Below are 54706 nucleotides of genomic sequence, written 5' to 3'. Positions count from 1 at the left end.
TGGTCATCGACCTGACCGGGGCGTGCCGGGTGGTGACCGGCCCCAGCGCCACCCCGGTGGTCGGTGGCCAGAGCCGCTGGGGTCACGGCGTCACCGTCGGGCTCACTCCGGCCGGGGCGTCGGCGCTGCTCGGGGTGCCGACGCCGGAACTGGTCGGCCAGGTCGTCCCGCTCGACGACGTCGTCCTCCCCGAACAACTCGCGGCCACCACGTCGTGGGACGCCCGGTTCGCCCTCCTGAACCGCTGGCTGGCCGCGCGTCTGGACCCCGCCGCACCGGAGGATCCGCTGGTCACCGCGGCCTGGTGGCGACTGCAGCGAGGTCCCGGACGAGCCCGGGCCGGTGCGGTGGCCGCGGCTCTGGGGGTGTCCCGGCGACGGCTGGAGACCGGTTTCCAGCGCGCGATCGGCCTCTCCCCCGGGACGGTCAGCCGGATCGCCCGCTTCCAGCGCGCCACCGTCCGCCTGCTGTCCGGCGCCCCGATCGCCACGGCCGCCGCCGACACCGGATACGCCGACCAGCCGCACCTGACCCGCGACGTCCGCGCCTTCGCCGGGCTCACCCCCACCGCCCTCCGCGCCCTCGTCGCCCCCGCCTCCGTGCCGGTGGCGCATTCCTTCAAGACGCGCCCGGCGGGTCCCGCCTAACGTCCGCAGGCATGACACTCACCGGAAAGACCGCGCTGGTCACCGGCGGTTCGCGCGGGATCGGCCAGGCCGTCGCGAGGCGCCTGGCCGCCGACGGCGCCCGCGTCGTCCTCACCTACCACTCGTCGAAGGACGCCGCCGAGGCCCTGGCCGCGGAGATCGGGGCGACCGCCGTTCGCTGCGACCAGGCCGACCTCACCACCCTCCCGGCCATCCTCGATCCGGTCCGCGACGGCCTGGACATCCTGGTCAACAACGCCGCGATCACCTTCAGCCGCCCGATCGCCGACCTCACCCGGGACGACTTCGACCGCCTGCTGACGGTCAACACGAAGTTCCCGCTGTTCACCATCCAGGCGGCCATCCCCCTGCTGCGCGACGGCGGCCGGATCATCAACCTGTCCAGCCTCAACACCGCCGTGCCCGCGCCCGGCCTCACCCTCTACTGCGCGAGCAAGGCCGCCCTGGAACAGGTCACCAAGGTCGCCGCCCGGGAACTCGGCCCCCGCGCCATCACGGTCAACACCGTCTCCCCCGGCGCCACCGACACCGACATGCTGCGCGGCGCCAACCCACCGGAGGCCCTCGCGCGGACCACCGCCCTCACCGCCCTCGGCCGCCTCGGCACGCCCGCCGACATCGCCGCGGTCGTCGCCTTCCTCGCCGGCCCCGACGCCGCCTGGATCACCGGCCAGAACGTGCGGGCAGGCGGTGGGTTGCTGCTGTGACCCCCGAGGCGGTACGCCGTACCTCGCCCCGCGCCGGACCGGCCCGTCCCGTGACTCCCGCGCGAGGCTGGCGGGTGTCCCGGCCGAAACGCGGCCGCCGGGCCGAATGCGGTGGTTCCGGGACGGGCCGGGTTCGGCGGGGACGATGTACGGCGTACCGGCGAAAGCGGTGGAAGCCGAAGCGGGCGGCCCGCCCGGGCCACCGCGGGGCTTCTACAGGACGAAGGCGTCGGTCCAGAGCTGGCGGGATCGGCCGGACAGCGCCTCCATCAGGCCGACCGCCTGGCTGTCGGTGAGGCCGGCGACGAAGTCGACGACGGCGCGGCCGCGGGCCAGGGTGAGACGGTCGCGGGTGCCGGGCGGAAGTTCGGTCTCGGCCAGTTCGACCAGGTCGCGCAGGCGGCGGGGCAGGCGCTGCTCCTCGTCGGGGTCGGTGAGCCAGGCGATCAGCGCTTCGACCAGGGAGGCGAGCAGGCGGGCCTGGCCGCGCTGGTGCAGGGCCAGGTCGGGACGCTCCAGGACGAACCGGTTCTGCACGAACTTGAGGATCTGCACCTCGTGCCACTGCGCGCGAGCCAACTGGGCGTGACTGCTGCGGACGGCCGGCTGCTCGATCAGCTCGACCGACGCGACGAGGCGGTGCGTCCAGTTGGCGGAGAAGGCGGCGACCCGGGCCTCGGCCTCCAGGGAACCGTCGAACGGACGGGCCAGGAGGCCGTCGACGAGTTCGGCGCGGACCAGTTCGACGGCGTCGGCGAAGGCCTCGTCGTCGGCGATCCAGTCCTCCTTGCGGCGCAACCGGCGGCGCAGCGACTCGATCGCGCCGCCGGCCCGGTTCAGGTCGGACTCGCTGCCCCAGCGCTGCCAGGCCATCAGCTCGGAGGCGACGGCGCCCTGCTGGAGCACCCCGACCCGGTGCACGTCCTCCAGGTCGTGGATGGCGTAGGCGATGTCGTCGGCGGCGTCCATCACCGACGCCTCGACGGTCTGCTGCCAGTCGGCGACCCGCCCGGCGAACGGGGCACGGGCCGCCCGCACGTCGGCGACCTCGGTGGAGTAGGCGCCGAACTTGAGGGAGCCGCCGTCCGGATCGTCGGGGACCGAGGCGGCGCCGCGCGGCGGCGGATCCATGAACCGGGGGTGCGGGTCCGGGTGGGTGTGCCGGGTCCACGGGTACTTGAGGATCGCGGCCCGGACCGCGTTCGTCAGGTTGAGGCCGAGCGTGGCCTGGCCGCGGATCTCGGTGCTGGTCACGATGCGGTACGACTGCGCGTTGCCCTCGAACCCGTCGCGCAGCCCCAGCCGGTGCCGGGCCAGCCGGTCCAGCACCCGCTCACCGAGATGCCCGAACGGCGGGTGCCCGAGGTCGTGGGCGAGCGCCGCCGCCTCCACCACGTCCGGGTCGCAGCCACCGAGCTTCTCCGCCAGGTCCGGCTCGGCGGAACGCAGCCGCTCGGCGACGGCCCGGCCCACCTGAGCCACCTTGAGGCTGTGGGTGAGCCGGTTGTGCACGAGCAGCCCGGCCCCGCCGGGGCTGATCACCTGAGTGACCCCGGCGAGACGGGCCAGGAACGGCGAGCTGACGATCCGGTCCCGGTCCACCCGGAAAGGGCTCGACGCCAGATCTCCGGGGGCCACCAGACTGTCACCGAAGAGGCGCTGGGCACGTGGATCGTCCATGCCGGGAGGTTACCGGGACTGCAGGGCGTCCAATGCGACGGCCATCGCCACGACCAGACGGCGGTCCAGGTTCGGGTCGTGGATGCTCACCTGGTACGTGTCCCGCAGACCCCACTTGCGCACCACCGAGAAGGCCGGCCGGCCCTGGATCGTGAAGTCGAAGTGGTACGGCAGCCAGGACAGGTAGTCGACGAACCGCCGCAGGATCGCCACCCACTGGTTGCGCTCCTGGCCGGCGATCTCGCCGTAACCGGGCTGCTCGACGACCCAGCTGGACCGGAACAGCGACGCCGCGAAGTTCTTCCGGAACAGGCCGATCGGCTGCCCGTTCGCGTCGGTGACGTCGTAGGTCGCGCCGAGGTCGATGACCTGGCGGGCCTTGAAACCGAGCAGCGGGGTCTGCTTGGTGTCGTCGGTGTAGAGAGTCACCTGCTCCTTGAACGCGAGCCGCTTCTGCTGCGCGAACGCGAGGATGCCGGCCTCCCCGCCGGTCTGCGGGTCGACGGCGTGAACCTCGTACTGGTTCACCATGAAACGAATGCGCTGACGCACGATGAGGTGCTGCTGCGCCTGAAGGGTATGGAGCGTCACCGCGGCAGTGTGTCATACCGGTCACTTGCTGAGGAGATGCTGTGGGTGGCGGTGGCAGCCGGTGACCGGGGAGGGCCAGACTGGTGGTCATGGCTAAGCGAACGCGAACCCGTACCGTGATGGCACTGGCCCTGGGCGCCGCGGCGGTCTGGGCCGCCCGTGACATCCCCGCCCAGCTCGGCGCGCGCTCGCGGGGCACCCGCCTGGCCCGCGTGGAGGCGTCGCCACAGTTCTCCGGTGGGAAGTTCCGCAACACCGTCCCCGCCACCGACCTGGTCGCGGCGTCGATGCCCCGGCTGGCCGTCGCCGCCGCCACCGGCCGCGAGGCGCGCCGCCCGCCTCAGCCGGTTCCGCTCGTCACCCCGGAGCCGGGCGGCGACGCCCAAGGTCTGCACGTGACGTGGTACGGGCACTCCTCCGCGCTGATCGAGATCGAGGGCAGCCGGGTCCTGCTCGACCCGGTGTGGAGCGACCGCTGTTCCCCGTCCCGGCTGGCCGGCCCCCGCCGGCTGCACGAACCGCCGATCGCGCTGCGCGACCTGCCCCCGATCGACGCCGTGGTGATCTCCCACGACCACTACGACCACCTCGACATGGCCACCATCCAGACCCTGGTGGACCTGCAGGCCGCCCGGTTCCTGGTGCCGCTGGGCGTCGGCGCGCACCTGGAACGCTGGGGTGTCCCCGCGCCGCGCATCGTCGAGCTCGACTGGAACGAACGGGCCACCGTCGCCGGGATCGAATTCGTCGCCACCCCCGCCCGGCACTTCTCCGGCCGCGGACTGGGCCGCGACGAGACGCTCTGGGCCAGCTGGGTGATCAACGGCCCGACCCGGAAGGTGTTCTACTCCGGCGACACCGGTTACTTCGACGGATTCGCGGCGATCGGCGCCGAACACGGCCCGTTCGACGCGTCGCTGGTGCAGGTCGGGGCGTACGGAGACGCCTGGCCGGACATCCACATGACCCCCGAGGACGGCGTCGCCACCCACGTGGACGTGCGGGCCGGCGTGATGATCCCGGTGCACTGGGCCACGTTCAACCTGGCCCTGCACGATTGGTCCGAGCCCGCCGACCGCACCTGGCGGGAGGCCAAGGCCCGCGGCGTCACCCTGGCGGTGCCCCGCCCCGGCGAACGGATCGACATCGACAACCCGCCGGCGGTGGACGGCTGGTGGCAGGGCTGAGCTGAGCTAGCTGGCTTCGCTTCGCTCCGCGGCAAAATGCCTGGTAACCGGTGTCGAGACAGTCGATTTTCCGCCGCCCAGCAAAAACCACTGGGCGTCGGAAGATCGACTGTCTCGACATCGGCGGCATTTTGCGGGCAGTTCTGTGGCCACGCGCACACCGAAGACTACGGGGAGAGTGGGGCGCGGCTACGGCTGTTGGGTGGTGGGGACGCAGATCTGGACGGCGGCGGGAACCACCTCGGCGGTGAACTTCTTGGTCTTGGCTCGGGCGCCGCCGTCGAGTTCGTATTCGAGTTTCGACTCCAAGGTGACGTCGATGCGGCGGGCGCGGGTGGTGCGGACGAACGGGGAGTGGTCGGAGCGGGTGACGGCCATGGTGCCGAGCGCGCGGGCCCACTGGACGGCGTTCTGCGCGGTGGCGACGCCGACGTCGAGCCAGCCGTCGTCGGGCGAGGCGTCGTCGAAGGCCTCGATGCCGCCGGTGATCCGGCCCACGTTGCCGATCAGCACGCAGCTGGCCTCGTCGTCGAACCAGTCGGTGCCGTCGATTTTGATCTTGGCGCGGGGCGCCTCGCCGTTGACGTGGCGCAGACCGGTCCAGACGTAGGCGAGCTTGCCCAGCCGGTCCTTGAGCGCCCCGTCGGCGTCCTTGATCATCGCCCCGTCGAAGCCGACACCGGCCATCACGGCGAAGTGCTCGCCGTCGAGCCGGCCCAGGTCGAAGCGGCGGCGCTCGCCGGTGAACGCGATGTCGACGGCCTTCGCCAGATCGGTGGGGATGCCGAGATTGCCGGCGAACAGGTTGCCGGTGCCGGCCGGCATGATCGCGACCGGGATCTTCCCGCCACCCTTCTCGTGGGCGAGCACGTCCAAGGTGCGCTGGACCATGCCGTCGCCGCCCCAGACCACGAGCAGGTCGACGCCGGCCTGAACAGCCTTGCGGACCTTCTTCGGGGCCTTGCGGCTCTTGGGGACCTCGTACCAGATCAGCTTCTCGACGCCGCGGCCGGTGAGCAGGCGGCGTAGTTCGTCGAGGCCGCCACCGAGGGTCTTGCGCTGGTGGGCAACGACGGCGATCGTGCGGGGGGTTCGCATGTCGCCGCCGTTACCCGGTCAGCGGTTCGCATCAAACCCGGCTTCACAGGAAGCCGAAGCGGCGCTTCTTCTTCCGGCCGAACAGGGTCTGCGCGGTGTCGGCGCCCTGCCGCAGCAGCCGGGACGCACGGTTGTTCGGGCCCCGCCGGCGCTCGACGGTGTCGCTGAGCCTGCGGGCTCCGGCGACGCCGAGCGGGACGAGGACGGCGGTCAGGACGGCACGGCGGACGAAACTCCAGATGAACATGCCGCTGTATTACCCAGCCCGGACGATCAGTTCACCGATTCCCGCATGCGTTGTTCGGCGGCGGCGCTGCGGATGACCATGAGCCGCAGCTCCAGCTCGTCGGCGACGATCGCGGCGAGGTGCTCGAGCGCCTGGAGCCGGCGCGGGTCCGCCTCCCGCGGCACGCTGTCGATCACGTTGACGGTGCCGAGGCGGTACCCGTCGTGGGTGCGGATCGGCGCGGCGGCGTAGAACCGCAGGCCCAGCTCGCCGCGGACCAGCGGGTGCTCGAGCGTGCGCGGGTCCACGGCCGCGTCGTTGATCACGTAGACGTCGTCCTGGGCGATCACCGAGGCGCACAGACCGGGCTCCTTGCCGATCTGCCGCACCCCGGTCAGCCCGTGACAGGCGGCCAGCCACACCCGGTCCTGCTCGACGAGCGACACCGTGGCGATGGGCGTGCCGAACAGCGCGCCCGCGATGAAGGCGATCCGGTCGTACGCGTCCTCGACCGGCTGATCGACGAGCCGGTACCGGCGCACGGCCGCGAGCCGGGCGCGTTCCCGCGGATCGACGTGGTCCAGGTACTCGTACGCGTTCGACGGCTCTGTCATGGACGGCAGGCTATGCCCGACGGCCGGGCCGGCGTCGCACAGGAGGTCAGTCGATGTCCCCGGGCAGCGCCCGCACCCGGAGGCCGGTGATCGCCCGCCCGGTCACCTCGGTCACCTCGGCGGTGAACTCGGGCAGCGTCACCACCTCGCCCGGCTCGGTCGGGATGTGCCCGAGCCGGGCCAGCACCATCCCGGCGACCGTGGTGTAGTCGCCCTCCTCCGGCGCGTTGCCGTGGAACCCGACGTCCGGCAGGTCGTGGATGGGGAACGAACCCGGCATGAGCAGGGCCCCGTCGTCCTCCCGAACGGTGGCCGCGACGTCCGCGTCGGTCTCGTCGTAGATCTCCCCCACGATCTCCTCGACCAGGTCCTCGATGGTGACGATGCCCTCGATGGCGCCACGCTCGTCGACGATCAGGGCGAGCGGCTGCCGCTCGGCACGCAACTGCTTGAGCGCGTCGGACACCCGCAGCGTCTCCGGCAGGAACAGCGGCGGCCGGGCCACGTCGTCGACCGGCCCGTCCGCCCCGACCAGGTCCCGCAGGTGCACGATGCCGATCACGTCGTCCAGCCCGGCCGGGCCGATCACCGGGGCCCGGGAGTGCCCACCGTCGATCAGGGTGCGCAGCGCCTCGGGCGCCGGCCGGCCGCTGGGCAGCGAGAGCACGTCCCGGCGGGGCACCAGGATCTCCCGCAGGATCCGGTCGGCGATCTCGAAGGCTCCGGAGATGATGGTCCGCTGCTCGGCGGAGAACTCCCGCTGGGCCGCGACCATGTCGCGGATCTCCTCCGGGGTGACCTCGTCGCGCCGGGCGTCCGGGTCGCCGCCGGCCAGCCGGACCACCCCGTCGGTGGCCCGGCCGAGCAGCCAGACCGCCGGGCGGGAGAAGGTCGACAGCAGATCCAGTGGCCGGGCCATCAGCATCGCCCAGTCCTCGGCCCGTTGCATCGCGATCCGTTTCGGCGCGAGTTCCCCGAAGACCAGGGTGACGAAGGTGAGGAGCAGGGTGACCAGGAAGGTGGCGACCGGCTCGGCCGCGGTGCCGAGGAATCCCAGCCGGGCGACGAGCGGATCGGAGAGGTAGAGCGCGACCACCGCGGAGGCCAGGAATCCGGCCAGGGTGATGCCGATCTGGATGGTGGCCAGGAAGCGGTTGGAGTCGCGGCTGAGCCGGGCCAGCACCCGGCCGGACCGGGACTCCCGCTCCAGACGCTGCACCTGACCCTCCCGCAGCGAGATCAGCGCCATCTCGCTGCCGGTGAACACGGCATTGCCCAGAATGAGAACAAATACCAGTAAGATCGGCCAAACGCCTTCCATGTCACCAAAGTTAGCGAGCCGAGCCGATCAGAATCGGGAGAACGACCGCAGCGGCATCCGGGGACCGAACTTCGGCGCCGTGATCCCGCCCAGGGCGAACAGGTCACAGACCCGGCCCCGGTGCCCGCGGAACGGTTCCAGCAGCTCCAGCATCCGCTCGTCGGTGCCGCGAGCCTCACCGGCCAGGGCGTAGGCGACCGTGTTCGGGATGTGGAAGTCCCCGACGCTGACAGCGTCCGAATCCCCGTAGGCGAACCGGACCGTCTCGGCGGCCGTCCACGGGCCGATGCCGGGCAGGGCGGTCATCCGGGCGGTCGCCTCGGCGGCGTCGGCGCAGCGTTCCAGCCGGTCGGCGACCAGGGCGGCGCGCAGCAGCGCCTGGGTGCGGCGCTGCTCGACACCGAACGGATGGAACTCCCAGTAGGCGGCGGCGGCCACCGCGGCCGGATCCGGCGGCAGGACCAGGCCGGCCGGGCCGGGGGCGGGCTCGCCGAAATGCCGGCAGATCGCCCGGTACGACCGGTGCGCCTCCTTGCCGGTCACCTTCTGCTCCAGGATCGCCCGCAGCAGACGCGGGAAGAGCAGGCCGGTGGCCGGGAGGCGTACCCCCGAAAAGGTCCTGGCGAGCCGGTGGACCAGCGGATGGCGTGCGGCGAGCACCGGGAAGCCGCTCACGTCGTCGCGCAGACCGGCGATCGCGTCGGCCCGGTCCACAGCCCATCGCGCTCCCGGTCCATGACCGGTCGCGATCAGATCACCCGCTTCGCGGGCCAGGTGCAGAGAAGCCGGACCCTGCGGTGTACGCAACGCGAGCCAGAACCCGTCGTCGGCGTACCGCCCGCACGGATCGGATTTCGGCACCAGCAGCGGCCGCACCGAGGCGCCGAAGGCGTAGCGCTCCGGTGGTGTCAGCCGTCGGGTCACGGTCACCGGGCCACTATGCCACCGCCGGGCACGCCGATGGCCCTGACCATGCTCCGTGGTCAGGGCCATCGGTACGGGTGACCGGACACCCGAGAAGTCGATCCGGTCACCCGGGGTGGAGCCGTCGCCCGGTGGTGGCCGGGCGGTCCGCCACCTGCGCGTCCGGCAGGGGGAAGGACGCGGGACGGGAACGTCGGGGGGCCCGGTCCGGGACGCGTGGATCCTCGGACCGGCTCGTTCCCGGCCTCAGCGGCGGGCCGGCTCCACGATCAGCGGACGCGGATCCGAACGGAGTCGAAGGCAGGCGTCTGGTTGGCGCGCTCCATCATCGGCGTACGGTGCGAGCCGTCACCGGCCCACGAAGAACACTGGAAGGTGCCCGACTGGGGCAGACCCGGCACCTGGATGGCGACGGTGTCCGGCTGGGCGCCGCCGCGGCTGTCCTCGGTCGCGACGAAGAACGCCGGGACCGGGTCCGGGGCGGGCGCCTGGTTCTGGCTGTCCAGGATCCGGCACGCGGTGTGGAAGTGACCGCGGACCAGGCCGCCCTGAAGCACGCTGGACTCCACGTAGTAACCGCCCTGGCCGGCCGCGAGGAACCGGTCCCGGATCAGGTTCCGGGTGCTCACCTGCAGGGTGAACGGCTGGTTCCGGTTGACCTGGCGGGGAGCGTTGGTGATCAGCAGGGTCGGGTTGTTGGCGGCCGCGCCGACCTCACCGAACTCGGTCGAGACACACCGGTTGCCGCGCTGGAAGCCGTCGTGCGCCTCCAGGTCGGAGTCCTCACAGCTGTTGGTCAGGATGCCGAGGCCGGCGCCGGGCGGCGGAGTGGTCGCCTGGCCGCCGCCGTTGTTCTGGCCGCCACCGTTGTTCTGGCCGCCACCGTTGTTCTGGCCGCCACCGCCCTGGTTCTGACCGCCACCGCCCTGGTTCTGACCGCCACCGCCCTGGTTCTGGTCACCGCCACCCTGGTTCTGGCCGTCCTCGGCGGGCTCGCTGGCCGCCGGGTCGGACGGCGCGGCGCTGGGCTGCTGCCCGCCGTTCTGGCCGCCGTTCTGGCCGCCGTTCTGGCCGCCGTTCTGGCCGCCATTGTTGTTGCCGCCGCCGTTGTTGCCACGGTTACGCCGGGCCAGGGTCTCCGCCTGGGCGGTTCCCTCGGCCGAGACGTTCTGCAGCACCCACTCGCGGCAGCGGGCGCGCACGTCCGCCGTCGAGGCCACGTCGCCGGCGCCGTCGTCCGCGTGCTGCGTGACCTGGCCGTTGTTCGTGGTGTACGTACCCTTGCGGGTCTGAGTGGAGAGCTTGGCCGACTTGGGCGCCGCCAGATCGTCGCACGCGGCGAGGGCCCGGTCGGTGACCTGGTCACTCTCGGTGGCCGCGTTGGAGATCTGCGTGACGGTCACTACGCCGGCGAACGCAGCCGCAGACGCTGCGGCGATGGCGATGACGCGGCGCCGACCGCTGAACCAAGTCGGAGAATTGGCGCGGCGGTACTTGGACCTTCGCATGGGTGACACCTTTCTTCGTCGCCGTGGGCGATTCGACTTACCGCGCGCGGAAGATGCGCATGGTCGTTACGACCCCGACCACCAGCGCGGCAGCGAGGACCAACAGGATCACGGTGTTGCTGAGTCCGGGCATGTTCTCGCCCTTTTCGGCTGCCACGAGCATCTGGTTGTCGATGGCGACCGGTCCGAGCCCCGCGGCGGCGGCCGGAGCCGGGGCCGTGGGCAGCGCGGCGTAGTCGACGATGCCGCTGCTCTCCAGCAGGGTCATGTGCGTCATCACGAACTGGTTGGTCTGCTGCGCGAGCTTGCGGACCGTGTCGTTGCGCGTGGTGGCGCGGATCGTGGCGATGGCCGGGAAGATCTTGCCGTGGGCGGACCGCAGCCGGTCGATGAAGAGCTGCTCGAACTGACGCGCGGTGGGCGCCGTCTTCATCTCGTTGAGCCAGGCCTGCTGGTCGCCGTTCGGCTTGTTCGGCAGGCTGATGCCCAGCTTCTTGGCCGCGGCGATGGTCAGGTTGTCGAGAGCGACGTGCTGAGCGGCGATGGCCTTGCCGATCTTCGCGACGTTCGCGTTGTCCGACTTCTCCTGCGCCATGTTGCCGGCCGGGACCTCCCAGAGCCCGGCGAGCCGCACCTTGACGACGAAGTCCCGGTCCGCGGCGCTGATGACGCCGTTCCCGGTGTCGGTCAGGCCGGTGTTCGGCGGCACGGGCACAGGTTCGTCGGCGTGAGCCACCCCGGCCGGCGTCATCAGGAACGCGCATGCCAGTGCCAGGGTTCCGACCAGCCATCGGGGGATACGGCGGGTCTGCATCTTGTCCTCCAACTTCCGGTGCCTGTGCCGATTCAGTAGCTGATGTCGCCGCTCGAGTCGCTGCCGGCCGCGCCGGAGCTGTCGTCGGCGGGCGGAGCGACCGCCTTCGAGACGGCGGGGAGACAGGTGAGGTTCTTCGCGCCGTTCGGCTGGATCACGAACCACTTGCCGCCGACGTTCTGGCCCTTCCACTGACCCGGCTTCTTGTCGCCGATGTAGCGGTAGAGCGGCCAGCCCTTGAGGGTCAGCTGCTTGGTGCCGTCCGCCCGGGTCACCGTGCCGACCAGGGCCTTGTTGACGCCCTTGAGGGTGGGCTCGCCGTCGTTGGTGTACGCGGGCGGCCACACCTTGGCGCAGTCGCCGTTGCAGTTCGACTTCGCCGGGTCGTCCCCGTCGTCGTCGAACCGGTACAGCACGAAGCCGTCCTCGTCCTGGACGGTGGTGCCCATCCGGGCGACCTTCGCGGCGTTGAGCTCCGTGGTGGCCAGCTCGTCACTGATCTCTGCGGTGTTCGCCTCGCCGCCGCCGGCCGGTGCGGCCGGCGCCGTCGCCTCGGCGGTGGGGTCGGCCTCGGCCTCTGCCCCGGCGGTCGCGCCCGGCGTGGCCGCGACGTCGTTGGACGCGGGCTCGGCGGCGTTGCCGTAGTCGGCCGCGGTGTATCCGGTCGGGGCACACGCCGACAGGGCCAGCCCCGCCGCCAGTGCTGCTCCAACGACCTTCCACTTTCGCTTCTCCGGTACCACGTGGCCCCTCCCGGCTATGTCATGGCTTTGGCCATTTCCGGGCAGTAGTACGGAGAGGGTGCGAAGTCGGTTGAACATTCGGGTGGATCAAATCAATGATTTTTCGGTTGAACCTTCCGGCCGTCGCGTACGTAAAAGTAAGATCCTCCAGGCAAAAATGGCCCGGCCGCTGACGCGGCCGGGCCATTCTCGTGTTCGGACGGTTACGGAAGGCTGACCAGAGTCTCGCCCGCGCCACTCGCGGTGATCTCCTGCACCCGCACGTGCGCGATCTCCTTGCGCGGGGTCGCGGTGATCGCCTGGAGCATCAGCGCGTTCGGGTTGGCGGCGGTGCCCCACCCGGCCTCGGTGACGGTCCAGTCGGCGACCTTCTCCGAGGTCCCGTCGGTGCGCACCAGCACGAGGGCGCACTTCTTCGGCCCCTTGATGCCGGTGAGCATGAAGGACACCTGGGTGCCCCAGTCCTTCTGCAGCAGGCCGACCGCGGCGGCCACATTGGTCCGGTTGTCGGTGCCGGCCAGGTTGTCGCCGGGCAGCTTGGTGCCGCCGACGCCCGGGCCGTCGAGGTTCGGCAGCGGCTCGATCTCGCTGGAGCCGCGGGCCGTGGTGTCCGGCGAGTTCCGGGGCTCGTCGGGGCCGAGCCACTTGCCGCCGGCGAACAGCGCGCCGATCGACAGCATCGCGAAGACGACCACGGCGGCGGCCAGCGAGTAGAGGCGGCGGCTGTTGGCCCGCTGCCGCTCCGCGCCGACCTCGCCGAGCATCTTGTGCAGCACCTGACCGTCCCGCTCGGCCCGTTCGGCGGCCTCGAAGGCCTCCCCGTCGACGGTCGAGAGGACGTCCGCCACCTGGACGAACGACTCCAGCTCGTACGCACACTGGGCGCAGTCGATGAGATGGTCCTCGAACCGGGCGGCGTCCCGGTCGTCCAGGATGCCGAGCGCGTACGACGCGACGTCGTAGTGCTGCTGGTCCTGTGTCATTCCGTCACCCCCCGCTGCTGCAGCGCCGTACGCAGCGCACGCAGCGCGTAGTACACCCGCGACTTGGCCGTGCCGAGCGGCAGGTTCAGCGACTCGGCGGCCTCCGGGACGGTGCGACCGCGGAAGTACGTCTCGATCAGGATCTCCCGGTGCGAATGGCTGAGCTGCCGGAGCGCGTCCGACACGGTCATCGACTGCAGGACCTTGTCGGTCTCGTCGGACGTCGTCGGGAAGCTCTCCAGCTCCCGATCATACGTCTCGGCGGGGCGGGCGCTCGCGCTGCGATGCTCGTCGATGGCGATCCGGCGGGCCACCGTGACGAGCCAGGGACGCAGCGACTGCTGCCCCTGGGCGCCCAGGCGGTGCGCGTTGCGCCAGGCACGCAGCAGCGTCTCCTGCACGATGTCCTCCGCACGCTGCCGGTCACCGCCGGTCAGCCGCAGCACGAACATCAGCAGCGGCCCCGCGTGCTCCTCGTAGAGCATCTTCACGAGGGTGTCCTCGTGGCTGGGAGCACTGCTCGGAGCGGCGCCGTGCCGCGGACCCTGCCGCGGGATCACCGTGCCCTCGTCACGGTGGTTGCCACCGTCGAGAGCCTGCCACCTACCACCGGATTGCCGTGCCATCACGCGCACCCTCTCCGGCGCGAGCCGATCCTCGGCCACCGCATGCATCGATACCTCCGCCCGGACCCTTCCCCGTCGCCTGAGATACGGCCGGGGAGCCCCGCCGGGATCAAAGCCGGGGCAGAATTTTCCGGGACACTTGGTCTCAACGGTCCTCCGCTGCGTTCGCGTTCGAGACGGACCATCAGCCGCCGATCACCCTCTGTATTGATCAACGCCGATTGGGACGCCAGGTAAGGCGGAATAATACTCACTGCCTTTAGCCCTTGGACAACAGCGGCGAGAATAATTCTCAGGGTCGCCGGAGAGCGTGATCTCGTAGCGTGAACAAGTGATTTCACAGCGTTGTCGTCGGTGCTTAAAGGGCACCTCTGCGAGCCGATCGGGGGATGCCATAATTCCGGTCGGCCCCTTTCGGGCGACACCCGTACGGGAGCGCTCCCATTAAGGAATTCCCTGTTCGGGTGGTAGCGGGATGCCCGAATAGGCGTCATCCGGCCGGCCCTGAAGCCGATCTCGTCGATGTCTCAGAAAGCGGGACGAATCGCACGTCCCGGCCCACCTGCCGGGCCGACCATGTGAACGATCACACTCGGCGTGGCCCCGCCCGGTGCCGCCGCTGACGGTCCGTGACCGAAACGACGACCCCCGGCTCCCCCGGCGCGTGTGGCGAGGGCGCCTGTGGCCCCACCACACGACAGGCCGCGTGTGGAGTTCCGGCACGCATGACCGCCCGAACTCCACACGGCAGGTGGTGTGTGGAGCCCCCGGCGTACGACGCCCGAACTCCACACCCGAGCCGGGACGGTCCTCAGCGGGCCGCGCTGGTCGCCAGGGAGAGCGCCCGGTGCAGGACCCGGGCGTCGCCGAGCATCCCCCGCAGCCGCCGTTCCAGGCCCGCGATCGGCACCAGGTTCTGCGGGGCACGCGGATCCTTGTAGGCCGACGACGCGAACCGCGGCAGCGTCGCCACCGACACGTCGGCCAGCTCGATCGCCTGCTCCGCGGTCAGCTCCGGCGAGCACTCCACCCGCACGATGCCCGACCACGGCGCGCCGGACGAGCCGGGCAGCCGCAGGTACCACGTCCAGCCGCCCCACACCGTGCCCAGATGGAAGACCGGCGTGCGCTGACCCGGCCGCAGCCGGGGCACGATCGCCTCCTGAGCGGCCGGCAGATAGTGCTTCTGCTGGGTCTTCACGTAGCCGATGGTGCGCGGCAGCTGCCGCCGGTTACGCAGTGGACCGTCCACGATGAGCAGGTCGGCGCCGTCCGAGCCGCCGTCCCGGGCGGCCGCCGAGATCTCGATCTCCAGCGCGGTCAGCGGCGCCTGCACGGCGGCCGGCAGCTTGCTCGCCTCACCGGCCCCGCTGATCCGGTGCACCTCGTAACGCACCGAGCCGGCCTGCACGTCGGTCGCGCTGGGGCTGGCCGTGAACAGGCCACGGGCGACCCGGGCCCCGGCCAGCTCGGCGATCCCGCGGGCCAGGTCGCAGCGGACCACCCCGGCGGCGTACGAGGCGGCCAGCCCCGCGTACGACGTGCCGTCCTCCTCGGCCGTCCACAGTCCGGCGTCGTTGCGCCGCACCCCGTCGACCAGGAACACCACGTCCGGCGCCCGCGCGCCCGCGGGCACGTCGATCGGCGCCCACTCGGCGGCCGCCACCTCCACGTCCACGTCCACCTGGGCGCTGCTGGACGACGCCGGGCCGTCCCCGCCCTCGCCGCCCTCGAAGGACGACCCGTACGACGGGTCCCACGCGTCGACGAACATCCTGGTCACAGGCCCACCCTCTCGACGTGGGCGGTACGCGCGTCCTTACGCACCTCGAACCGCACCGGAACCCGCTCGGCCAGCGCGTGCACGTGGGTGACCAGCCCGACCATCCGGTCCCCGCGCGCCGCGAGGTTCTCCAGGGTGGCGGCGACCACGTCGAGGGTGGCCGCGTCCAGGGTGCCGAACCCCTCGTCCAGCACGATCGACTCCAGGCTGGCCGCGGTGGTGCTCATCCCGGCCAGCTGTTCGGAGAGGGCCAGCGCCAGCGCCAGCGACGCCTGGAACGTCTCGCCGCCGGACAGTGTCCGCACCCCGCGGCGCAGCCCCGCGTCGTGGTGGTCCACGACGAAGAACTCGCCCTTCTCGTGCATCAGCTCGTACTGCCCGCCGGTCAGCTCCCGCAGGATCCGGGACGCGCCGTCGACCAGAAGATCCAGTGCCTCCTCCAGGAGCCAGCGCTCGAAGTTGTTCGCCCGCAGGTGCCCGGCCAGCGATTTCGCCACCCGGCTCGCCCGCACCAGGGCGTCGCGCTGCTCGATGGCGGCGCGGGCCTGCTCGCGCCGTTCGGTGAGCCGCTGCCAGGCCGCCCCGGCCCGTTCGGCGGCCACCGCGGCGGCCCGGATCAGGCCGGACTCGTCGTACGACGCGGGACCGGGCACGCCGGCGGCGGTGAACAGGTCGACGATGTCGGCACGGGCGCGGACCGTCTCCTGATGGGCCGCGGCCACCGCCCGCTCGGCCTGCTCCCGGGCCGAGCGCCGGTTGCCGTGCTCGGTGACCGCCCACGCGACCAGGGCCTGCCAGGCGCCGGCGAGGTCGTCGCGGTCGGCCGGCGGCGGCTCGAACCGGGCCAGCCGGTCCCGGACGGCGTCGAAGGTGCGCCACGCCGTCCGCTGCTGGTCCTCGGCGGCCCGGACCACCTGCTGTGCCGTGCGCAGCGCCTCCCGCGCGCCGCGCACCGCCGTCCCGGCGTCCTCCAGGCGCCGCTGGAGCGCGCCCAGCTCGGCCAGGCGCCGCTGCAACGTCTCGGCGTCGGGCAGCCCCTCCACGGCCTTGCGCACCTCGGCCAGCCGGGACAGGTGGTGCTCGTACTGCCCGCGCTTGCGCTCCAGGTCGTTGGCCAGGTTGCGGGCCACCGCGTCGCGCTCGCGCCAGCGGGCCTGCGCCGCCTCGGACTCCTCGCGAGCGGCGTTGCCGGCCTGCTCGGCCAGCCGCACCGCGGACTCGTGCGGCACCTCCGGCACCACCGTGACGGTCTGCTCGCAGACCGGGCAGGACTGCCCCGCCGTCAGGTGGCCGCGCAGCGCCGCCGCCCGGTCGCTCTGCTGGGCCTCCCGATAGGCCTGGCGGGCCTGCTCGAGCAGCTGCTGCGCGCCGAGGTGGTGGGCGTGGGCCAGCTCGGCGGCGGCGAGCGCGTCGCGGTGCTCGACCTCGGCGACCGACACCTTCCCGGCGAACCACTCCTGCTGCTCGATGAGTTTCGCCAGCTCGTGATGCCGGTCCAGGGCCACCCGCAGGCGGCCCGGGTCGCCGGCCGCGGCCACCTCGCCGCGGACCTTCTCCTCGGCCTCCTCGGCCGTGTGCACGTCGTCGGCGGCGCGGGCGGCCGCCTCCCGGGCGGCGGCGACCGCGCCGGTGGCCTCGGACAACCCCGGCGGGGTACGCACCGAGGCGAGCGCCGCCAGCTCCGCGTCCACCGCGTCCCGTGCCTCGGCGGCGGCGGCCTCGGCCTCCCGGGCGGCTCGCAGCCCCGGCACGGCGGCCTCGACGGCAGCGGTCAGCTCCCGCATCCGCTCCAGGTGCTCCGCGGCCGTGCCGACCGCCTCGTCGGTGGCGTCGTCCAGCGCGCCGATCTGCTGCTCGACCACGCTCAGTTTCGCCTCGGCGGTCTTGCCGCGCTCGGCCGCCCGGCCCTGCACCTCCTCGTAGACGTGCAGGCCGAGCAGGTTGACCAGGATCTGCTGCCGGGTGGCCGGTTTGGCGTGCAGGAAGTCGGCGAACTGTCCCTGCGGCAGCACCACACAGCTGGTGAACTGCTCGTACGGCAGGCCGACGGCGTCCAGCACCGCCGCGTCCATCTCGGCGGGGGTGCCGGCCAGCACCTCGCCCAGATCCTCCAGGTCCATGCCGGTGTCGAGCTTGGTGACGTCGAAGCCGGGCGGCATCAACTGCAGCCCGGCTCCCGCGGTCTTCACATTGCCCCGGCCGTCCCGCCGGACCACCCGGGTCGCCACGAACCGGTCACCGGCCGACTCGAAGACCAGGCGCACCCGGGCCTCGGCGGCCGACGGCGCGAGGGCGTTGCCGATCCCCCGGGACCCGCCCCAGCGTGGCACCGTGCCGTAGAGGGCGAAACAGATCGCGTCCAGCACCGTCGACTTGCCGGATCCGGTCGGGCCGACCAGGGCGAAGTAGTCGGCGTCGGTGAAGTCCACCGTCGTGTTCTCCCGGAACACCGTGAACCCGGCCATGTCGAGCCTCAGTGGCCTCATCGGTTGCTGCTCACCTCGTCGTACAGCTCGTCGAAGAGCTCGCGGACGCCTTCCTCGGCGTTGCCGCGACTGTCCAGGTAGTCGCCGAAGAGCTCGCGGGGGGACCGGCCGGCCCGTTCGGCGGCGCGGGCTCCGGTACGGCTCGGCAGCATGTCCGGGTCGATGCGCACCTCCAGGGCGTTCGGCAGGAGGTCCTGCACGTCCTCGCGGAGGCCCGGGCGCGGCGCCTCCCGGACCAGGACACGCAGCCAGGCCTCCGGAAGGTTCACCGTGGCCAGCTGTTCCAGGGTGCCGCGCACGGTCCGCAAGGTCAGCGCCGAGGTCACCGGCACGTCACGGACGTGCGCCGCCTTCTCGGCCGAGACGTCGACGATCGCGACCGAGCAGACGTTCTCCTCCTCGCCGAAGTCGACGGCGAGCGGGCTGCCGGAGTACCGGGTGGGACAGGGGGAGATCACCGACTGGGTGCGATGCAGGTGGCCGAGAGCGACGTAGTGCGCGTTCGGCGGGAAGACGGTGGCGGGCACCGCGTACCCCATGATGGTGTGCGCCTCCCGCTCGCCGCCGCCGGTGCTCGCCCCGACGATCGTCAGGTGCGCGGTGAGCAGGTTGACCACGCCGGGCTCCGCGAACGGCTCGCTGATCTTGGCGATCAGGCGGGCGACCAGGTCGGCGTAGGTCTGGTTGGCCTCGGCGGCGGTCAGCTCGTACATCTCGGCGGCGCGGATCGCGTACCGCTGGGAGAGGAACGGCAGGGCCGCAAGCCGCCACCGCTCGCCACCCTCGGTGGTCCCCTCGATCAGAAGATCGTTGAGATCACCCTTGGGGTACGACCCCCGCAGCTCGATGCCGGCCGCGTCGGCCCACGGCCGCAACGCGTCCAGCGCGGCCCCGTTGTCGTGGTTGCCGCCGATCGCCACCACCCGGGCCCCGGTCTTGCGCAGCGCGGACAGCGCCCGGGTGACCAAGCGGGTCGCGTCCGCGGTCGGCGCGGCCGTGTCGTAGAGGTCACCGGCCACGATCACCAGGTCCGGCCGCTCCTCCCGGGCGATGTCGATCACCTGGGCGAGCACGCGCGTGTGCTCCTCGAAGCGGTTGCGGCCCTTGAGGACCTTGCCGACGTGCCAGTCGGAGGTGTGCAGGATGCGCATCGCTGAACCCTAGTCCGGTCTCTAGAACGGGATGTCGTCGTCGGCGCCTGGTCGCCCGCCGACCACCGCGAACGGGTCGGCGCCCTGAACTATCGAGCGGAGCGTCTCGGCCGGCGGCGGGCCCGACTCGGACTTGCGGGTCGCCCACGCCGGGAACGGGAACTCGACGCAGAGCGGAACCGGGATGTCCGGCTGGTTGACGAACATCGTGCCCGGCCGGGCCAGCAGCGCGCGCTGGCGCATCGCCGGAGGGAGGAAGCCGTACTCCGGGCGGGACGCCTCGGCCGGGTCGAGACGACCGACCACCCGGATCGCCGAGTTGGTGACGATCCGCCGCTCCACCTCGCTGGCCGTCTGCTGGGCGCCGATCAGGATCACGCCGAGCGAACGGCCCCGCTCGGCGATGTCGAGCAGAACCTCCTTGATCGGCGAGGAGCCCTCGCGGGGGGCGTACTTGTTGAGCTCGTCGAGGACGACGAAGAGCAGCGGGCGGCCGGTGCCGGACTTCTCCTTCTCCTCGAACTCCGTCTTCAGCGTCACACCGACCACGAACCGCTGCGCCCGGTCCGGCAGGTTGTGCAGGTCGACGACGGTGACCTGGGCGCTGTCGGCGGTCTTGATCTGGTGCGGGCGGCGCTGGGCCAGGTCGCCGCGGATCAGCCGGGACAGATCACGCTTGCTGTTGATCATGCGGCGGGCGAACGCGTTGACGGTGCCCATGTTGACCGCGCTGCCGGCCCAGGTGGACCGGGTGTCGTCGTCGGTGAGCTGCTCGACGATGTGGTCGACGAGGTCCTGGTACGAGCTGATCCGCTTGCCGTCGATGCTGATGCCGCCCTCGGCGGGCACCGCGTACCGGTTCAGGTGGGCGGTCACCGAGTGGACCACCATCGTGTACTGCTGGCGCTCGTCGTCGGCGTCGGCGAACACGTACGGCAGGAGTTTCAGGTCGCAGAACTCGGCGAGCGTCCAGTAGAACGAGTCGACCCCGGTGAGCCGGCTCGCCACGTCGGGCGCGCCGGACGACTCGCCGGCCCGCGGCGGCGCGTAGACCCGCACGTCCGGGAAGGGGGCGGCGGGCAGGCCGAGCAACGCGTACGCCTCGCGGGTCCGGTCGTCGAGCTTCGTGTTCGGGTGGTCGAGGAAGAGCAGGTCCTCGCCCTTCACGTTGAAGATCAGGGCGCGGGCGTTGGTCCCGTCCGCGCCGAGCTGCCCGGACCGGAACACCGAATAGAGCAGGAACGTCGCGAAGCTGGTCTTGGTGGCCACCCCGGAGATCCCGGAGATCGACACGTGGGCGCCGCGGGTGCCGTCGAGGAAGTCGGCGTTGAGGAAGACCGGCACCCCGTCACGGCCGGTGCCCATCGGGACCCGCCGCTCCATCCGGTCGAAGTGCAGGGCGGCGTCACGCGCGTCACCGGACGCCCGGTGCACCACCGCGCCGGGGGCGGGCGGCACGTAGAGCTCCGGATCGACGCGGGTGGTGGTGATCTCGGCCGCCTCCTGCACCATCGCGGGCAGCGTGCCGTCGGCGATGGCGAACACGTCCGAGTCGAACTGGGCTCCCTCGTGCCGCGCGCGCACCTGGGTCACCACCCCGGCGATCGTCACCGGCTCGCGGTCCGGCAGGTCGCGCTTGGTGACCACGACGTCATCGAGCTGGAGATAGCTGCCCGGGGTGACCGCGGTCCAGAACTGCAGAGGCGTGGCGTCCGCAGTGCCCAGCACGCGTCCGACGGGGGAAGTTTCATCAGACACGGGGATCATGTTGCCTCAGAGGTACGACAAAATGCCCGCGCCCTCTGCTTTCCACTACCTGTGGTGTCCATCAGACGAGTTACGCACAAGATCTTGAACCCGTGTGTGAGGCGCGCCCTGGATCGAACCGATCGGCGCGGATCGGTCAATGACCGGGTGACGGGACACCCCTCATCGAAAGGGCGCCATGACACCAGCAGCCCGAAGCTCCCCGGTCGACACCGAACCGGACCTTCTCCTCATCCTGAGGTCCGCCGCCGACCCCGAGACCTTCGGCCGGATCTTCGACCGGCACGCCGACGCGATCCACCGGTACCTGACCCGGCGGGTGGGGCGGGCGCTCGCCGACGATCTGACCGCGGAGACGTTCCTGATCGCCTTCCGCAGCCGGCACAGGTACGACGACGACCAGCCGGACGCCCTGCCGTGGCTCTACGGGATCGCCGCCAACCTGCTCCGCGGCCACCAGCGCACCGAGGTGCGGCAGTACCGGGCGCTCGCCCGTACCGGCGTCGACCCGGTTCCGTGGTCAACTCCGGGCGTACCGCAGGAAGAGCATGTCGTCGCGGGTCAGCGCGTGCCGTAACGACATCCGGCGCGGCGGCGCCGGCGGGCCGTGCGCGATCCGGCCCGCCGGGCCGCCCACCAGCAGCGGGGCGACCGTCAGGCACAGCTCGTCGACCAGATCGGCGGCGATCATCGAACCGAGCAGGCCGGGGCCGCCCTCGCAGAGCAGCTGGGTGGCCCCGCGCTCGTGCAGCAGCCGCACCCCGGCCGCCAGGTCCACCTCGTCGTCGCCGAGCCGGATCACCTCGGCCACCTCGGCGATCGGCGAGCCGGCCGGCGCCGCACGGTGGGTGAGCACGATCGGGCGGATCGGGGCGTCCGAGAAGATCAGCTGCTCCGGGTCCAGGTCGAGGGAGCCGGAGACGATCACCATGAGCGGGAACTCGGGCAGGCCGTGCGCCACCCGCCACCGCCGGGCCGGCGCGGTCAGCCGCAGCGCGTCGTACCCCTCGGCGCGGACCGTGCCGGCCGCCACGATCAGGGCGTCGCAGACCATCCGCAGGGTGTCGAAGACCTCCTTGTCGCCGGGCCCCTGGAGCCCGGCGGAGAGGCCGTCGACGGAGACCGCGCCGTCCGCGCTGGCGATGAAGTCGACCCGGAGGGTGGGCGAGTCCGCCCGCGGGTAGCAGGCGACGAGTTCGGCCGGGGAGGACGGCAGCCTAGGCATGACCGAGTGCACCGCAGCGAAGCAAGGGCCGCGAGGGCAGGCCCGGATAGCGAAGCAAGGGCCGCGAGGGCGTGCCCGGACGGACGGTCACGGGCCGGGTGGCCCGGTCACCGGCGGGACCGGCTCGGGCTCGCGGTGCTGGCAGTCGCACCAGGAGCCGCCCCGGCAGCCGTCGTGCCGCCGCTCCCGGCAGGCGTCACAGATCATGCCCCGAGCCTATCGCCCGCCCTTCCAGGCTGGAGCGTGTTGACTTCGGCCACTATGCGCGCCGGACGTCGACACGGGGGGAAGCCGCCGGGGTCCGACACCCGACCGGCGGCCCGGTCCGGAAGCCGTCCCCTCTTAACCTGGAGTTGTGATTCCGGGCATGTCCCGGCAGCTTGACGGCCGGGACACGGCTGTGCAACCGGTCCGAAACGCCGGTTGGGCAGGGTGTCGAGGCAGGACGGCGCCACCGGCCGTCGCGACGGGAGGAGCTTCATGTTGCTGCGGGTTCGAATCACCCTGCCGGACCGTCCCGGAGCGCTGGGCCAGGTCGCGCGCACCCTCGGGGTGGCCGGCGCCGACATCGTCCAGGTCGTGGTGCTGGAGCGGCTGGGCGGCCGGGCGGTCGACGACTTCACCGTGGTGTGGCCGGGCGCCTCCCGGGTCGAGCGGCTCCTCGCCGGGCTGGCCGCCATCCCCGGGGTGCAGGTGGACGGGGTGTGGAAGGCGATCGGGGCCCCGGTGAACGGCGGTCACGACGCCGAGCTGCTGGCCCAGGTCGCGGCGAACCCGGCGGACGGTCTGGCCACCCTGGTCGACGCGGTCCCCGGCCTGCTGGCCGCCGACTGGGCCGCCGCCGCGATGGTTCCGGCCGACTGGGCCACCCGCAACGGCGCCGGCGGTGGCACCGGGCCGGGCGTGATCTACGCCAGCTGGCGTGCCCCGTCCCCGCTGCGGCTGCCCGAGGTGACCCCGCTGCGGGCCCGCCCGATGACCGAGCCCGGCGGCGCGCGGTACGCGGTCGCCCCGTTCGGCCGGGCCGGGTTGGTGCTGGTGGTGGCACGGACCGATGACGACGACCTGCCGGCCGCCGCCTTCCACATCACCGAGGTGGACCGGATCGCCCAGCTGGTCCGGGCCGCCGCCGTCATCCTCGGCGACCGCCTGGACTCGGTGGTCACGCCGGCCACCGCCCAGCGAATGTGATCGTCCTAACCGCGGTCATCGAAGGTGAAGGCAATACCCGCGCAACAACGGCGGGGCACTCTGGAGGCCGGAGGAAAGGAGTGCCCCGAATGGCTTTGTGGCGTGTCAGGGCCACGGTCGACGACCGTCCCGGTTACCTCTCGGTGCTGACCGCGAGCCTCGCTCTGCGGTCGGTCAACATCCTCGCCGTCCAGGTGCACACCACCGAGGAGGGCGCGGTCGACGACTTCCTGGTGGACGCGCCGGACCAGCTGACCGAGGCCGATCTGCTGGCCGCGGTCGCCAAGGGTCGCGGGCGGGACGCGTTCGTGACCCGGGCCGACCCGCAGCGCCTGGCCGACCAGCCGACCCGTGCGCTGGCCCTGGCCGGCCGGCTGGTGCACGAGCCGGACTCGCTCGGCGAGACGCTCGCCGCCCTGCTGGACGCGACCGAGGTCCGCTGGCGGCCCGGTTCGCCGGACGACCGGCCCGGTTTCCACGGTGGCCGGATGACCCTGGCCGACCCGTCCGGCGGCTCGCTGGAGGTGCTGCGGGCGCTGCCCGCGTTCACCCCGGCCGAGTTCGCCCGGGCCCAGGCTCTGGTCGAGGTCGCCGCCACCATCCACCGCCGGCAGCGGGAGCAGGTCGCGCTGCTCCTGCCGGACGGCGCGGAGGTGGTGCTGCGGCCCGCCGGACCGGACGATCTGGCCGCCGTCGCCGAGTTCCACGACGAGTGCTCGCCGGTGACGCTGCGCCAGCGTTTCCCCGGCGGCGTCCCGGGCGAGGCCCGGCTGCGCCGCCTGCTGGAGCCGGCCGCCGGGCGGACCCTGCTCGCGGTCGCGCCGGGCGGCGCGGTGGTGGCGATGGCCGGCCTGGTCACCGAGGGCGACCTGGGTGAGCTGCACGTGCTGGTGACCGATGAGTGGCAGCGGCGCGGCCTCGGCACGGCGCTGCTGCGGCGGCTGCGGGCCCACGCGGCGAGGACCGGTGTGGTGGCGCTCGTCGCGCACACCGGTGCGGGGAACGCGGCCATGCTGCGCACCCTGCGCCGGGTCGGTTCCGGGCCGATCGAGCGGGACGGCGCGATGGTGACCGTCACCCTGCGCACAGCCCCGCAGCGGGTGACGGGCTGAGGCTCCCGTGTGTGCATCCCGGCCGTCGTACGCCCCTGGAACACACACGGGAAGTGGCCGTCAGCCGCGCCGCTCGCCGTGCTCCACACAGGTGGCGGTCCAGCCGGTCGGGACGACCTGCACCTTCATCCGGCGGCGGCAGTCCGGGCAGTAACGCGGCGGCTCCAGCTCCCGCGCCGACACGCACGCCGGGTGGGTGCCGGGTTCCCCGCACCGGTCGCAGTACATCAGAAGGTCGCCGACAGGGACTTGACCGGCATCTTCAGGTCTTTCAGCAGCTCCAGGTCGGCGGTGGCGGGCCGGCCCAGCGTGGTCAGGTAATTGCCGACGATCATCGCGTTGATGCCGCCGAGCAGACCGTCCCGGGTGCCCAGGTCGCCGAGCGTGATCTCACGGCCGCCGGCGTACCGCAGGATGGTCCTCGGCATCGCCAGCCGGAAGGCGGCGATGGCGCGCAACGCGTCGCGGCCCTCCACCACCGGGCGGTCACCGAAGGGGGTGCCCGGCCGCGGGCTGAGGAAGTTCAGCGGGACCTCGTGCGGGTCCAGTTCGGCCAGCTGGGCGGCGAACTCGGCGCGCTGCTCCAGGGTCTCGCCCATGCCGAGGATGCCGCCGCAGCAGACCTCCATGCCGGACTCGCGGACCATGGTCAGCGTGTCCCAGCGCTCCTCCCACGAGTGGGTGGTCACCACGTTCGGGAAGTAGGAGCGGCAGGTCTCCAGATTGTGGTTGTACCGGTGCACACCCATCTCGGCCAGCTCGTCGACCTGCCCCTGGCTCAGCATGCCGAGGCTGGCGGCGACCTGGATGTCGACCGCCTCCTTGATCGCCTTGACGCCGGCCCGCATCTGGTCCATCAGGCGCTGGTCCGGCCCGCGGACCGCGGCGACGATGCAGAACTCGGACGCGCCGGTGGCGGCGGTCTGCTTCGCGGCCTCCACGAGGGAGGGAATGTCGAGCCACACCGCCCGGACGGGGGATGCGAAAAGGCCCGACTGGGAGCAGAAATGACAGTCCTCGGGACAGCCACCGGTCTTCAGCGAGACGATGCCCTCGACCTCGACCTCCGGGCCGCACCACTTCATCCGGACGTCGTGGGCCAGTTGCAGCAGCTCCGGCAGGTCCTCGTCGGGGAGGCGCAGCACCTCAAGGATGTCCGCCTCGGCGAGACCGGCACCGTCGTCGAGCACCCGGGCACGGGCCCGGTCGAGGATCTCTGGCATGCCCGTACCCTACAGAGTTCCCAGCCCGGTAGGACTGTCAGAGCTGGGTGATAGTTTTCCGTTCCGGTGATCAATGGGGGTGTCTTGGCGGACTGGCTGGAGGAGATCGGCCGTCTGGCCCGCGAGCGGGCCAAGGCGGGGCTCACCCGTCAGTTGCGGCCGCGATCGGCCGGCGGCGCCGTCGTCGATCTGGCCGGCAACGACTATCTCGGTCTCTCCGATCACCCCCGGGTGGTCGACGGGGCACGGCAGGCGCTTGCGGCGTACGGGCTGGGCGCCACCGGATCCCGCCTGGTCCGCGGATCCACCGACGCCCACACCGCCCTCGAGGACGCCCTGGCCGGCTGGCTCGGCGCCGAGGCCGCCCTGGTCTTCTCCTCGGGTTACCTGGCCAACCTGGCAGTCGTCCGGGCCGTCGCCCCGGTCTGCGACCTGATCGTCTCGGACGCCTACAACCACGCGTCCCTGATCGACGGCTGCCGGATCGCCGGGACGCCGGTCAGGGTCGCCCCGCACAACGACCCGGCCGCCGTCGCCGCCCTGCTGGACGCCCATCCCGGCCGAGCCGCCGTGATCACCGAGTCGGTCTTCTCCGTCGACGGCGACCTCGCCCCGCTCACCGCCCTGCACGCGGTCACCTCGGCCCGCGGCGCGCTGCTGATCGTCGACGACGCGCACGCGCTCGGCCTCCTCGGCCCGCATGGGTCCGGCGGCGTCACGGCCGCCGGCCTGGCCGGGCAGCCGGACGTGATCATCACCGCCACGCTGTCCAAGGCGCTCGGTGGCGCCGGCGGTGTGGTGGCCGGTCCGGCGGCGTTCATCGGGCACCTGGTCGACACCGGCCGCACCTTCATCTACGACACCGCGCCACCCCCCGCCGTCGTCGCCGGGGTGCTCGCCGCCGTCGAGGTCGCTCAGGCCGCCGACGACCGGCGGGCCGTTCTGTTCCGCCGCGGCAAGCTGATCGCCGCCCGGATGCGGGACGCGGGATTCCCCACCCGCGACCCGGCCGCCGGGGTGCTGTCGGTGCCGGCGCCGGGGCCCGAGGCCGCCGTGGCCTGGGCCGCCAACTGCCGGGACCGCGGGGTGGCGGTCGGCTGTTTCCGGCCTCCGTCGACACCGGACGGCAGTTCGCGGCTGCGGCTGACCGTCAACGCGGGCGTGGCCGAGGAGGCTTTCGCCCGAGCCCTGACCGTGATCCTGGAGTGCGCACCGTGACCGCCGATCCCCCTCACCTGTCCGTGGTTCCGCCGCCCCCACGCCGCGGCGGCGGTCACGGGCTGCCGGACGTGACGCCGCGGACGGCCGCCACCCCGGAGCCGGACCCGTTGCAGGCGCACGGCGGGGGGCAGGCTCCGCCCGTACCCCCGCAGCCGGAGACCGCGCCCACCGCCGAACCGTCTCCGGAAGCACCGGCCCCGGCCACCGCCGAACCGTCTCCGGGAGCGCCGGCCCCGGCCACCGCCGAACCGTCTCCGGGAGCGCCGGCGCCGGCCACCGCCGAACCCGTGGAGAAGCGCGAACCGGAACCCGCGCGCCCCTCCGGCAGCCCGGACGAGTGGCACGGGATCGTGTTGGTCACCGGCACCGACACCGAGGTCGGCAAGACCATCGCCACCGCCGCGATGGCCGCCGCCGCCCAGGCCGCGGGCCAGCGTGTCGCGGTGATCAAACCCGGTCAGACCGGCATCGCGACCGGCGCGCCCACCGACGCCGAGGTGGTCACCCGCCTGGCCGGCCCGGAGACGGTGCGCACGCTCGCCGAATACCCCGAACCGCTGGCCCCGCTGGCCGCCGCCAAGGTGGCCGGGCTGCCCGCGCTGGACCTGTTCGACGTGGTCGACGCGATCCGGGCGGAGGCCGCGAAACACGATCTGGTGCTGGTCGAGGGCGCCGGCGGTCTGCTGGTGCCGATGGGCCTGCGTCCGTCCGGCGAGCCGTGGACCTTCGCCGACCTGGCCACCACCCTGGGCGCCAACATGATCGTGGTGGCGCGGGCCGGGCTCGGCACCCTCAACCACACCGCCCTCACGCTGGAGGCGCTGAACCGGCGTGCCGTCCCGGCCCGGGTGATCCTCGGCGCTTGGCCGGCCGAACCGGAGCTGGTCCACTGGGCCAACCTGGGCGAACTCGTCCCGTACCTGGTCGGCGCGCTGCCCGCGGGCGCCGGATCGATGGATCCGGGTGTGTTCCGGCGGTCCGCTCCGGGCTGGCTCACCCCCGCCCTGCACGGGGTGCTGGACAACTGGCGTGTCTGGGCGGAAGAGGCGGGATAGCGGGACACCCGGCACAATTGCAGGCTGGGGAGGGGATCCGCATGCACACTGGCCGAGTGGCTTTCACCCTGGCGATCGACTGTGGTGGTGGCGGGATCAAGGGTTCCGTCCTCGACGAGGCGGGGACCATGCGGGCCCAGCCGATCCGGGTGCCCACGCCCTATCCACTGCCGCCGGACCTGTTCGTGAAGACCCTGGTCGGGCTCGGCGGGCGGCTGCCGAACGCGGACCGGGTCACCGTCGGCATGCCCGGCATGATCCGGCACGGGGTGGTGGTCGCCACCCCGCACTACGTGACCCGCAGCGGGCCACGGACCAGGGTCGACCCGGAGCTGGTCGAGGCGTGGCACGGGTTCGACGCCCGGACCGCGCTGGCCGAGGCGTTCGGGCTGCCGACGCTGGTGCTCAACGACGCCGAGGTGCACGGCGCCGGGGTGGTCGCGGGCACCGGCTGCGAGCTGGTGCTGACCCTCGGCACCGGCCTGGGCTGCGCCCTCTTCGACGGCGGCGAGCTCGCCCCGCACCTGGAGATGTCGCAGGCGCCGGTGCGCTGGGGGATGTCCTACGACACGTACATCGGGGAGCACGAGCGCCGCCGCCTCGGTGACGCGCTCTGGTCGCGCCGGGTCCGCAACGTGGTCGAGGGCCTGCGCCCGGTCTTCCTCTGGGACCGCGTCTACCTCGGCGGCGGCAACTCCCGCCTGATCACCCCGACCCAGCTGGCCCGGATGGGCGACGACGTGGTGGTGGTCCCGAACACGGCCGGCATCGTCGGCGGCGTCCGCGCCTGGACCCTGGGTCAGGTCCGATGACCCCGGAAGCCGTTCTGCTGGACTTCGGCGGCGTCCTGGCCGACGCGCCGTTCCGCGCCGACCAGCCGGAACTCGTGCTGCGCATCTACAACCTGATCGACGGCGCGCTCGCCCCCGGCCGCATCCAGCAGTCGCTGAAGGACGGCGCCGCCGCCTACGCCCGCTGGCGTGACGAGGACTGGCCCGACGAGCTTCCGCAGCTCGACGTCTGGGAACGCTTCGTGATCGGCGACTGGCCCCGGCTGGCGCAGGCGCGGGTGCGTGGCGCGATCCCCCGGCTCAGCTACGCCTGGGCCCGGCGCGAGGGGTGGGCGCTGCGTCCCGGCATCCCCGAGTTCCTCGCCGCCTGCACCGAACGCGGCATCCACCTCGCCGTCGTCAGCAACACCCTGTCCGGCGCCGCCCACCGCGACTTCCTGGCGCACGCCGGCGTCGGCCATCTCTTCGACGTGCAGGTCTACAGCGACGAGGCGGGTGTCCGCAAACCCAACCCGCAGATGATCTGGACCGCCACCGACAGCCTCGGCATCGCCCCCGCCGCCTGCTGGTTCGTCGGCGACAGCCGCCGCCGCGACATCGCCTGTGCGCGCCGCGCCGACATCGGCACCGCCGTCCTGATGCCGTCCGGCCGCGCCGACGCCGGCGGAACCCAGGCCGAACCCGACCAGGTGGTCACCGACGGTCACGGTCTCCTGGCCCTTCTCTGACACCCTTTCCCGGTACGCCGTAGCCGGGTCCCGTGCCTCGCGGCGGCCACGGCAGGCGGTCCACCGGACCGTCCCCCGGACCCGGGTCATGCGAGGGGTCTCTCCGGCTGGTTGTCAGGAGGCGGTGACCTGCCAGACCTTGGTACGGCGGATCGGCATGCTCTCCAGTTCCTCGATGACCGGCACGTCGTAGACGGCCCGTTCGATCAGGCCGTCCGGCAGATAGGCGCGGCCCGGGTCACCGACGAGCACCAGGGCGCCGCGGCCGGCCGCCCGCCGCAGGAACGGCAGGACCCGGCCGGCCATCTCCCGGCTGTAGAAGACGTCGCCGGCCAGGACCACGCCGTACGTCTCGTCGCTGTCGAGCAGATCCGCCTCGACCGTCTCCACCCGCAGCCCGTTGGCTTCGGCGTTGGCCCGGGCCGCGGCCAGCGACAGCGGATCGATGTCGTTGGCGGTGACCGGATGCGCGCCGGCCCGGGCCGCGGCGACCGCCACCAGGCCGGAACCGGTGGCCAGGTCGAGGACGCTGCGCCCGGAGACCAGATCCGGGTCGTCGAGGATGTGCCGGGCCAGCGCCTGCCCACCGGCCCAGGCGAACGCCCAGAACGGCGGCGGCTGCTCGGCGCCGGACTCCTCGGTCGCCTCCCACAGGGCGATCGGGTCACCGGCCTGGTAGAGCCGGACCTCGGGAACGAACGGAACCGGCGCCAGGACGGTGTGGGCCTGGACGAATTCGAGAAGCACGCCCCGATTGTGCCGTTGTCGCTCAGATCCGTGCCCACCGGGCCGAACAGTCACGACGAGCACGCCCATCGGGAGGGAGCGCCGATGCCGACACGATGGCCGGCAACCATCTTCGGCGCCTGGATGGCGGTGCTCGGCGTGGCCTTCGGGTTGCAGGCGGCACTGCACGCCCCGATACGGCTGGCCGCGGGCGTCTCCGCGGTGGTGGCGATCAGCCTGGGGCTCCGGCGGAGCAGACCGGACGACGTACGTCCCTGGTGGGTCCTGGCCGGCGCCGTGATCCTCTCCGCCGCCGGCGGCGCGGCCGAGAGTGCCCCGTCCTGGATCACCGACTGGCTGCCGTGGCTGGAATCGGCCGGCACCGCCCTGCTGCTCGTCGCGTACGCCGTCCTGGCCGTCGCCCTGTCCGGTTTCGTCGACCAGCGCACCAGCTCGTCCCGGGACCGCGCCGGCCTGCTCGACGCGCTCACCGTCACCTCCGGCGTGGCGCTGCTGATCTGGACGTTCGTGGTCGGCCCCCGGATCGAGGGCTCGGTCGGCACCGGCTGGACCGAGATCGCCATGCCGGTCGCCGACCTGCTCTGCCTCGGGCTGCTCGTCCGGCTGGCGACCATGCCGGGCCGCCTGGTCGCGCCCGGCTACCTGCTCGGCGCCGGGGTGGTCGCGCTGCTCGCCGCCGACGTCGGCCGGGAATCCGGTTTCGGGCATCTGGCCCTCTACACGGCGGCCGGCATGGCGGCACTGATCCCGTCGATGGCCGAACTGACCCGCCCGGCCGAGGAGCCGGTCGCGGAGACCAGCAACGTCCGGCTGGTGATGCTCGGCGGGGCGGCCATGGTCGCGCCGACCGTGCTGCTGGTGAAGATGTTCCGGGACGGCCAGTTCGCCGGCCTGACCGTGGTGGCCGCGCTGAGCACGCTGATGGTGGCGCTGGTGCTGGCCCGGATGGCCGGCATCATGACGAGTCACCGGCAGGCGATGTCCCGGGAACGGGCGCTGCGCGAGGCGTCCGCGGCCCTGGTGTCGGCCAACGACAGCGAGGCAGTCGGCCTGGCGGTACGCACCGCGGTCGCCCAGCTGATCCCCGGCGACGTCCCGCACGGCGTGGTGCTCGCCATCACGATCACCCAGTCCGAGCCGCAGTCGCCGGAGGCCGCGGTGCAGGCGGCGGTGGACCGGGCCACCGGCACCGCGGCCCGTCTGGTCCCGACCCGGGAGGTGGACTGGGCCGTCGCGGTACGCCTCACCCAGTTCACCAAGACGCTGCGCTGCCCGATGGTGCTCAAGGACCGGCCGGGCGGGGATCCGCTGGTCGGCGTCCTGCACGTGGCCGCGCCGACCTGGGCGCTGCTGGAGCTGCAACGCTCGGTGGAGGTGCTGGCCGGGCAGGTGGCGCTCGCGCTGGAACGGATCGCCCTCGGCCAGGAGGTGGCCCGCCGCAACAGCGAGACCTACTTCCGGACCCTGATCCAGAACACCGCCGACGTCATCACGATCATCGACGAACAGGACCGGATCCGGTACGCCAGCCCGTCCGCGATCGGCGTCTTCGGCGGCGACCCGACCGGCGCCCGGCTGCCCGAGGTGATCCACCCCGGCGAACGGGACCGGCTGGCCGAGGTGCTCGCCGCGGTCCGCGGCGGCCACCAGCTGGACCAGCTGCTGGACTTCCGGGCCCGCAGCCACCGGCACGACGAGGTGCTGCTCGAACTGCACTGCCGCGACCTGCGCGCCGAACCGACGGTGGCCGGCCTGGTCATCACCATGCGGGACGTGACCGAGCAGCGCCGTCTCCAGAACGAACTGACCCATCAGGCGTTCCACGACGCGATGACCGGGCTGGCGAACCGGGTGCTCTTCAACGACCGGCTGCGGCACGCGGCGGCCCGCAGCGCCCGGGACGGCTCGGTGATCGGCGTGCTCTTCATCGACCTGGACGACTTCAAGATCGTGAACGACACGCTCGGCCACGCGGTCGGCGACCAGTTGCTGATCGCGGTGGCGCACCGGATCGCCGGGGCACTGCGCGCCGACGACACGGCCGCCCGGCTCGGCGGCGACGAGTTCGCCGCGCTCGTCGAGAACGTCAACGACCCCGGCGCCGTCGAGGAGACCGCCAACCGGATCTTCGCGGCGCTCGCCGAGCCGATCGTCACCGACGCCAAACCGCTGTACGCCGCCGCCAGCATCGGCATCACCACCACCCCCGAAGGCAGCGACGCCGACGAGCTGCTGCGACAGGCGGACCTGGCCCTGTACGTGGCCAAAGGCGCCGGCAAGAACCAGTGGCGGCGATACCAGGCACACCTGCACACCGAGATGGTGGAACGCCTGGAACTGCGGTCCGCGCTCGACCACGCCGTCAACGAAGGTCACTTCCTGCTGCACTACCAGCCGATCGTGGACCTGCCCACCGGAACGGCGGTCGGGTTCGAGGCCCTGGTCCGCTGGCACCACCCGAAACGCGGCATCGTCACCCCGGACCAGTTCATCGAGGTCGCCGAGGAGAGCGGACTGGTCGTCCCGATGGGCCGCTGGGTCCTGGAGGAGGCGCTGCGCACGGTCGCCGAGTGGCGGCGCATCCTGCCCCCCGGCCAGGCCCCGTACGTCAGCGTCAACGTGTCCGTCCGCCAGTTCCGGGAGAGCGGCTTCGTCGACCAGGTCCGGACGGCGCTCGCCCACACCGCGGTGCCGCCGCAGGCCCTCATCCTGGAGATCACCGAGACCCTGCTCGTCAAGGACGACGAACGGATCTGGACCGACCTCGGCGTCCTCCGCGAGATGGGCATCCGCATCGCCATCGACGACTTCGGCACCGGGTACTCGTCGCTCGGGTACCTGCGGCAGCGCCCGATCGACATCATCAAGATCGATAAGACCTTCATCGACGACATGGTCACCAGCTCACAGCCGATGGCCCTGGTCAGCGGCATCGTCAGCCTGGCACAGTCACTGGGCCTCACCGTGGTCGCCGAAGGCATCGAAAGCGCCACCCACCGGGAGGTGCTGGTGCGGCTCGGCTGCCCGCTCGGCCAGGGCTACCTGTTCTCCAGCCCACTCGGCCCCACCGAGGTGCTGGCCTGGCTCCGCAGCGCCCAGCCGATCGCCGTGTAGCACGGCCGCACGGATCGTCCGCCGTCGTCCACAGCGCCGCGCCGTCCACAGCCCACCCACCGAGCAACCCCGATCCCAGCGAGAATGACCAGCGGGGGTTCCCCCTGGGAGGGCGGGGTCGGCGGTGGGCGAGTTCGGCGGTGGGCGGGCTCTGCGGTCGGCGTTGGGCGGGCTCTGCGGTCGGCGTTGGGCGGGCTCGCCGCGGGCGGGCTCGCCGCGGGCGGCGTCGACACGGGCGACTTCGGCACGGGGCGGCCGACGGCGTACAGAATCGGTCAGTAGGGGTTGCCTGTGCCGGGAAGCCGGCCGCGCAGCAGGCCGCCGAACCGTCCGGGGAGCCCGGCGTCGTCCGCCATCGGCGGGCTCTCGGTGTGCGCATGGCCGGCGATGCCGGTGAGCAGTTCGCGGAACGCGTTGACGGCGTCGGTCCGCGGGCGCCAGCCGAGTTCGGCGGCGGCGCGGTCGCAGCTCATCAGCGGCGCCTTCAGCGCCAGGCGCACCCATCCCCGGTCCACCGGCTGCAGGCGTAGCTGCCAGGTCAGCGCGGCTGCTGCCTCCAGCAGAAGACCAGGGACCTTGAGGGGTACGCCGTGGAAAGCGCGCCCGATCAACTCGGCGTCGAGCACGGGGCCGGCGGCGATGTTGAAGGCGCCCCGCACGTCGGCCCGGAGCGCGCTCAGGTAGGCCTCGGCGACGTCATCGGCGTGCACCGCCTGCATGCGCAGCCCGGGGTTCGCGGGGACCACCGGGATCCGCCCGAACCGCAGCAGTCTTCCGGGCAGCAGCGGGCCGGCGAAGTAACGGGCGATCTCGGTTCCGGCGTCCCGCTGAAAGATCAGTCCCGGACGTAGCCGGACGATCCGCAGCGTCGGATGATCGGATTCGATCTCGTCGAGCATCCGTTCGACGAGGGCCTTGTGCCGGCTGTAGGAGGATTCCGCGACGCCGGTGCGCAGCCACGTCTCGCGCACGAACGCCTGCTTCGGGCCGGGGGCGTAGACGCCGACCGACGAGGCTTGCACGAGGGTGGGGACGCCGGATCGGATCGCGGCGCGGAAGACGGAGCGGCTGCCCAGCACATTGGTCCGGTACAGGCGGCGCGGATCGTGGCTGGGCTGGATCTGCCAGGCCAGGTTGACCACGGCGTCGGCGCCGGCGAAGGCGGCGGCGAGACGGTCGGGGGCGTCATCCGCGCCCACGTCGATCGAATGCCAGTTCAGGTCGGCGTACGGGCCGGTGGGGTCGGGCGTACGACGGGAGACGCCGACGATCTCGATGTCGGATTCGGAGTGGAGACGGCGCAGCAGGGCGGTGCCCACGTTGCCGCTGGCGCCCACGATCACTACACGCATGGTGCTGTGGAGTACCCCGGAGGGCGGGTTTGAACCACCCATTCCCGCCTTAAGGAAGTCTTTACCCGGCAGGTCAGCGCGGCATCATTTCCGGCGGCGGCTATTTTCGCGCGGCCCGTCCGGCATAGAGCCGGTCGGTGACGAACGGCAGCGCATTCGACAGCATGATCGCCGCCCGGTACTTTCCGGGGACGACCACCCGGCGCCGCGGCCGGTTCAGCGCCCGTTCCACCGCGGCCGCCACGATCTCCGGACCGGGCAGGCCGGAACGGTGCGCGGTCAGTTCCGTGGCGATGAATCCGGGCTCGACGAGGGTGACTCCGATTCCGGTGCCGGCGAGTTCCCGGCGTACCGAATCGTTGATCCCCCGCAACCCGAACTTGGTCGCCGAATAGACCCCGCCGATCCCGATCTCGCCGGCCACCGAGCCGATGTTCACAATCGAGCCGGAGCGCTGCTCGCGCATCACCGGGACGACCTCGCGCATCAACCGGATCGGGGCCATCAGATTCACCTCGACCATCGCGCGAACCTCCTCGTCCGCGGCCAGGATCGACGCGTCGCCGCCGACACCCGCATTGTTGATCAGGGCGTCGATCCGGCCGTTCACCGAACGGGCGCGGGTCACCAGCGCCCGCACGGCGCCCGGGTCGCTGACATCGGTGACCACCGGCAGAGCGGTGCCCCCGGCTGCGGCGATCTCGTCGGTCACGGCCTCCAGCTGCGCCGCACGGCGGGCGGCGAGGATGACGGTGTCACCACGGGCCGCGAGACGTACGGCGACGGCCCGGCCGATCCCGCTGGACGCCCCGGTGACGACGACGACGGCCACGACCCTCCCCTTTCGACGACGACAGCGCCGCCCGGATACTCCCGGACGGCGCCGTTTCCCGTCAATCTAGCGCTTGTTGTGGTACGCCTCGACGACGTTACTGGGGATCCGGCCACGCTCGGAGACCGGATAACCGTTCTTGTTGGCCCACTCCCGAATAGCCTGATTCTGGTCGCGGCTGGAACGGCTCGACGCCGCCGGAACGGCACGCCGCGCAGTGGTGGCGACGTTACCGTTACGACCCAGCCGGGTGGCCGCGGAGAGGAACGGTTCCAAAGCTTTGCGCAGCTTGCCGGCGTTCTTCTCGGACAGGTCGATCGTGTAGTTGACCCCGTCGAGACCGAATTCGACGGTGCGGTCCGCATCCCCGCCGTCGAGGTCGTCGGTCAGCACGGTAATAATCTGCTTGGCCATGGTTGTTCGCTCCTACGCCATGTTCATTCGAGTGACGTCCGGGCGTGCGCGCGAAGCCTGGCCGCGAATGCTCGTCGTCGCATTCATTCTGTCGCCCTCATGGCAGCGAGTGCAAATTGCCCGTCTTGGCATGTCGCAATTGCCCGCACCGATCGGCCTCTCAGACCTTTTCAGGACCGTGAATGTGCGGTAACGTCCGTCTTGGGAGCGCTCCCAAGGCTCCGGGAGGGTCAATGAGCCGCGCCATCCGAGTCGCACTGACCGCCCTCGTGGCATTCGCGGGGCCACCGCGATCACCGCGCCCCGCCTAGATCCGCTCCAGCCCGGAGCGTAGGCGATCCCCCACACCGGGCGCCACCAGCCACCATCCCCGATCCCGAGCCGCCTCGTCGCCGATTCTCCGGTGCCGGGGCGGTTCGCCGTTTCCGGGCCACACTTCCCCAGCGCCCCTTCAGCCCACCGCCGCCCCACCGCCACCGATCCCGCAGCCGGGGGATAGGGAACCGTCCGCGCCGCAGCGGATCTTGCCCGGCCGGTTCTCACTGCCCTCTCCGCCACTCGAGAGAGCAGTGACACAAACCGTGATAACCAGCCCAGTTCCCGGCTGGTCGCCAGCGCTGTCTCACCGCCGCCGAGACAAGCAGTGACCCTGCTGGGCAATTGCTTACCCGCCGGTTGTCGATCTTGCGAGGTTGTGGTGAACCGGTTCGCCCGAAACTCACTAGATCTCGCGCGTAAGGGGTGGGAAGGGTGCCTCCGTCGCGGGCGGGCGGTTCCGTCCACTGGGTTGGATCGGTTGAGCGCGTGGTGGCGCGGACAGCGGAATCTCCACGTTCGACAAAAGGGCGGCGAATCGGCCAGCAAGGTCAGCAGTGAGAACCAGCCGGGGACTTCCGGCTGGTCGTCAGCGCTGTCTCACCCCGAGACAGCAGTGAGAACCAGCTGGAAGGAACTGGCACCGGGCCGCCCGCCCGTGACAGGCAGTCCCGCGGGGAGCGGACGGACGAGGGTGGGGCGCAGAAACGGGCGGAGGGCAACGGGGATGAAAGCGGATCGGCGGCGGCCCGGACAGTCGTCGCCAGCGAGGAAACCGAAGGCTGGAAGCCCGGGGCCCTACGACCGGGAACCGCCCTACACGTCACCCCGCCGACGGGAGGCACCCACCCGGCCCCCGGCATCAGCGGCGAAGCCGGCCCGGGAGCGGCGCCTTTCGCTTGCCGAAGGCGACTGGCAAGTGGCACACGGGGGCGGGGGATCCGGGCCGCGAGTGGCCGACACGAGGAGCGGGTTCGTGGTCGGCGGGATGGACGGGCTCGTGGTCGGTGGGATGGGAGAGTTCGCCTTCGGCGAACCGTGATGGCCGGAAGCGACGAAAGGCTGTAAGCATGTAATCAGGTAAGCCAAGGGAGGATGCCATGCGAGTTCGATTCGCTCCGCCCGGTGGGCGGGCTGAGCCGCCCAACGCTGACGATGCCGCCGCCTGGATCACCGGTGCGATCCCGGACGGATGGTTCACCGAGCAGCCCGAGATCGTCATCGACCGCGACGAGATCATCATCTGGGGGCGACTGCCCCGGCCCGAGCTGGGCGAGGACCCCACCGACGCCGACCGGGCGGCGGGTCAGGCCGGGCGGATCACCCAGTTCCGCGAGGACACCCGGGACGGCCGGATCCGGGTCGCCCGCCAGATCGAGCACCGTTACCAGCGCAAGGTCGCCTGGGGAGTCCGCTGCGGCGACACCTCGGAGCTTTTCACCCACCTGTCCGCCCCCGTGATGACGCGGCTTCGGCAGCCGGAGCGCCAGGTTCTCGACACCCTCGTCGACGCGGGCGTGGCCCGGTCCCGTTCCGAGGCGCTGGCCTGGTGCGTCAAGCTCGTCGGCCGGCACACCGAGGACTGGCTCACCGAGCTCCGCACCGCCATGACCCACGTCGACGAGCTCCGACGGCGCGGCCCGGACGCCTGACGGCTTCCACCGTCCGCGCCGAGAGTCGGGTGCTCGACATCGCCGGAGATCCGCCGCTGCCAACACGGACATCTGACGTCCACGCACGTCGAGGGCTGTCGGATCGGCGGCGGATCCCGCGGGGCAGGCCGCTCCCCGTCGACCCGGCCACCACCGGCGGATCGCGGTCAGCCGATGGCGCCGAGAGCTGATGTGGGCGGAGATATCCGCACTCCGGCCACACGAGCCGGGATGCGGGTCACGGGTTCCGATCGCGGCGTTGGCGAGCCCGGGTGCGACCCGCCGGCACCGAGCAGGTCTTCAAGTGTGTGCGGTTGGCTTCTCAGCGAGGGAACGAAAGATCGGTCTCCGGTCGACCGCGACGATCCACGCCACCCGCCGTCAAGATCACGGCCGAGGACGACGGCGCCGGCCAGCGCCGGAACTGCAGAACCCGCCTGAGGGCCGACAAGGGCGAACAAGCCACCCTGGAGGACCGCCGGCGACCGGAGACCACGACGACGACCGGCGCCCGAACGGCATGCCGCCCCACCCGAAGGCCGGCAGGACGAACGAGACACAGCCGTCCGTGTCCTTGCGACGCCCGTGCCGTGTGTGAAAGCCGGCCGCTGGGCCGGTTGACATAACGCCTTCATTCAAGGCGTGAGCTGCGGTGACGGCCGACTTTCGAGTCAGCAGAAGAACCGACGGCGGCGAAAACCACAGCGTCGTCCACCACCCGAACGACCGAACCCGCCCTGAAGATCGCCAGGGCGGACATGCCACCGCAGGAGAACCGCCGGCGACCGGAGACCACGACGACGACCGGCGCCCGAACGGCATGCCCCCCGAACGCCGGCAGGGACGAACGAGACACAGCGGAAGAACCGACAGCAACCCGAGACCACAGCAACGACCAGTGCCCGAACGGTGTGCCCTCGACCCGAAGGCGGGCAGGGGAAGGGCGGCCGGACGGGCTCGGGGCCGGTCCAGTGGTGGCACGGGCGGGGTCCGTAGGGTGGGTGCCGTGCTTCGTGAGGTAACCGCCATCCGGTATGTCACTCCCCTCCGGGAAGGTGGGTCGCTGCCCGGCGTCGTCGAAGCCGACGACCTCGGGACGTACGTGGTGAAGTTCCGCGGAGCCGGTCAGGGCCCCCGTGCCCTGGTCGCCGAGGTGATCGCCGGGGAACTGGCGCGGCGGCTGGGGCTGCCGGTGCCGGAGCTGGCCCGGGTGGAGCTGGATCCGGTGGTGGCGCGGGCCGAGCCGGACGAAGAGGTCCAGGAGCTGATCAAGGCCAGTGCCGGGGGCAACCTCGGGATGGACTTCCTGCCGGGGGCGCTGGGTTACGACCCGGTGGCGCACCCGGTCGACGCGGGGCTGGCCAGCCGGGTGGTGGTGTTCGACGCGTTCGTGGAGAACGTGGACCGCAGCTGGCGGAACCCGAACCTGCTGATCTGGCACGGTGGCCTGTGGCTGATCGATCACGGGGCGACGCTGTATTTCCACCACAACTGGCCGCGCGCCGAGAACGTGGTGCACCGCCCGTACAAGTGGGACGATCACGTGCTCAAACCGTATGCCACCGAAGTCGCCTCGGAAGGGCCGCGGCTGGCGGCCCGGATCACGCCGGACCTGCTGACCGAAGTCATCGGCCTGGTGCCGGAGGAGTGGCTGGAGGACGGCGACCGGGACGCCTATCTGAACCACCTGTCGCGCCGGGCCGCGCAGCCGGAGGCGTGGCTGCCGTGACACCCCGACTCACTCCTTACGAGTACGCGATCATCCAGGCCGTGCCCCGGATCGAACGCGGCGAGCTGATCAACGTCGGTGTGCTTCTGTACAGCCAGCGGCACGATTTCCTGTCGGCGCTGACCCACCTGGACGAGGCGCGGCTGCGGGCGCTGGACCCGGCCGCCGACGTCGACGGGATCCGGGCGGCGCTGGACGCCTGGGACCGGACCTGCGCCGGCGGCGGCGCGTCGGAGCAGATGCGGCTCGGCGAACGTTTCCGCTGGCTGGTGGCGCCGCGCAGCACGATCCTGCGGGCCGGGCCGGTCCACATGGGACTGGCCGCCGACCCCGGCGCCGAACTGCGAAGGCTCGTGGACCTGCTGGTCCGTTGAATCGACCGGCGGGAGAAGGTCAGCGCCGCTCGCGCAGGTCGACGTCGTAGCTGATGCCGCGAGGTGAATGGCAGGTGACGACGTCGCCGGGCCGCACGCGCGGGTCGGACGAATAACGCTCGGCCAGTTTGCGCTCGGCGGCCTGATCACCGGCGTCCGCGTCGATCAGCAGGGCGGCGATCTCGTCGAGCAGGGCGACATCGCCGGACTCCCACGGTGGCAGGGTCGCCCACGCCTCCTCGACCGACCGGCCGCCCAGTCCGGCGAGCACTCGTGCGGGCTCACCCCAGAAGTCCCACAGCAGCAGCTCGTCACCGCGGCGGTGGGCGAGCTCGGTCAGCACGTATTGCCCGATCATCAGGGGGCCGCGGATCGGCAGGGCGGGATCGACGCCGTACGTCGAAGGGTCGTCGTCGCCGAGCCGGAACGCCCGCCAGGACTGGGCCGCCGTCCGCAGACCGCCCGGCCCGAGGGGCACGTCGGCCACGTCGACCGGGAACCCGGCGGCCGGGTCGAGCTGGGCGTCGGTGGCGACCCAGCGGGTGCCGTCGTGGTACTCCACCACGACGTGGTCGGTGTGGAAGCCCTCGTGGAAGTAGTCGGCGAAGCCGACCCGGCTGCGGGCGGGGATCCCGTTCGCCCGCAGCGCGGCGACGGTGAGCAGGGTGAAGTCACGGCAGCAGCCGACGATCCGGTCCTCGGGCGGGCGCGGGGCGCCGAGCGGCTCGCCCGGCGGGAGGGCGTCGAGCATCGTCTCCACCCAGCGGCTGTCGATCTCGGTGAGCCGCCGGGGCGGGAAGTCGATGCCGGAGGCGCGGTAGTGGACGACCGTGTTGCGGACGACGGCGCCGATCGCGGCGACCTCGGCGGGCAGCGCCGCCACGTCGGCGGGCAGCGCGGTGAGCCGGCTGAGGTGCCGGCCGGGGTCGGAGAATCGGGTCTGTCGGGTGTAGTCCATCAGCTCATCCCTCGAACGGTTGGGCGACGTGTGTGAACGGGTCGGCTCCGGTGAGCCGGTCCCAGTTGTCCAGGTAGATCTCGCGGGGCGGCGCGGTGCGGATCAGGCCGGCCGTCCGGACGTGGGTCTCGACCGCCTCGTACGCCTGCAGGATCCGGGGGTAGAAGCAGTCGTCCCGGGTGACCTCGGCGAAGGCCACCAGGTGCTCCGGCTCCATCCGGATGGTGAGCCGCCCGGCCGGCTCGGCCGTCCCGGTGAACGGCACGCAGACCTCGACGGGAGCCTCGCAGTCGGGCGTCACCTGGCCGTGATAGATCGCCCAGTGCTCGCCGGTCGTCGCGGCGCCCTGCTCCTCCAGACGGCGGCGGATCTCCCACTCGGCGGCGCCCATGCCCGGGACGAGACCCTGCTGGTCGGTCTCGAAACGCAGGGTCGCGACCTTGCGGGCCGGCTGCAGGACGGTGTGCACGGGGTAGGAGATGTCGGGCTCGTCGCCGTGCGCGAGCCGGGTGCGCAGCCATCGATAGCCGTCGCGGCGGGCGGCGATCGCGGCCTCCTCGGTGGACCACCACCGGTCGAGCCGGGTGACCGCCTCGGCGTCGGGCAGGCCGAGCATGTCGCCGATCACGGCGAGCGGCATGCCGAGCCGCCGCAGCAGACTGATCCGCCCGGCTCGGTCGAGCTGGACGGAGGTGTAGCGCCGGTAGCCGCTCGGCTCCACCTCGGCCGGTGGGAGCAGGCCGGACGCCTCGTAGAGCCGCAGCGCCTTGATGGAGAGCCCGGTCCGCCGCCCGAACTCTCCGATGGTCATCGACCCGTCCCCCCGTACCGTCATGGGTTTGATGGTGAGGTCTGCCCCAGGGGACGAGTAAAGAGGGCACACTGATCGGATGCAGCTCCCGCTGAACCCGCCGGTCAAGCCGATGCTCGCCAAACCCGTCGCGGACATCCCGCCCGGCCAGATCTACGAGCCCAAATGGGACGGATTCCGGTCGATCGTCTTCCGGGACGGTGACGAGGTGGAGATCGGCAGCCGCAACGAGAAGCCGATGACCCGCTACTTCCCGGAGGTGGTGGAGGCGGTGCTGGGCAACCTCCCGGAGCGGGTGGTGATCGACGGCGAGGTGATCGTCGCCGACACCGGGCGGAACACTCTCGACTTCGAGGCCCTCCAGCAGCGCATCCATCCCGCGGCCAGCCGGGTGAAGCTGCTGGCCGAGCAGACGCCCGCGAGTTTCGTGGCGTTCGATCTGCTGGCGCTGGGCGACGAGGACCTGACCGAGCTGCCGTTCCACAAGCGACGCGAGATGCTGGTGAAGGCCCTGGAGAACGCCAAGCCCCCGGTGTACGTGACTCCGGCGACCGATGATCTCGACACCGCCCGCCGGTGGTTCGCCGAGTTCGAGGGCGCCGGGCTCGACGGCCTGATCGCCAAGGGCCGGGATCTGACCTATCAGCCGGACAAGCGGGTGATGTCGAAGATCAAGCACAAGCGGACGGCGGACTGCGTGGTCGCCGGTTACCGGGTGCACAAGTCGGCGGAGAACCGGATCGGCTCGCTGCTGCTCGGCCTGCACGACGAGCGGGGCGTCCTGGTCAGCGTCGGGGTGATCGGCTCGTTCCCGATGAAGGTCCGGGAGGAGCTGTTCGCGGAGCTGCAGCCGCTGGTCACCACGTTCGAGGATCATCCGTGGAACTGGGCGGCGCACGAGCAGGGTGAGCGGACCCCGCGCAAGAACGAGGTGAGCCGGTGGAACGCGGGCAAGGATCTGTCCTTCGTCCCGCTGCGGCCGGAGCGGGTGGTCGAGGTCCGCTACGACTACATGGAGGGCGTCCGGTTCCGGCACACCGCCCAGTTCGAACGATGGCGCCCCGACCGCGAGCCGTCGACCTGCACCTACGAGCAGCTGGAGCGGCCGGTCCGGTTCGATCTCGCGGAGGTGCTGACCAGCCGTTGAGGATCGCCGTGGGGAGGACCGGATAGGGTTCGGGGCGTGGATCGTCGCTCGCGCCTGGCCGTCGCCCTCATGACCGTGCTGGTTCTGGCCACCGTCGCGGGGTGCACGCTGCCCTCGTTCGCGCCGGAGGGTTCCGAGGAGCCGGCCGTCCCGGGGGCCGCCGCTCCGAGCAGCGGCACGGGCACCCGGTGGCGGCCCTGTCCCGAGGTGCCCCGGGAGGTGGTGGGTGTCGCCTCCTCCGCCATGACGTACGAGTGCGCCACCGTCACGGTGCCCCGCGACTGGGCCACCCCGGCGAGCGCGGAGACGTACGACATCGCGCTTCTCCGCATCCGGTCGAAGAAGCAGAAGGCGGCGGACCGGATCGGGTCGCTGCTGATCAACCCGGGCGGGCCGGGCGGTTCCGGCATCGACATCGCCGTTTACCTGTCGTTCGGCCAGGCGCAGGGCGGCCTGCCGACCGAGATCACCGACCGGTTCGACATCGTCGGGTTCGACCCGCGCGGGGTGAGCCGGTCCAGCCCGGTCAAGTGCATCAGCGCCAAGGATCAGGACACGAGTTTCGCCGCCACCCCGGATCCGGCGGGTCAGGCCGAGTTCGACGCGGCCGTCGCGCTGAACCGGAAGGTGGCCGCCGACTGCGCCGGGAAGTACGGGGAGCGCCTGCGCACCTTCTCCACCGAGCAGGCGGCCCGTGACCTGGACGCGCTGCGCGCCGCGGTCGGCGACGAGAAACTCACCTACCTCGGATATTCGTACGGGACGCTGCTCGGCGCCACCTACGCCCAGCTGTTCCCGAAGAACGTGCGCGCCCTGGTGCTGGACGGCGCGGTCGACCCGACCGAGTCCTTCGTGTCCGGCTCCGAGCAGCAGGCGAAGGGCTTCGAGCGGGCCTTCACCAACTTCACCGGCTGGTGTGCGCGGAACGCGGCGAAGTGCCCGATCGCGCCGGACGCCCGCGGCGCGGTGACGGACGCGCTGGCCAAGGCGAAGGTGTCGCCGGTGACCGGCCCGGACGGGCGGGCGGCGACCGACGGCTGGGTGTTCGTGGGGCTGATCTCGTCGCTCTACACCGAGTCGGGCTGGGCTTACCTGGCCGAGGCGATCGCCGGTCTCCAGCAGGGCGACGCGGAGGGCATCTTCCAGCTCGCCGACCAGTACGCGGAACGCGAACCGGACGGCACCTACTCCAACATGTTCGACGCCAACCTGGCGGTGAACTGCGCGGACGCCGGCAAGACGCCGACCGCCGAGGAGGTCCGGCGGTTGCAGGGCGAGTGGCGGGCGAAGTACCCGCTGTTCGGCGCGGCGCTGGCCGTCGGGATGCTGCCGTGCGTGTTCTGGGCCGGTCAGCGGGACCCCTACCCGGCGGGCAAGGCGGTGGGCTCCCCGGACCTGCTGGTGGTGGGCACCACCGGGGACCCCGCGACGCCGTACGAGAACACCGCGGACCTGGCGAACATGCTGGGCGTCGGCCACGTGCTGACCTGGGAGGGCGAGGGGCACACCGCGTACCCGACGACGGCCTGTATCCGGGACGCGGTGGACGGTTACCTCATCGATCTGGAGCTGCCGCGGGAGGGTCTGCGCTGCCCGGCGAAGTGATGCCCTGACGGGCCGCCATCTCCTCCAGCAGCACCCGGGTGATCCGCAGGTTGGCCTTGAGCTCCTCCTGCTCCTCGTGCCGGAAGGCGTCGGTGTCGACGATCAGCTTGCTGGCGAAGTGCGCGGTGATCAGTGGGATCACCAGCAGGACCATGGCCGAGATGAGGATCCCGGCCATCAGCCGGGCGGGCCAGGTCTGTGGCGCGAAGTCGCCGTACCCGACGGTGGAGGCGGTGACCACCGCCCACCAGAGCGAGTCGCCGATCGACTTGCCCTCGAAGTGGTGGTAGAGGTAGCCGCAGATCACGATCAGCATGGAGTACGCGAGAAGTAGTCTCTTCGGTGAGTTGGCCAGCCAGACAAGCCCGCGGTACAGCATCCGGGGCAGGATGAGCAGCGCATTCATCTGGTCATGGTGCCCGAGGTGAACAACCCGCGACAGCCCGTGACAGGCTTTCGGCCATGAAGATCCGCATCGCCACCCGCGCCGACGTCCCGGCCGTCCTCCGCCTGCTCGCCGACGACGACCTCAGCCGGGCCCGCGGCTTCGGTGACGTGCCGGCGGAGATCGAGCCCGGAATCTGGGCGGCGTTCGAGGCGATCGACGCGGACGACCGCAACGAGCTGATCGTGGCGGAGGTGGACGGCGAGGTGATCGGCACGTGCCAGCTCACCTTCATCCCCGGGCTGAGCCGGGGCGGCGCCGAGCGCATGTCGATCGAGGCCGTGCGGATCCGCTCCGATCAGCGCGGCCGCGGGCTCGGCGGCGACCTGATCCGGTGGACGGTCGAGCGCGCCCGGGAGCGCGGCTGCCGGATGGCGCAGCTCACCACCGACAAGCGGCGCACCGACGCGCACCGGTTCTATGCCGCCCTGGGCTTCGAGGCGTCGCACGAGGGCATGAAGCTGGCCCTGTGACCGGCGACGGTCCGGACCGTGTGGGGATTCCGGGCGCGAACAGCGGCCGGACTCCACACGGGCTAACCCGATGACTTGAGGTCGCGGTCCTTGGAGGGCTGCACCCGCTTGGGCTCCCCGGGCATCTTCGGGTGGTCCGGCGGATAGGGCAGGTCGCCGAGACCGTCTCGCTCGTCCCGCGCGACCCACTCCAGCAGCGGGGTGAGGTCGTGCGCCACGTCGTCGATGCCGGCGTGCGGGTCGCCGCCCGCGGCGAACCGGGCCGGCATGGTCCGCAGGTCGAAGTCGTCCGGCTCGACGGTGGCCAGCTCGTCCCAGGTGACCGGGGCGGAGGCGGTGGCCCGGGCGTTGGCGCGCAGCGAGTAGGCGCAGGCGATGGTGCGGTCCCGGGCCATCTGGTTGTAGTCGAGGAAGACCCGCTCGCCGCGTTCCTCCTTCCACCAGGAGGTGGTGATGCCGGCCGGGTCGCGCCGCTCCACCTCGCGGGCCAGCGCGATCGCCGCCCGGCGCACGTCAACGAACGACCAGCGGGGCTCGATGCGCACATAGACGTGCACACCCCGGCCGCCGGAGGTCTTCGGGTAACCGGTCCAGCCGAGCTCGGCGAGGACCTCGCGGACCACACCGGCGGTGGCGACCACGTCCGGGAAACCGGTGCCGGGCTGCGGGTCGAGGTCGATGCGCAGCTCGTCCGGGGAGTCGGGGGCGCCGGCGCGGACCGGCCAGGGGTGGAACACCACGGTGCCCATCTGGGCGGCCCAGGCGACGTGGGCCAGGTCGGCGGGGCTGAGCTCGTCGGCCGTACGCATGCTCGGGAAGGCGATCTTCGCGGTCCTGATCCAGTCGGGAACGCCGCGGGTGGGGATCCGTTTCTGGAAGAACATCTCCCCCTCGATCCCGTCGGGGAAGCGCTGCAACGTGGTGGGACGGTCGCGCAGGGCGCGCAGGATGCCGTCGCCGACGGCCAGGTAATACTCGAAGACGTCCCGCTTGGTGAACCCGCGGGCCGGGAAGACGACCTTGTCGGGGCTGCTCAGGCGCACGGTGTGCCCGGCGATCTCGTGCTCTTCCGCGGCGGCTTTCGGCATGGTGTGAGCCTATGCCCCGAGAAGGCGCCAGGCCGCCCGTGAACCGGACGGCCTGGCGAGAAGAGGGTCAGGCGTTGCGGCGGCGGCGCGAGTAGAGCACGGCCGCGGCGCCGCCGGCCACCAGGAGGCCGCCGACGGCCAGGGTGCCGCCGAGCGCGTCGCCGGTGAGCGGCAGCGTCTCGCCCGAGCTGACGCCCGCGCCGCCGGTGGTGGCGCCGGGGACCGGGGTGACGGTCTCCGCGAGGGCGCCGCCCGGCGTGCCCTGGGTGACGGTGCCGGTCGGCGTGCTCGGCGTCTGGCTGGGGGTCTCGCTGGGGGTCTCGCTCGGCGCCTCGCCGGGGCCGTAACCGGGCTTGCCGCGGGTCGGGCCGGTGGCGGTGGTCGCCGGGGCGCCGCCGGCGGGCGGGACGGTGGCGACCGCGGCGGGCCCGGCGGGCGCCTCGGGGGCCTGCTGGACGTCGCCGTAACCGGCGTTGCCGCGCTGATCACCCGGCCCGGGACTGGGCGTGATGATCGCGTGACCGGCCTTGCCGGCGAGGTCAGCGGCGGCCGAGGCGGGCGCGCCGCCGAGGGCCAGGGCGACAAGGACGGTGGCACCGACCGTGGGGAGTCCAGCGGCCAGCCGACGCGAAAAGCTCATGAGGAGTATCCGTTCTGTTGCTGAAGGTACGGTTCCATGGTCGCACGAGAGCTTAACGTTAATTGCCCGATTTACCCGAAAAAAGCCCTCGGCGGGTCTTCACCCCGGAAGACCACCGAAACGGTGACTCCGCCACAAATGAGACAAAGCGAACACCTTCAGCTCGAACTGCGGGTCGGCCGCGAACAGCCCTCCGCTGTACGGGGCGTGCAACTGCACGCTGGCCCCGGAGTCCAGGTAGACCGAGACCACGTTGCGGCGCCCCCGCCGCTCCGCCCGCAGGTCGACGACCCGGCTCCAGGGCGCCACCCCCTCTGCGAAGACCGAGGAGGTACGGATCCCGCCGGCGCCCACCTCGACCCCGGTACGCCGCCCGGCCGCCAGACCCGCGACCGCCCCGATCAGCAGCGACCCGAGCACCAGCGCCGCCCACATCCACCCGGGCGGCCCCGAGCCGAACAGCGCGATGATCACCGCCATTCCGACACTCGCCACCGCGCCGAGCACGCCGAGGTAGAGACCGTGGCCGAACGCCTGCTGCGGGGTCGGCCGGAACGTCGCCGGGGATGCACCTTCCATGACCCCTCAACGGCGGGCGCACATCACATCCGGCGGACCGGACGTGCGACGTACGGTTGATGGCATGACGACCGATCTACCTACCACTCAGGAAGAATGGCGGGTCCGCCTGACCCCCGAGGAGTTCTGGGTCCTGCGCGAGGCCGGCACGGAGCGCGCCTGGAGTGGTGAGTACGTGGACACCAAGACCGAGGGCGTCTACAACTGCCGCGCCTGCGGCGCGGCGCTCTACCGGAGCGACAGCAAGTTCGACAGCCACTGCGGATGGCCCTCCTACGACGACGCCATCCCCGGCGCGGTCAAGGAGATCGAGGACCGCGGCCACGGCATGGTCCGCACGGAGATCAGGTGCGCCCGCTGCGATTCGCACCTGGGCCACGTGTTCCGGGGCGAGGGCTTCACCCCGAAGAACACGCGGCACTGTGTGAACAGCCTGTCGATCAGGCTGGATCCCGCCGCCTGAGGTCCTCGACGACGTAAGAGACGCCCGTGGGCGCCTCGACGACGGCCGACTCGGTGACGACCCACTCGTCACCGAGCTCCGGCGCGAAGGCATCCCCGGCGACCTCGATGTCGATCCTGGTCCGGACGATGTGCCCGGCCCGTGGCAGGAACTCCGCGTAGACCTCGGCACCGCCCATCACCCAGAAGTCATCGGGCTTCACGTCATCGAGTGAGTGGATCACCGTGGCGCCGGCGGCCGTCCACGCGGGGTTCCGCGTCAGGACGATGTTCTCCCGGCCGGGCAGCGGCTTGCGCGGCAGCGAGTCCCAGGTGGCCCGGCCCATCACGACCGCGGCGCCCATCGTCCGCTCCTTGAAGATCCGCTGCTCCCCCGGCACCCGCCACGGGATGGTGTTCCCCGCGCCGATCACCCGGTTCCGGGCCTCGGCCCAGATCATGTGGATGGTCATACCGCCACAGGGGCCTTGATCAGCGGGTGGTGCCGGTAATCCACCAGCGTGAAGTCCTCGAACTCGTGCTCGAAGAGGCTCGGGCGGGGCGCGATCTCCAGGCCGGGGAACGGGTACGGCTCCCGGGTGAGCTGCTCGCGTACCTGCTCGATGTGGTTGTTGTAGATGTGCACGTCACCGCCGACCCAGATGAAGTCACCGGGTGTCAGGCCGGTGTGCGCGGCGACCAAGTGGGTCAGCAGCGCGTAACTGGCGATGTTGAACGGCACGCCCAGGAACAGGTCGGCGCTGCGCTGGTAGAGCTGGCAGGAGAGCCGGCCGTCGGCCACGTGGAACTGGAACAGCGCGTGACACGGCGCGAGTGCCATATCCGGGATGTCCGACACGTTCCAGGCGGAGACGATCATCCGCCGCGAGTCCGGATCCGTCCGCAGCGTCTCCAGCACCTCCGCGAGCTGATCGACGTCACCGCGGGACGTCGGCCAGGAACGCCACTGCTTGCCGTAGACCGGGCCGAGATCGCCCGACGCGGAGGCCCACTCGTCCCAGATCGTGACGCCGCGCTCCTGAAGCCACCGCACGTTGGTGTCGCCGCGCAGGAACCAGAGCAGCTCCACGGCGAGCGACTTGAAGTGCACCCGCTTCGTGGTGATCAGTGGGAAACCCTGGGACAGGTCGTAACGGAGACGCTCACCGAAGAGGCTGAGCGTCCCCGTGCCGGTGCGGTCGCTCTTGGGAGTGCCGGACTCCAGAACCCGCCGCAGGAGATCTTCATATTGGGTGTCGACGGCCATCCGGTAAAACTAGCGGAGCTTCCCGCCGATGCCGACGATGCGCCGGGCCAGATGGTCCAGCGCGGCGAACTGCACCTCCGACAGCGGGGCGTCGTTGCTGCCGCCGGTGACGTGCGAGACGCCGTACGGGTTGCCGTCGGCGAACTTCAGCGGATCGGTGTACCCGGGCGCCACCACCACCCCGCCGAAGTGGTAGATCGTGTTGTAGAGGGCCAGCAGCGTGGACTCCTGGCCGCCGTGCTCGGTCATCGACGCGGTGAACCCGGCGTACGCCTTGTTCGCCAGCTGGCCCTGCGCCCACTGCGGTCCCAGCGTGTCGATGAACTGCTTGAGCTGGCTGGCGACGTTGCCGTACCGGGTCGGGGTGCCGAAGAGCACCGCATCCGCCCAGACCACGTCGTCGGCAGTCGCCTTCGGCTCGTCCTTGGTCCGGTCGAAGTGCTGGCTCCAGGCCGCGTTCGAGGCGATCGCCTCGGCCGGCGCGAGCTCGGGCACCTGGCGCAGGCGCACGTCGGCGCCGGCTTTCTCACCGGCCTCGCCGAGCCGCTGAGCCATCGCGTGGATGGTTCCCGTGGACGAGTAGTAAATGATCGCCAGCTTCACATCAGCCATGACACCAGGAGATCCCCTCGGCCCCCGGGCCGAAACGCTTATAGGTGAAGTTCGCTGCCGTCCTCGTCGTCCAGCCAGATGCCGTCGGTGGCGAGGTAGCGGAACTTGTAGGTCCCCGGGCCGAGGGACACGCTCACCGTCCGGGTGCCGTTGCGCCGCGCCTGGAGCTCGTGCCGGCCCGGCTCCCAGTCGTTGAAGTCGCCGACCACGCTGACCCGGCCGGCCGGCTCGGCGGCGGGCAAGCTGAAGGTCACCCGGGTCTTGTTGCCGAACAGCCTGCTTGTCTTGATCATCATGCCCTCCCAGCCTTCACCGGGTACAACGGCGGACAGCCGCGTATGTTGTGCCGATGCATCCCGAACCTCACGACGAGCTTCGAGTGGCCTCGTTCCGCGATCTGGACACCACCACCCTGTACAAGATTCTCAAACTGCGCAGCGTGGTTTTCGTGGTCGAGCAGGAATGCCCCTATCTCGACCCGGACGGACGCGACATCGAGCCCGGAACCCGGCACATCTGGTTCGAGAAGGGCGACGAGGTGCGGGCGTACCTGCGGGTCCTGGCCGATCCCGGCGCCGAGCGGATCGGCCGGGTGGTGACCGCGACGGACGCCCGCGGCGCCGGACTCGCCGCCCGGCTGATGGAGAAGGCCCTGGAGGTCATCGGGAACCGGCCGGCCGTGCTCGACGCGCAGGCGCACCTCACCGGTTTCTACGCGAGGTTCGGCTTCGAGACGGCCGGCCCGGAGTTCCTGGAGGACGGCATCCCCCACGTGCCCATGAAGCGGGCCGCCGGCTAGGGCAGGTGGGCGACCAGCTCGGTGACCGAGCGGCGGCGGCCGGTGTAGAACGGGACCTCCTCGCGCACGTGCCGCCGCGCGCCGGAGGCCCGCAGGTCACGCATCAGGTCGACGATCCGGTGCAGCTCGTCGGCCTCGAACGCGAGCATCCACTCGTAGTCGCCGAGCGCGAACGACGCCACCGTGTTGGCCCGCACGTCGGGGTATGGCCGGGCCATCCTGCCGTGCTCGGCGAGCAGCTGGCGGCGCTCCTCGTCGGGCAGCAGGTACCACTCGTAGGAACGCACGAACGGGTAGACGCAGATGTACGGCCGGGGCTCCTCGTCGGCCAGGAACGCCGGCAGGTGACTGCGGTTGAACTCGGCCGGGCGGTGCAGCGCCATCTGCGACCAGACCGGCTCCAGGTGACGGCCCAGCGCGGTCCGGCGGAACAGCCCGTAGGCGTCCTGCAGCGCGTCCGGCGAACTGGAGTGCCACCACACCATGATGTCGGCGTCGGCCCGCAGCCCGGACACGTCGTAGGTCCCGCGGATCGTCACGCCCTTGGCGCTGAGCTGCTCGAACAGCCCGTCGACCTCGGCGGCCAACTCGTCGCGGAGCGCCGGCAGCGGCGTGGCCGCCCGGAAGACCGACCACATGGTGTAACGGATCGTGGCGTTGAGCTCCTTGATCCGGGCCGCGTTGGTCTGCTGCTCTGTCATCGAATCCCCTCCAGGTACTTGCTCACATCGTCCGCCGCACGCTCTCCACTCGCCACACACACCGGGATGCCGACACCGTCGAACGCGGCCCCGGCCAGCGCCAGCCCCTCCGGCAGCCCGGCCCGCAGGCGCGCGACCCGGTCGGCGTGACCCGGCGCGTACTGCGGGAGGCCACCGCCCCAGCGCTGCACCCACGACTCCACCGGCGCCGGCAGTGGCACACCCAGCAGCTCGCCGAGCTCACGGTGGGCGATGGCGAGCAGCGAAGCGTCGTCCAGGTGCAGCCGCTCCTCCTCACCGGCCCGGCCCAGCGACGCCCGCACGATCACCGGACCGCCGGCCACGGCCAGGTGCGGCCATTTCGTGGTGAAGAAAGTCGCGGCCTTGACCAGCGTCCCCTCCCCCGGCGGCACCAGGAAACCGGACAGCTCCGGCAACTCCGTGCCGGGTGGCAGGGCCATCGCGGCGAGCGCCACACTCGCGTACTCCAGCTCCTCGGCCCGTCCGAGCAGCCGCGCCGCCGGCTTCGCCGGAACGGCCAGGATCACCGCGTCGGCCTCCTCGGTGCGCGGCGCGGGCGCCGGGCCGAGAGTCAGAAGCCAACGACCCCGCGGGGTACGGCTGAGCTCCCGCACCGTCTCCCCCAGCATCATCCGCGCCCCGGACGCCGCGGCGGCGGCCGCGACGAACCGGCTCATCCCGCCCTCGACGGCCGCGAACACCGGCCGCCCCGGCACCCGGCGGCTGCGCGACTGGGCGGCCCGGACCGCGCCGGCCAGGGTGTGCTCGGTCTCCGCGGTGTGCGCGAGCTGCGGCATGGTGACCCGCAGCGACAGCCGGTCGGCCCGGCCCGCGTAGACCCCGCCGAGCATCGGATCGACCAGCCGGTCCACCACCTCGGGCCCGTAACGCTCGCGGACCAGCGCGCCGACCGCGACGTCCTCGCCGGGCGCCAGCAGCGGCCGGCCGGAGTCCACGTCGGCGCCGTCGGCGGGCGCGGCCACACCGTCCAGCGCGGACAGGTCGCCGGGGACACCGACCAGGGTGCCGCCGGGGATCGGCGCGAGCCGGCCGCCGAACGCCAGCGCGGCGGGACGGGCGGCCGGATGCACCAGCGCGTCACCGAGGCCGAGCCGGCGGGCCAGGGCCACCGCCGCGGACTCGGCGCCGTCGGGGCCGCTGTTCAAGAACGACTCGGCGCCCCGCTCCACCGGCAGTCCACCCAGGTCACCGGTGTGGAGCTTGCCACCCAGGGCGGTGTTCCGCTCGTACACCACGATCTCGGCGGCGGGTGTCAGGTCGCGCGAGCGGACCGCGGCCGCAAGGCCCGCGATGCCGCCGCCGATGATCGCGATCCGCTTCCGCACGCTCTTCACACTCCCAGGTCGCGCCCGCTTCCGCCGAGCGGGGTCCGTCGCTGTGACGCGATCCTGCTCCCCCGGCGGCCCCGGCCTCCAGGGTCTCAGGACCCGGACACGTCGTGCACCAGCGCGACCAGCCGGGTCAGGACCTCCGGATCGGTCTCCGGCAGCACACCGTGACCGAGGTTGAAGACGTGGCCCGGAGCGGCCGCGCCCTGCTCGAGGATCCGCCTGGTCTCCCGCTCGACCGTCTCCCACCCGGCGAACAGGATCGCCGGGTCCAGGTTGCCCTGCACCGCGCGAGCCGGCCCGATCCGCTTGGTCGCCTCGTCCAGCGGGGTGCGCCAGTCCACCCCGACCACGTCGGCGCCGGCCTCACCCATCGCCTCCAGCAGCACCGCGGTGCCCACTCCGAAGTGGATCCGCGGCACCCCGGCGTCGGCCAGGCCGCCCAGCACGGCGGCCGAGTGCGGCATCACGTACCTGCGGTAGTCGGCCTCGGACAGGGCGCCCGCCCAGGAGTCGAAGAGCTGGACCGCGCTCACCCCGGCGTCGATCTGGACGCGCAGGAAGGTCAGCGTGATGTCGGCGAGGCGGGCGAGCAGCGCGTTCCACAGGTCGGGGGCGCCGTACATCATCGCCTTGGTCTTCAGGTAGGTCCGCGACGGACCGCCCTCGATCAGATAGCTGGCCAGCGTGAACGGCGCGCCGGCGAACCCGATCAGCGGCGTCGCGCCGAGCTCGGCGACCAGCAGCCGCACCGACTCGGTGACGAAGTCCACGTCGGCCGGGGTGATCGGGCGCAGCCGGGCCAGGTCGCCCTCGGCCCGGATCGGCTCGGCCACCACCGGGCCGGTGCCGGCGACGATGTCCAGATCGACACCGGCCGCCGCGATCGGCACCACGATGTCGCTGAAGAAGATCGCCGCGTCCACGTTGTGCCGGCGCACCGGCTGCAGGGTGATCTCGGTGACCAGGTCGGGCCGCCGGCACGACTCCAGCATGCCGACACCCGCCCGGATCTTCCGGTACTCCGGCAGGGACCGGCCGGCCTGCCGCATGAACCAGACCGGAGTGTGCGGGCCGGGCAGACCACGACAGGCCCGGACGAACGGGGAATCCTGGAGAACCGTCACCCGGCCATCCTGTCATGGGTCCGGCGCGCCCCGGCGGCGCGGCGAGCAGTGGCAGCCACTAGATCGGCATAGGCTGCCCCCATGGCGTCCCCCTCCGCTGCCCCCGAGGCGTTCACCCGCGCCGTTGCCGGGTTGCGCGCGGAGTCGCCGCGGCCGGAGATCCTGCTCGAGGAGATCGCCGCGCCCCAGCGGCTCGCGCCGTACTCGTTCGCCCTCAGCGCCACCGTGCTCCGCGCCGGTGACGAGGTGGCGAGCGGCCGGCTGATCCTGCTGCACGACCCGGCCGGGCACGACGCCTGGCAGGGCGATCTGCGCCTGGTCACGCTGATCACCGCGGAGCTGGAGGAGGATCTCGCCTCCGATCCGCTGCTGCCCGCGGTCGCCTGGACATGGCTGACCGACGGGCTGGACCAGCACGCGGCGGCGTACACGGCGATCGGCGGCACGGTCACCCAGACCGCGTCCACCCGCTTCGGCGAGCTGGCCGGCCCGGAGCCGACCGCCGACCTGGAGGTTCGTGCGTCCTGGACGCCCACCTCCGGCGACTTCGGCGCGCACCTGCGCGGCTGGTGCGTGATGCTGTCCTCGACGGCGGGGCTGCCGCCGCCGGGCGTCGCCTCCCTCAGCGACCGGCACCTGCTGAAGAGCTGATCTCCGGGCGCTGTCGCGCCCGGAGACCGCGCCCGGCCTC

At 72.0% G+C, this 54706-nt stretch carries 56 protein-coding genes (1 of these 56 cut by a window edge); 20 read left to right on the top strand and 36 right to left on the bottom strand.

Annotated features, from left to right (window positions below; translation table 11 throughout):
* Positions 1 to 647 carry the 3' portion of a helix-turn-helix domain-containing protein gene (locus Aut01nite_RS39690; protein WP_052163879.1) on the top strand. 157 nt of this gene lie to the left of the window's left edge, so the window shows 647 of its 804 coding nt (coding positions 158-804); its start codon lies beyond the left edge, outside the window; the stop codon is at positions 645 to 647.
* Between the two features lie 11 nt (positions 648 to 658).
* Positions 659 to 1375, top strand: a complete 717-nt coding sequence (locus Aut01nite_RS39685) for a glucose 1-dehydrogenase (protein WP_043526446.1) — start codon at positions 659 to 661, stop codon at positions 1373 to 1375.
* Between the two features lie 213 nt (positions 1376 to 1588).
* On the opposite strand, the gene Aut01nite_RS39680 is transcribed toward Aut01nite_RS39685, so the two are convergent.
* Together Aut01nite_RS39680 and Aut01nite_RS39675 are read right to left on the bottom strand one after the other, a co-directional pair.
* Positions 1589 to 3055, bottom strand: a complete 1467-nt coding sequence (locus Aut01nite_RS39680; RefSeq protein WP_043526444.1) for a deoxyguanosinetriphosphate triphosphohydrolase family protein — start codon at positions 3053 to 3055, stop codon at positions 1589 to 1591.
* A gap of 9 nt (positions 3056 to 3064) precedes the next feature.
* Positions 3065 to 3586: an LURP-one-related family protein gene (locus Aut01nite_RS39675; RefSeq protein ID WP_173476698.1), complete on the bottom strand. Its 522-nt coding sequence runs from the start codon at positions 3584 to 3586 to the stop codon at positions 3065 to 3067.
* A gap of 149 nt (positions 3587 to 3735) precedes the next feature.
* Between Aut01nite_RS39675 and Aut01nite_RS39670 the strand changes: the two genes are divergently transcribed.
* On the top strand, positions 3736 to 4833 hold the full coding sequence (locus Aut01nite_RS39670) for an MBL fold metallo-hydrolase (RefSeq protein WP_043526441.1): 1098 nt from the start codon (positions 3736 to 3738) through the stop codon (positions 4831 to 4833).
* 189 nt (positions 4834 to 5022) lie between these two features.
* Here the strand turns inward: Aut01nite_RS39670 and Aut01nite_RS39665 are convergent, their stop codons facing one another.
* The 14 genes from Aut01nite_RS39665 to Aut01nite_RS39600 all read right to left on the bottom strand — a co-directional run bounded on the left by Aut01nite_RS39665 (position 5023) and on the right by Aut01nite_RS39600 (position 20877).
* Complete coding sequence (locus Aut01nite_RS39665; RefSeq protein WP_043526440.1) at positions 5023 to 5931, bottom strand: diacylglycerol/lipid kinase family protein; 909 nt, start codon at positions 5929 to 5931, stop codon at positions 5023 to 5025.
* Positions 5932 to 5974: 43 nt separating this feature from the next.
* Positions 5975 to 6178 (bottom strand): hypothetical protein, encoded by a 204-nt coding sequence (locus tag Aut01nite_RS39660; protein WP_043526438.1) that lies wholly within the window; start codon positions 6176 to 6178, stop codon positions 5975 to 5977.
* A gap of 26 nt (positions 6179 to 6204) precedes the next feature.
* Positions 6205 to 6771, bottom strand: coding sequence for a GAF domain-containing protein (locus tag Aut01nite_RS39655; protein WP_052163878.1), 567 nt, complete (start codon positions 6769 to 6771; stop codon positions 6205 to 6207).
* 46 nt (positions 6772 to 6817) lie between these two features.
* Complete coding sequence (locus Aut01nite_RS39650; RefSeq protein WP_043526436.1) at positions 6818 to 8092, bottom strand: hemolysin family protein; 1275 nt, start codon at positions 8090 to 8092, stop codon at positions 6818 to 6820.
* 27 nt (positions 8093 to 8119) lie between these two features.
* Positions 8120 to 9016, bottom strand: a complete 897-nt coding sequence (locus Aut01nite_RS39645; protein ID WP_173476697.1) for a DNA-3-methyladenine glycosylase family protein — start codon at positions 9014 to 9016, stop codon at positions 8120 to 8122.
* A 269-nt stretch (positions 9017 to 9285) separates the two neighbouring features.
* Positions 9286 to 10524, bottom strand: coding sequence for a hypothetical protein (locus tag Aut01nite_RS39640; protein WP_043526434.1), 1239 nt, complete (start codon positions 10522 to 10524; stop codon positions 9286 to 9288).
* 37 nt (positions 10525 to 10561) lie between these two features.
* The gene (locus Aut01nite_RS39635) at positions 10562 to 11338 is read right to left on the bottom strand and encodes a DUF4142 domain-containing protein (RefSeq protein ID WP_043526558.1); all 777 of its coding nucleotides are present in this window, start codon (positions 11336 to 11338) and stop codon (positions 10562 to 10564) included.
* A gap of 32 nt (positions 11339 to 11370) precedes the next feature.
* Positions 11371 to 12081 (bottom strand): COG4315 family predicted lipoprotein, encoded by a 711-nt coding sequence (locus tag Aut01nite_RS39630; RefSeq protein ID WP_043526433.1) that lies wholly within the window; start codon positions 12079 to 12081, stop codon positions 11371 to 11373.
* Between the two features lie 203 nt (positions 12082 to 12284).
* Complete coding sequence (locus tag Aut01nite_RS39625) at positions 12285 to 13064, bottom strand: anti-sigma factor (protein WP_204037909.1); 780 nt, start codon at positions 13062 to 13064, stop codon at positions 12285 to 12287.
* Positions 13061 to 13738 carry a sigma-70 family RNA polymerase sigma factor gene (locus tag Aut01nite_RS39620; protein WP_043526431.1) on the bottom strand — a complete coding sequence of 226 codons (678 nt, stop codon included), beginning with the start codon at positions 13736 to 13738 and terminating at the stop codon, positions 13061 to 13063. The genes Aut01nite_RS39625 and Aut01nite_RS39620 overlap by 4 nt, the downstream gene beginning before the upstream one ends.
* A 763-nt stretch (positions 13739 to 14501) precedes the next feature.
* Positions 14502 to 15473: a hypothetical protein gene (locus Aut01nite_RS39615; RefSeq protein WP_173476695.1), complete on the bottom strand. Its 972-nt coding sequence runs from the start codon at positions 15471 to 15473 to the stop codon at positions 14502 to 14504.
* On the bottom strand, positions 15470 to 17959 hold the full coding sequence (locus Aut01nite_RS39610) for an AAA family ATPase (protein ID WP_043526429.1): 2490 nt from the start codon (positions 17957 to 17959) through the stop codon (positions 15470 to 15472). The genes Aut01nite_RS39615 and Aut01nite_RS39610 overlap by 4 nt, the downstream gene beginning before the upstream one ends.
* Positions 17956 to 19110, bottom strand: a complete 1155-nt coding sequence (locus Aut01nite_RS39605; protein WP_043526428.1) for an exonuclease SbcCD subunit D — start codon at positions 19108 to 19110, stop codon at positions 17956 to 17958. The genes Aut01nite_RS39610 and Aut01nite_RS39605 overlap by 4 nt, the downstream gene beginning before the upstream one ends.
* A 21-nt stretch (positions 19111 to 19131) precedes the next feature.
* Positions 19132 to 20877, bottom strand: coding sequence for an ATP-binding protein (locus Aut01nite_RS39600; protein ID WP_043526426.1), 1746 nt, complete (start codon positions 20875 to 20877; stop codon positions 19132 to 19134).
* Between the two features lie 178 nt (positions 20878 to 21055).
* Here Aut01nite_RS39600 and Aut01nite_RS39595 point away from each other — a divergent pair, with 178 nt between their 5' ends.
* Positions 21056 to 21454, top strand: a complete 399-nt coding sequence (locus tag Aut01nite_RS39595; RefSeq protein WP_083999168.1) for an RNA polymerase sigma factor — start codon at positions 21056 to 21058, stop codon at positions 21452 to 21454.
* Here Aut01nite_RS39595 and Aut01nite_RS39590 read toward each other — a convergent pair.
* Positions 21398 to 22102, bottom strand: coding sequence for a pyrimidine reductase family protein (locus Aut01nite_RS39590; protein ID WP_052163876.1), 705 nt, complete (start codon positions 22100 to 22102; stop codon positions 21398 to 21400). The genes Aut01nite_RS39595 and Aut01nite_RS39590 overlap by 57 nt on opposite strands.
* Positions 22103 to 22582: 480 nt before the next feature.
* On the opposite strand from Aut01nite_RS39590, the gene Aut01nite_RS39585 reads away from it, so the two are divergent.
* Both Aut01nite_RS39585 and Aut01nite_RS39580 read left to right on the top strand, forming a co-directional pair.
* Complete coding sequence (locus Aut01nite_RS39585; RefSeq protein WP_043526423.1) at positions 22583 to 23293, top strand: ACT domain-containing protein; 711 nt, start codon at positions 22583 to 22585, stop codon at positions 23291 to 23293.
* Positions 23294 to 23382: 89 nt separating this feature from the next.
* Entirely contained in the window at positions 23383 to 24405 is a 1023-nt protein-coding gene (locus Aut01nite_RS39580) for a GNAT family N-acetyltransferase (RefSeq protein WP_043526421.1), read from the top strand.
* Between the two features lie 60 nt (positions 24406 to 24465).
* Here the strand turns inward: Aut01nite_RS39580 and bsaP are convergent, their stop codons facing one another.
* Together bsaP and bioB are read right to left on the bottom strand one after the other, a co-directional pair.
* Positions 24466 to 24633: a biotin synthase auxiliary protein BsaP gene (gene bsaP / locus Aut01nite_RS39575; protein ID WP_173476694.1), complete on the bottom strand. Its 168-nt coding sequence runs from the start codon at positions 24631 to 24633 to the stop codon at positions 24466 to 24468.
* A complete protein-coding gene (bioB, locus tag Aut01nite_RS39570) occupies positions 24633 to 25628 on the bottom strand; it encodes a biotin synthase BioB (RefSeq protein ID WP_043526420.1) in 996 nt (331 codons plus the stop codon). Before bioB ends, bsaP begins: the two co-directional genes overlap by 1 nt.
* 84 nt (positions 25629 to 25712) lie before the next feature.
* Between bioB and Aut01nite_RS39565 the strand changes: the two genes are divergently transcribed.
* The 4 genes from Aut01nite_RS39565 (at position 25713) to Aut01nite_RS39550 (ending at position 29423) form a co-directional block, all read left to right on the top strand.
* Entirely contained in the window at positions 25713 to 26846 is a 1134-nt protein-coding gene (locus Aut01nite_RS39565; protein WP_043526418.1) for an 8-amino-7-oxononanoate synthase, read from the top strand.
* Positions 26847 to 27136: 290 nt separating this feature from the next.
* Entirely contained in the window at positions 27137 to 27904 is a 768-nt protein-coding gene (gene bioD / locus Aut01nite_RS39560) for a dethiobiotin synthase (protein WP_052163888.1), read from the top strand.
* A gap of 56 nt (positions 27905 to 27960) precedes the next feature.
* Positions 27961 to 28716, top strand: a complete 756-nt coding sequence (locus Aut01nite_RS39555) for an ROK family protein (RefSeq protein WP_152628773.1) — start codon at positions 27961 to 27963, stop codon at positions 28714 to 28716.
* Complete coding sequence (locus Aut01nite_RS39550) at positions 28713 to 29423, top strand: HAD family hydrolase (protein ID WP_043526415.1); 711 nt, start codon at positions 28713 to 28715, stop codon at positions 29421 to 29423. Before Aut01nite_RS39555 ends, Aut01nite_RS39550 begins: the two co-directional genes overlap by 4 nt.
* A gap of 114 nt (positions 29424 to 29537) precedes the next feature.
* Here Aut01nite_RS39550 and Aut01nite_RS39545 read toward each other — a convergent pair whose 3' ends face one another.
* Entirely contained in the window at positions 29538 to 30170 is a 633-nt protein-coding gene (locus tag Aut01nite_RS39545; RefSeq protein WP_043526413.1) for a class I SAM-dependent methyltransferase, read from the bottom strand.
* An 84-nt stretch (positions 30171 to 30254) separates the two neighbouring features.
* On the opposite strand from Aut01nite_RS39545, the gene Aut01nite_RS39540 reads away from it, so the two are divergent.
* Entirely contained in the window at positions 30255 to 33284 is a 3030-nt protein-coding gene (locus Aut01nite_RS39540) for a putative bifunctional diguanylate cyclase/phosphodiesterase (RefSeq protein ID WP_043526550.1), read from the top strand.
* 275 nt (positions 33285 to 33559) lie between these two features.
* On the opposite strand, the gene Aut01nite_RS39535 is transcribed toward Aut01nite_RS39540, so the two are convergent.
* The 3 genes from Aut01nite_RS39535 to Aut01nite_RS39525 all read right to left on the bottom strand — a co-directional run bounded on the left by Aut01nite_RS39535 (position 33560) and on the right by Aut01nite_RS39525 (position 35882).
* On the bottom strand, positions 33560 to 34636 hold the full coding sequence (locus Aut01nite_RS39535) for an NAD-dependent epimerase/dehydratase family protein (protein ID WP_043526410.1): 1077 nt from the start codon (positions 34634 to 34636) through the stop codon (positions 33560 to 33562).
* Positions 34637 to 34736: 100 nt separating this feature from the next.
* A complete protein-coding gene (locus Aut01nite_RS39530) occupies positions 34737 to 35468 on the bottom strand; it encodes an SDR family NAD(P)-dependent oxidoreductase (protein ID WP_043526409.1) in 732 nt (243 codons plus the stop codon).
* Between the two features lie 66 nt (positions 35469 to 35534).
* A complete protein-coding gene (locus Aut01nite_RS39525; RefSeq protein WP_043526407.1) occupies positions 35535 to 35882 on the bottom strand; it encodes a histone-like nucleoid-structuring protein Lsr2 in 348 nt (115 codons plus the stop codon).
* 1415 nt (positions 35883 to 37297) lie between these two features.
* Between Aut01nite_RS39525 and abmR the strand changes: the two genes are divergently transcribed.
* From abmR to Aut01nite_RS39510, 3 genes are all read left to right on the top strand, one after another.
* Positions 37298 to 37849 carry an ATP-binding transcription factor AbmR gene (gene abmR / locus Aut01nite_RS39520; RefSeq protein ID WP_043526405.1) on the top strand — a complete coding sequence of 184 codons (552 nt, stop codon included), beginning with the start codon at positions 37298 to 37300 and terminating at the stop codon, positions 37847 to 37849.
* 1006 nt (positions 37850 to 38855) lie between these two features.
* Positions 38856 to 39578, top strand: a complete 723-nt coding sequence (locus tag Aut01nite_RS39515; RefSeq protein WP_043526548.1) for a HipA family kinase — start codon at positions 38856 to 38858, stop codon at positions 39576 to 39578.
* The gene (locus Aut01nite_RS39510) at positions 39575 to 39952 is read left to right on the top strand and encodes a DUF3037 domain-containing protein (protein WP_043526547.1); all 378 of its coding nucleotides are present in this window, start codon (positions 39575 to 39577) and stop codon (positions 39950 to 39952) included. The genes Aut01nite_RS39515 and Aut01nite_RS39510 overlap by 4 nt, the downstream gene beginning before the upstream one ends.
* Positions 39953 to 39971: 19 nt before the next feature.
* On the opposite strand, the gene Aut01nite_RS39505 is transcribed toward Aut01nite_RS39510, so the two are convergent.
* Both Aut01nite_RS39505 and Aut01nite_RS39500 read right to left on the bottom strand, forming a co-directional pair.
* Entirely contained in the window at positions 39972 to 40910 is a 939-nt protein-coding gene (locus Aut01nite_RS39505; RefSeq protein WP_043526402.1) for a transglutaminase-like domain-containing protein, read from the bottom strand.
* A gap of 4 nt (positions 40911 to 40914) precedes the next feature.
* Positions 40915 to 41745, bottom strand: coding sequence for a MerR family transcriptional regulator (locus tag Aut01nite_RS39500; RefSeq protein ID WP_204037907.1), 831 nt, complete (start codon positions 41743 to 41745; stop codon positions 40915 to 40917).
* Positions 41746 to 41800: 55 nt separating this feature from the next.
* Between Aut01nite_RS39500 and Aut01nite_RS39495 the strand changes: the two genes are divergently transcribed.
* Entirely contained in the window at positions 41801 to 42868 is a 1068-nt protein-coding gene (locus Aut01nite_RS39495; RefSeq protein ID WP_043526398.1) for an ATP-dependent DNA ligase, read from the top strand.
* A gap of 69 nt (positions 42869 to 42937) precedes the next feature.
* A complete protein-coding gene (locus Aut01nite_RS39490; protein ID WP_083999160.1) occupies positions 42938 to 44473 on the top strand; it encodes an alpha/beta hydrolase in 1536 nt (511 codons plus the stop codon).
* Here Aut01nite_RS39490 and Aut01nite_RS39485 read toward each other — a convergent pair.
* Positions 44424 to 44879 carry a potassium channel family protein gene (locus Aut01nite_RS39485; protein ID WP_043526394.1) on the bottom strand — a complete coding sequence of 152 codons (456 nt, stop codon included), beginning with the start codon at positions 44877 to 44879 and terminating at the stop codon, positions 44424 to 44426. The genes Aut01nite_RS39490 and Aut01nite_RS39485 overlap by 50 nt on opposite strands.
* Before the next feature lie 56 nt (positions 44880 to 44935).
* Here Aut01nite_RS39485 and Aut01nite_RS39480 point away from each other — a divergent pair, with 56 nt between their 5' ends.
* Complete coding sequence (locus Aut01nite_RS39480; protein ID WP_043526392.1) at positions 44936 to 45391, top strand: GNAT family N-acetyltransferase; 456 nt, start codon at positions 44936 to 44938, stop codon at positions 45389 to 45391.
* 62 nt (positions 45392 to 45453) lie between these two features.
* Here the strand turns inward: Aut01nite_RS39480 and ligD are convergent, their stop codons facing one another.
* The 3 genes from ligD to Aut01nite_RS39465 all read right to left on the bottom strand — a co-directional run bounded on the left by ligD (position 45454) and on the right by Aut01nite_RS39465 (position 47698).
* On the bottom strand, positions 45454 to 46479 hold the full coding sequence (gene ligD, locus Aut01nite_RS39475) for a non-homologous end-joining DNA ligase (RefSeq protein WP_043526390.1): 1026 nt from the start codon (positions 46477 to 46479) through the stop codon (positions 45454 to 45456).
* A 67-nt stretch (positions 46480 to 46546) separates the two neighbouring features.
* On the bottom strand, positions 46547 to 47119 hold the full coding sequence (locus Aut01nite_RS39470) for an LPXTG cell wall anchor domain-containing protein (protein ID WP_043526388.1): 573 nt from the start codon (positions 47117 to 47119) through the stop codon (positions 46547 to 46549).
* 99 nt (positions 47120 to 47218) lie between these two features.
* Entirely contained in the window at positions 47219 to 47698 is a 480-nt protein-coding gene (locus tag Aut01nite_RS39465; RefSeq protein WP_043526386.1) for a hypothetical protein, read from the bottom strand.
* 64 nt (positions 47699 to 47762) lie between these two features.
* Between Aut01nite_RS39465 and msrB the strand changes: the two genes are divergently transcribed.
* Complete coding sequence (msrB, locus tag Aut01nite_RS39460) at positions 47763 to 48161, top strand: peptide-methionine (R)-S-oxide reductase MsrB (RefSeq protein WP_052163875.1); 399 nt, start codon at positions 47763 to 47765, stop codon at positions 48159 to 48161.
* Here the strand turns inward: msrB and Aut01nite_RS39455 are convergent.
* From Aut01nite_RS39455 to Aut01nite_RS39440, 4 genes are read right to left on the bottom strand one after another with little or no spacing between them, the layout of a single operon-like run.
* The gene (locus Aut01nite_RS39455; RefSeq protein WP_043526384.1) at positions 48139 to 48612 is read right to left on the bottom strand and encodes a dihydrofolate reductase; all 474 of its coding nucleotides are present in this window, start codon (positions 48610 to 48612) and stop codon (positions 48139 to 48141) included. The two genes, msrB and Aut01nite_RS39455, sit on opposite strands and share 23 nt — an antisense overlap.
* Complete coding sequence (locus Aut01nite_RS39450; protein ID WP_043526382.1) at positions 48609 to 49406, bottom strand: thymidylate synthase; 798 nt, start codon at positions 49404 to 49406, stop codon at positions 48609 to 48611. The genes Aut01nite_RS39455 and Aut01nite_RS39450 overlap by 4 nt, the downstream gene beginning before the upstream one ends.
* Positions 49407 to 49415: 9 nt before the next feature.
* Positions 49416 to 50018, bottom strand: a complete 603-nt coding sequence (gene wrbA / locus Aut01nite_RS39445; protein ID WP_043526380.1) for an NAD(P)H:quinone oxidoreductase — start codon at positions 50016 to 50018, stop codon at positions 49416 to 49418.
* Between the two features lie 38 nt (positions 50019 to 50056).
* Positions 50057 to 50311, bottom strand: coding sequence for an isoamylase early set domain-containing protein (locus Aut01nite_RS39440; protein WP_043526543.1), 255 nt, complete (start codon positions 50309 to 50311; stop codon positions 50057 to 50059).
* 56 nt (positions 50312 to 50367) lie between these two features.
* On the opposite strand from Aut01nite_RS39440, the gene Aut01nite_RS39435 reads away from it, so the two are divergent.
* Entirely contained in the window at positions 50368 to 50817 is a 450-nt protein-coding gene (locus Aut01nite_RS39435; protein ID WP_043526378.1) for a GNAT family N-acetyltransferase, read from the top strand.
* Here Aut01nite_RS39435 and hemQ read toward each other — a convergent pair.
* From hemQ to hemE, 3 genes are all read right to left on the bottom strand, one after another.
* A complete protein-coding gene (gene hemQ, locus Aut01nite_RS39430; RefSeq protein WP_043526376.1) occupies positions 50814 to 51518 on the bottom strand; it encodes a hydrogen peroxide-dependent heme synthase in 705 nt (234 codons plus the stop codon). The two genes, Aut01nite_RS39435 and hemQ, sit on opposite strands and share 4 nt — an antisense overlap.
* Complete coding sequence (gene hemG / locus Aut01nite_RS39425) at positions 51515 to 52885, bottom strand: protoporphyrinogen oxidase (RefSeq protein WP_043526542.1); 1371 nt, start codon at positions 52883 to 52885, stop codon at positions 51515 to 51517. The genes hemQ and hemG overlap by 4 nt, the downstream gene beginning before the upstream one ends.
* Positions 52886 to 52980: 95 nt before the next feature.
* A complete protein-coding gene (gene hemE, locus Aut01nite_RS39420; protein WP_043526374.1) occupies positions 52981 to 54015 on the bottom strand; it encodes a uroporphyrinogen decarboxylase in 1035 nt (344 codons plus the stop codon).
* An 81-nt stretch (positions 54016 to 54096) separates the two neighbouring features.
* Between hemE and Aut01nite_RS39415 the strand changes: the two genes are divergently transcribed.
* Entirely contained in the window at positions 54097 to 54666 is a 570-nt protein-coding gene (locus tag Aut01nite_RS39415) for a DUF3000 domain-containing protein (RefSeq protein ID WP_043526372.1), read from the top strand.
* Positions 54667 to 54706: the final 40 nt, after the last annotated feature.

The sequence above is a fragment of the Actinoplanes utahensis genome, assembly GCF_016862455.1.
Classification (GTDB): Bacteria; Actinomycetota; Actinomycetes; order Mycobacteriales; family Micromonosporaceae; genus Actinoplanes; species Actinoplanes utahensis.
The sequence above is the reverse complement of the archived record's forward strand: the minus strand, read 5'-3'. Positions and strand labels throughout refer to the sequence as shown.

Excerpts from the sequence above, each read along its gene's own strand:
- Aut01nite_RS39685 (WP_043526446.1), top strand. The coding sequence starts at position 659 with ATGACACTCACCGGAAAGACCGCGCTGGTCACCGGCGGTTCGCGCGGG.
- Aut01nite_RS39680 (WP_043526444.1), bottom strand. The coding sequence starts at position 3,055 with ATGGACGATCCACGTGCCCAGCGCCTCTTCGGTGACAGTCTGGTGGCC.
- Aut01nite_RS39675 (WP_173476698.1), bottom strand. The coding sequence starts at position 3,586 with ATGGTGAACCAGTACGAGGTTCACGCCGTCGACCCGCAGACCGGCGGG.
- Aut01nite_RS39670 (WP_043526441.1), top strand. The coding sequence starts at position 3,736 with ATGGCTAAGCGAACGCGAACCCGTACCGTGATGGCACTGGCCCTGGGC.
- Aut01nite_RS39665 (WP_043526440.1), bottom strand. The coding sequence starts at position 5,931 with ATGCGAACCCCCCGCACGATCGCCGTCGTTGCCCACCAGCGCAAGACC.
- Aut01nite_RS39660 (WP_043526438.1), bottom strand. The coding sequence starts at position 6,178 with ATGTTCATCTGGAGTTTCGTCCGCCGTGCCGTCCTGACCGCCGTCCTC.
- Aut01nite_RS39655 (WP_052163878.1), bottom strand. The coding sequence starts at position 6,771 with ATGACAGAGCCGTCGAACGCGTACGAGTACCTGGACCACGTCGATCCG.
- Aut01nite_RS39650 (WP_043526436.1), bottom strand. The coding sequence starts at position 8,092 with ATGGAAGGCGTTTGGCCGATCTTACTGGTATTTGTTCTCATTCTGGGC.
- Aut01nite_RS39640 (WP_043526434.1), bottom strand. The coding sequence starts at position 10,524 with ATGCGAAGGTCCAAGTACCGCCGCGCCAATTCTCCGACTTGGTTCAGC.
- Aut01nite_RS39635 (WP_043526558.1), bottom strand. The coding sequence starts at position 11,338 with ATGCAGACCCGCCGTATCCCCCGATGGCTGGTCGGAACCCTGGCACTG.
- Aut01nite_RS39625 (WP_204037909.1), bottom strand. The coding sequence starts at position 13,064 with ATGACACAGGACCAGCAGCACTACGACGTCGCGTCGTACGCGCTCGGC.
- Aut01nite_RS39620 (WP_043526431.1), bottom strand. The coding sequence starts at position 13,738 with ATGCATGCGGTGGCCGAGGATCGGCTCGCGCCGGAGAGGGTGCGCGTG.
- Aut01nite_RS39610 (WP_043526429.1), bottom strand. The coding sequence starts at position 17,959 with ATGAGGCCACTGAGGCTCGACATGGCCGGGTTCACGGTGTTCCGGGAG.
- Aut01nite_RS39605 (WP_043526428.1), bottom strand. The coding sequence starts at position 19,110 with ATGCGCATCCTGCACACCTCCGACTGGCACGTCGGCAAGGTCCTCAAG.
- Aut01nite_RS39600 (WP_043526426.1), bottom strand. The coding sequence starts at position 20,877 with ATGATCCCCGTGTCTGATGAAACTTCCCCCGTCGGACGCGTGCTGGGC.
- Aut01nite_RS39595 (WP_083999168.1), top strand. The coding sequence starts at position 21,056 with ATGACACCAGCAGCCCGAAGCTCCCCGGTCGACACCGAACCGGACCTT.
- Aut01nite_RS39590 (WP_052163876.1), bottom strand. The coding sequence starts at position 22,102 with ATGCCTAGGCTGCCGTCCTCCCCGGCCGAACTCGTCGCCTGCTACCCG.
- Aut01nite_RS39585 (WP_043526423.1), top strand. The coding sequence starts at position 22,583 with ATGTTGCTGCGGGTTCGAATCACCCTGCCGGACCGTCCCGGAGCGCTG.
- Aut01nite_RS39580 (WP_043526421.1), top strand. The coding sequence starts at position 23,383 with ATGGCTTTGTGGCGTGTCAGGGCCACGGTCGACGACCGTCCCGGTTAC.
- bsaP (WP_173476694.1), bottom strand. The coding sequence starts at position 24,633 with ATGTACTGCGACCGGTGCGGGGAACCCGGCACCCACCCGGCGTGCGTG.
- bioB (WP_043526420.1), bottom strand. The coding sequence starts at position 25,628 with ATGCCAGAGATCCTCGACCGGGCCCGTGCCCGGGTGCTCGACGACGGT.
- Aut01nite_RS39550 (WP_043526415.1), top strand. The coding sequence starts at position 28,713 with ATGACCCCGGAAGCCGTTCTGCTGGACTTCGGCGGCGTCCTGGCCGAC.
- Aut01nite_RS39540 (WP_043526550.1), top strand. The coding sequence starts at position 30,255 with ATGCCGACACGATGGCCGGCAACCATCTTCGGCGCCTGGATGGCGGTG.
- Aut01nite_RS39535 (WP_043526410.1), bottom strand. The coding sequence starts at position 34,636 with ATGCGTGTAGTGATCGTGGGCGCCAGCGGCAACGTGGGCACCGCCCTG.
- Aut01nite_RS39525 (WP_043526407.1), bottom strand. The coding sequence starts at position 35,882 with ATGGCCAAGCAGATTATTACCGTGCTGACCGACGACCTCGACGGCGGG.
- abmR (WP_043526405.1), top strand. The coding sequence starts at position 37,298 with ATGCGAGTTCGATTCGCTCCGCCCGGTGGGCGGGCTGAGCCGCCCAAC.
- Aut01nite_RS39505 (WP_043526402.1), bottom strand. The coding sequence starts at position 40,910 with ATGGACTACACCCGACAGACCCGATTCTCCGACCCCGGCCGGCACCTC.
- Aut01nite_RS39500 (WP_204037907.1), bottom strand. The coding sequence starts at position 41,745 with ATGACGGTACGGGGGGACGGGTCGATGACCATCGGAGAGTTCGGGCGG.
- Aut01nite_RS39495 (WP_043526398.1), top strand. The coding sequence starts at position 41,801 with ATGCAGCTCCCGCTGAACCCGCCGGTCAAGCCGATGCTCGCCAAACCC.
- Aut01nite_RS39490 (WP_083999160.1), top strand. The coding sequence starts at position 42,938 with ATGACCGTGCTGGTTCTGGCCACCGTCGCGGGGTGCACGCTGCCCTCG.
- Aut01nite_RS39485 (WP_043526394.1), bottom strand. The coding sequence starts at position 44,879 with ATGAATGCGCTGCTCATCCTGCCCCGGATGCTGTACCGCGGGCTTGTC.
- Aut01nite_RS39480 (WP_043526392.1), top strand. The coding sequence starts at position 44,936 with ATGAAGATCCGCATCGCCACCCGCGCCGACGTCCCGGCCGTCCTCCGC.
- ligD (WP_043526390.1), bottom strand. The coding sequence starts at position 46,479 with ATGCCGAAAGCCGCCGCGGAAGAGCACGAGATCGCCGGGCACACCGTG.
- Aut01nite_RS39470 (WP_043526388.1), bottom strand. The coding sequence starts at position 47,119 with ATGAGCTTTTCGCGTCGGCTGGCCGCTGGACTCCCCACGGTCGGTGCC.
- Aut01nite_RS39465 (WP_043526386.1), bottom strand. The coding sequence starts at position 47,698 with ATGGAAGGTGCATCCCCGGCGACGTTCCGGCCGACCCCGCAGCAGGCG.
- msrB (WP_052163875.1), top strand. The coding sequence starts at position 47,763 with ATGACGACCGATCTACCTACCACTCAGGAAGAATGGCGGGTCCGCCTG.
- Aut01nite_RS39455 (WP_043526384.1), bottom strand. The coding sequence starts at position 48,612 with ATGACCATCCACATGATCTGGGCCGAGGCCCGGAACCGGGTGATCGGC.
- Aut01nite_RS39450 (WP_043526382.1), bottom strand. The coding sequence starts at position 49,406 with ATGGCCGTCGACACCCAATATGAAGATCTCCTGCGGCGGGTTCTGGAG.
- wrbA (WP_043526380.1), bottom strand. The coding sequence starts at position 50,018 with ATGGCTGATGTGAAGCTGGCGATCATTTACTACTCGTCCACGGGAACC.
- Aut01nite_RS39440 (WP_043526543.1), bottom strand. The coding sequence starts at position 50,311 with ATGATCAAGACAAGCAGGCTGTTCGGCAACAAGACCCGGGTGACCTTC.
- Aut01nite_RS39435 (WP_043526378.1), top strand. The coding sequence starts at position 50,368 with ATGCATCCCGAACCTCACGACGAGCTTCGAGTGGCCTCGTTCCGCGAT.
- hemQ (WP_043526376.1), bottom strand. The coding sequence starts at position 51,518 with ATGACAGAGCAGCAGACCAACGCGGCCCGGATCAAGGAGCTCAACGCC.
- Aut01nite_RS39415 (WP_043526372.1), top strand. The coding sequence starts at position 54,097 with ATGGCGTCCCCCTCCGCTGCCCCCGAGGCGTTCACCCGCGCCGTTGCC.